At 63.0% G+C, this 56,527-nt stretch carries 52 protein-coding genes and 1 other RNA gene (2 of these 53 only partly in view); 40 read left to right on the top strand and 13 right to left on the bottom strand.

Annotated elements, in window-relative coordinates; translation table 11 throughout:
* Positions 1–463 carry the 3' portion of an MOSC domain-containing protein gene (locus NKI17_RS18275; protein WP_352465185.1) on the top strand. Its footprint begins 155 nt before the window's first position, so only the last 463 of its 618 coding nucleotides appear in the window; the start codon falls outside the window, past its left edge; it ends in the stop codon at positions 461–463.
* 499 nt (positions 464–962) lie between these two features.
* On the opposite strand, the gene NKI17_RS18270 is transcribed toward NKI17_RS18275, so the two are convergent.
* Positions 963–1,274 (bottom strand): DUF2293 domain-containing protein, encoded by a 312-nt coding sequence (locus NKI17_RS18270; protein ID WP_023676798.1) that lies wholly within the window; start codon positions 1,272–1,274, stop codon positions 963–965.
* Positions 1,274–1,792: a tRNA (N6-threonylcarbamoyladenosine(37)-N6)-methyltransferase TrmO gene (gene tsaA, locus NKI17_RS18265; RefSeq protein WP_352647374.1), complete on the bottom strand. Its 519-nt coding sequence runs from the start codon at positions 1,790–1,792 to the stop codon at positions 1,274–1,276. Before tsaA ends, NKI17_RS18270 begins: the two co-directional genes overlap by 1 nt.
* A gap of 142 nt (positions 1,793–1,934) precedes the next feature.
* Between tsaA and NKI17_RS18260 the strand changes: the two genes are divergently transcribed.
* From NKI17_RS18260 to NKI17_RS18245, 4 genes are all read left to right on the top strand, one after another.
* On the top strand, positions 1,935–2,957 hold the full coding sequence (locus NKI17_RS18260; protein WP_023676796.1) for an ArsR/SmtB family transcription factor: 1,023 nt from the start codon (positions 1,935–1,937) through the stop codon (positions 2,955–2,957).
* Positions 2,957–3,874: a methylenetetrahydrofolate reductase [NAD(P)H] gene (gene metF, locus NKI17_RS18255; protein WP_352465184.1), complete on the top strand. Its 918-nt coding sequence runs from the start codon at positions 2,957–2,959 to the stop codon at positions 3,872–3,874. The genes NKI17_RS18260 and metF overlap by 1 nt, the downstream gene beginning before the upstream one ends.
* A 582-nt stretch (positions 3,875–4,456) precedes the next feature.
* Positions 4,457–4,894, top strand: a complete 438-nt coding sequence (locus NKI17_RS18250) for an antitoxin Xre/MbcA/ParS toxin-binding domain-containing protein (protein ID WP_352749581.1) — start codon at positions 4,457–4,459, stop codon at positions 4,892–4,894.
* The gene (locus NKI17_RS18245) at positions 4,895–5,584 is read left to right on the top strand and encodes an RES family NAD+ phosphorylase (protein WP_352906481.1); all 690 of its coding nucleotides are present in this window, start codon (positions 4,895–4,897) and stop codon (positions 5,582–5,584) included.
* Positions 5,585–5,695: 111 nt separating this feature from the next.
* On the opposite strand, the gene NKI17_RS18240 is transcribed toward NKI17_RS18245, so the two are convergent.
* Positions 5,696–6,613, bottom strand: a complete 918-nt coding sequence (locus NKI17_RS18240) for a DMT family transporter (protein WP_023676792.1) — start codon at positions 6,611–6,613, stop codon at positions 5,696–5,698.
* A 225-nt stretch (positions 6,614–6,838) separates the two neighbouring features.
* Here NKI17_RS18240 and NKI17_RS18235 point away from each other — a divergent pair, with 225 nt between their 5' ends.
* Positions 6,839–8,059, top strand: coding sequence for an alanine racemase (locus NKI17_RS18235; RefSeq protein WP_352906479.1), 1,221 nt, complete (start codon positions 6,839–6,841; stop codon positions 8,057–8,059).
* A gap of 133 nt (positions 8,060–8,192) precedes the next feature.
* On the opposite strand, the gene NKI17_RS18230 is transcribed toward NKI17_RS18235, so the two are convergent.
* Positions 8,193–8,924, bottom strand: coding sequence for an SDR family oxidoreductase (locus NKI17_RS18230; protein ID WP_023676790.1), 732 nt, complete (start codon positions 8,922–8,924; stop codon positions 8,193–8,195).
* Between the two features lie 123 nt (positions 8,925–9,047).
* Between NKI17_RS18230 and NKI17_RS18225 the strand changes: the two genes are divergently transcribed.
* A complete protein-coding gene (locus tag NKI17_RS18225) occupies positions 9,048–9,941 on the top strand; it encodes a LysR family transcriptional regulator (protein ID WP_352692058.1) in 894 nt (297 codons plus the stop codon).
* 92 nt (positions 9,942–10,033) lie between these two features.
* Here NKI17_RS18225 and NKI17_RS18220 read toward each other — a convergent pair whose 3' ends face one another.
* On the bottom strand, positions 10,034–11,206 hold the full coding sequence (locus NKI17_RS18220) for a lytic murein transglycosylase (RefSeq protein WP_352906477.1): 1,173 nt from the start codon (positions 11,204–11,206) through the stop codon (positions 10,034–10,036).
* Positions 11,207–11,286: 80 nt separating this feature from the next.
* Positions 11,287–12,084 carry a glycoside hydrolase family 25 protein gene (locus NKI17_RS18215; protein ID WP_352906476.1) on the bottom strand — a complete coding sequence of 266 codons (798 nt, stop codon included), beginning with the start codon at positions 12,082–12,084 and terminating at the stop codon, positions 11,287–11,289.
* Between the two features lie 406 nt (positions 12,085–12,490).
* Here NKI17_RS18215 and NKI17_RS18210 point away from each other — a divergent pair, with 406 nt between their 5' ends.
* The gene (locus NKI17_RS18210; protein ID WP_352906474.1) at positions 12,491–13,870 is read left to right on the top strand and encodes a serine hydrolase domain-containing protein; all 1,380 of its coding nucleotides are present in this window, start codon (positions 12,491–12,493) and stop codon (positions 13,868–13,870) included.
* A 24-nt stretch (positions 13,871–13,894) separates the two neighbouring features.
* Here the strand turns inward: NKI17_RS18210 and NKI17_RS18205 are convergent, their stop codons facing one another.
* The 5 genes from NKI17_RS18205 to NKI17_RS18185 all read right to left on the bottom strand — a co-directional run bounded on the left by NKI17_RS18205 (position 13,895) and on the right by NKI17_RS18185 (position 20,540).
* Positions 13,895–14,203, bottom strand: a complete 309-nt coding sequence (locus NKI17_RS18205; RefSeq protein WP_352453138.1) for a HigA family addiction module antitoxin — start codon at positions 14,201–14,203, stop codon at positions 13,895–13,897.
* A 12-nt stretch (positions 14,204–14,215) separates the two neighbouring features.
* Entirely contained in the window at positions 14,216–14,512 is a 297-nt protein-coding gene (locus tag NKI17_RS18200) for a type II toxin-antitoxin system RelE/ParE family toxin (protein WP_352456184.1), read from the bottom strand.
* Between the two features lie 136 nt (positions 14,513–14,648).
* Positions 14,649–15,314 carry a class I SAM-dependent methyltransferase gene (locus NKI17_RS18195; protein ID WP_352638507.1) on the bottom strand — a complete coding sequence of 222 codons (666 nt, stop codon included), beginning with the start codon at positions 15,312–15,314 and terminating at the stop codon, positions 14,649–14,651.
* Positions 15,311–16,558, bottom strand: coding sequence for a BtaA family protein (locus tag NKI17_RS18190; RefSeq protein WP_023676782.1), 1,248 nt, complete (start codon positions 16,556–16,558; stop codon positions 15,311–15,313). The genes NKI17_RS18195 and NKI17_RS18190 overlap by 4 nt, the downstream gene beginning before the upstream one ends.
* A gap of 82 nt (positions 16,559–16,640) precedes the next feature.
* Entirely contained in the window at positions 16,641–20,540 is a 3,900-nt protein-coding gene (locus NKI17_RS18185) for a hydantoinase B/oxoprolinase family protein (protein WP_352647385.1), read from the bottom strand.
* Positions 20,541–20,722: 182 nt separating this feature from the next.
* Here NKI17_RS18185 and NKI17_RS18180 point away from each other — a divergent pair, with 182 nt between their 5' ends.
* The 7 genes from NKI17_RS18180 (at position 20,723) to NKI17_RS18150 (ending at position 24,722) form a co-directional block, all read left to right on the top strand.
* Positions 20,723–20,929 (top strand): hypothetical protein, encoded by a 207-nt coding sequence (locus NKI17_RS18180; protein ID WP_023676780.1) that lies wholly within the window; start codon positions 20,723–20,725, stop codon positions 20,927–20,929.
* Positions 20,930–21,126: 197 nt separating this feature from the next.
* Positions 21,127–21,846: a TerB family tellurite resistance protein gene (locus NKI17_RS18175; RefSeq protein ID WP_352456180.1), complete on the top strand. Its 720-nt coding sequence runs from the start codon at positions 21,127–21,129 to the stop codon at positions 21,844–21,846.
* Positions 21,843–22,610, top strand: a complete 768-nt coding sequence (locus NKI17_RS18170; RefSeq protein ID WP_352906472.1) for an N-acetylmuramoyl-L-alanine amidase — start codon at positions 21,843–21,845, stop codon at positions 22,608–22,610. Before NKI17_RS18175 ends, NKI17_RS18170 begins: the two co-directional genes overlap by 4 nt.
* Before the next feature lie 185 nt (positions 22,611–22,795).
* Positions 22,796–23,539 carry a lytic transglycosylase domain-containing protein gene (locus NKI17_RS18165; protein ID WP_352570489.1) on the top strand — a complete coding sequence of 248 codons (744 nt, stop codon included), beginning with the start codon at positions 22,796–22,798 and terminating at the stop codon, positions 23,537–23,539.
* Between the two features lie 59 nt (positions 23,540–23,598).
* Positions 23,599–23,997: RNase P RNA component class A (gene rnpB, locus NKI17_RS18160), an RNA gene on the top strand.
* 153 nt (positions 23,998–24,150) lie between these two features.
* A complete protein-coding gene (locus tag NKI17_RS18155; RefSeq protein ID WP_352589442.1) occupies positions 24,151–24,423 on the top strand; it encodes a type II toxin-antitoxin system ParD family antitoxin in 273 nt (90 codons plus the stop codon).
* Entirely contained in the window at positions 24,420–24,722 is a 303-nt protein-coding gene (locus NKI17_RS18150) for a type II toxin-antitoxin system RelE/ParE family toxin (RefSeq protein WP_352906470.1), read from the top strand. The genes NKI17_RS18155 and NKI17_RS18150 overlap by 4 nt, the downstream gene beginning before the upstream one ends.
* 8 nt (positions 24,723–24,730) lie before the next feature.
* Here the strand turns inward: NKI17_RS18150 and NKI17_RS18145 are convergent, their stop codons facing one another.
* Positions 24,731–25,846, bottom strand: a complete 1,116-nt coding sequence (locus NKI17_RS18145) for a cystathionine gamma-lyase (protein WP_352906468.1) — start codon at positions 25,844–25,846, stop codon at positions 24,731–24,733.
* Between the two features lie 406 nt (positions 25,847–26,252).
* Here NKI17_RS18145 and mraZ point away from each other — a divergent pair, with 406 nt between their 5' ends.
* The 24 genes from mraZ (at position 26,253) to NKI17_RS18025 (ending at position 54,653) form a co-directional block, all read left to right on the top strand.
* Positions 26,253–26,711: a division/cell wall cluster transcriptional repressor MraZ gene (gene mraZ / locus NKI17_RS18140; protein WP_254818997.1), complete on the top strand. Its 459-nt coding sequence runs from the start codon at positions 26,253–26,255 to the stop codon at positions 26,709–26,711.
* A complete protein-coding gene (gene rsmH / locus NKI17_RS18135; RefSeq protein ID WP_352906466.1) occupies positions 26,708–27,739 on the top strand; it encodes a 16S rRNA (cytosine(1402)-N(4))-methyltransferase RsmH in 1,032 nt (343 codons plus the stop codon). The genes mraZ and rsmH overlap by 4 nt, the downstream gene beginning before the upstream one ends.
* Positions 27,740–27,743: 4 nt before the next feature.
* Complete coding sequence (gene ftsL / locus NKI17_RS18130) at positions 27,744–28,121, top strand: cell division protein FtsL (protein WP_023676771.1); 378 nt, start codon at positions 27,744–27,746, stop codon at positions 28,119–28,121.
* A gap of 14 nt (positions 28,122–28,135) precedes the next feature.
* Positions 28,136–29,863: a peptidoglycan D,D-transpeptidase FtsI family protein gene (locus tag NKI17_RS18125; protein WP_352906464.1), complete on the top strand. Its 1,728-nt coding sequence runs from the start codon at positions 28,136–28,138 to the stop codon at positions 29,861–29,863.
* 54 nt (positions 29,864–29,917) lie between these two features.
* Positions 29,918–31,372 carry a UDP-N-acetylmuramoyl-L-alanyl-D-glutamate--2,6-diaminopimelate ligase gene (locus NKI17_RS18120; protein ID WP_352680268.1) on the top strand — a complete coding sequence of 485 codons (1,455 nt, stop codon included), beginning with the start codon at positions 29,918–29,920 and terminating at the stop codon, positions 31,370–31,372.
* Entirely contained in the window at positions 31,369–32,802 is a 1,434-nt protein-coding gene (locus NKI17_RS18115) for a UDP-N-acetylmuramoylalanyl-D-glutamyl-2,6-diaminopimelate--D-alanyl-D-alanine ligase (protein WP_352570482.1), read from the top strand. The genes NKI17_RS18120 and NKI17_RS18115 overlap by 4 nt, the downstream gene beginning before the upstream one ends.
* Before the next feature lie 24 nt (positions 32,803–32,826).
* Complete coding sequence (gene mraY, locus NKI17_RS18110) at positions 32,827–33,909, top strand: phospho-N-acetylmuramoyl-pentapeptide-transferase (protein ID WP_023676767.1); 1,083 nt, start codon at positions 32,827–32,829, stop codon at positions 33,907–33,909.
* An 8-nt stretch (positions 33,910–33,917) separates the two neighbouring features.
* Positions 33,918–35,318 (top strand): UDP-N-acetylmuramoyl-L-alanine--D-glutamate ligase, encoded by a 1,401-nt coding sequence (murD, locus tag NKI17_RS18105; RefSeq protein ID WP_352906463.1) that lies wholly within the window; start codon positions 33,918–33,920, stop codon positions 35,316–35,318.
* Positions 35,318–36,469: a putative lipid II flippase FtsW gene (gene ftsW / locus NKI17_RS18100; RefSeq protein WP_352906461.1), complete on the top strand. Its 1,152-nt coding sequence runs from the start codon at positions 35,318–35,320 to the stop codon at positions 36,467–36,469. Before murD ends, ftsW begins: the two co-directional genes overlap by 1 nt.
* A gap of 1 nt (position 36,470) precedes the next feature.
* Complete coding sequence (gene murG, locus NKI17_RS18095; RefSeq protein WP_352906460.1) at positions 36,471–37,595, top strand: undecaprenyldiphospho-muramoylpentapeptide beta-N-acetylglucosaminyltransferase; 1,125 nt, start codon at positions 36,471–36,473, stop codon at positions 37,593–37,595.
* The gene (gene murC, locus NKI17_RS18090; RefSeq protein ID WP_352906459.1) at positions 37,592–38,998 is read left to right on the top strand and encodes a UDP-N-acetylmuramate--L-alanine ligase; all 1,407 of its coding nucleotides are present in this window, start codon (positions 37,592–37,594) and stop codon (positions 38,996–38,998) included. Before murG ends, murC begins: the two co-directional genes overlap by 4 nt.
* Positions 38,995–39,960, top strand: coding sequence for a UDP-N-acetylmuramate dehydrogenase (gene murB, locus NKI17_RS18085; RefSeq protein ID WP_352906457.1), 966 nt, complete (start codon positions 38,995–38,997; stop codon positions 39,958–39,960). The genes murC and murB overlap by 4 nt, the downstream gene beginning before the upstream one ends.
* A 315-nt stretch (positions 39,961–40,275) precedes the next feature.
* Positions 40,276–41,202 carry a D-alanine--D-alanine ligase gene (locus NKI17_RS18080; protein ID WP_352619502.1) on the top strand — a complete coding sequence of 309 codons (927 nt, stop codon included), beginning with the start codon at positions 40,276–40,278 and terminating at the stop codon, positions 41,200–41,202.
* A complete protein-coding gene (locus NKI17_RS18075; RefSeq protein WP_352456163.1) occupies positions 41,190–42,131 on the top strand; it encodes a cell division protein FtsQ/DivIB in 942 nt (313 codons plus the stop codon). The genes NKI17_RS18080 and NKI17_RS18075 overlap by 13 nt, the downstream gene beginning before the upstream one ends.
* Positions 42,128–43,435 (top strand): cell division protein FtsA, encoded by a 1,308-nt coding sequence (gene ftsA, locus NKI17_RS18070; RefSeq protein ID WP_352906455.1) that lies wholly within the window; start codon positions 42,128–42,130, stop codon positions 43,433–43,435. The genes NKI17_RS18075 and ftsA overlap by 4 nt, the downstream gene beginning before the upstream one ends.
* A gap of 68 nt (positions 43,436–43,503) precedes the next feature.
* On the top strand, positions 43,504–45,174 hold the full coding sequence (gene ftsZ / locus NKI17_RS18065) for a cell division protein FtsZ (protein ID WP_352906454.1): 1,671 nt from the start codon (positions 43,504–43,506) through the stop codon (positions 45,172–45,174).
* A gap of 279 nt (positions 45,175–45,453) precedes the next feature.
* The gene (lpxC, locus tag NKI17_RS18060) at positions 45,454–46,401 is read left to right on the top strand and encodes a UDP-3-O-acyl-N-acetylglucosamine deacetylase (protein ID WP_254818982.1); all 948 of its coding nucleotides are present in this window, start codon (positions 45,454–45,456) and stop codon (positions 46,399–46,401) included.
* A 204-nt stretch (positions 46,402–46,605) separates the two neighbouring features.
* Positions 46,606–47,475, top strand: coding sequence for an outer membrane protein assembly factor BamD (locus NKI17_RS18055; RefSeq protein ID WP_352456160.1), 870 nt, complete (start codon positions 46,606–46,608; stop codon positions 47,473–47,475).
* Between the two features lie 13 nt (positions 47,476–47,488).
* Complete coding sequence (gene recN / locus NKI17_RS18050) at positions 47,489–49,162, top strand: DNA repair protein RecN (RefSeq protein WP_352906453.1); 1,674 nt, start codon at positions 47,489–47,491, stop codon at positions 49,160–49,162.
* 240 nt (positions 49,163–49,402) lie between these two features.
* Entirely contained in the window at positions 49,403–51,610 is a 2,208-nt protein-coding gene (gene ligA, locus NKI17_RS18045) for an NAD-dependent DNA ligase LigA (protein ID WP_352906452.1), read from the top strand.
* A complete protein-coding gene (locus tag NKI17_RS18040; protein ID WP_352906451.1) occupies positions 51,610–52,302 on the top strand; it encodes a DUF2461 domain-containing protein in 693 nt (230 codons plus the stop codon). Before ligA ends, NKI17_RS18040 begins: the two co-directional genes overlap by 1 nt.
* Positions 52,303–52,424: 122 nt before the next feature.
* On the top strand, positions 52,425–53,153 hold the full coding sequence (locus NKI17_RS18035; protein ID WP_352906450.1) for an AzlC family ABC transporter permease: 729 nt from the start codon (positions 52,425–52,427) through the stop codon (positions 53,151–53,153).
* Positions 53,150–53,446: an AzlD family protein gene (locus NKI17_RS18030; protein ID WP_352906449.1), complete on the top strand. Its 297-nt coding sequence runs from the start codon at positions 53,150–53,152 to the stop codon at positions 53,444–53,446. Before NKI17_RS18035 ends, NKI17_RS18030 begins: the two co-directional genes overlap by 4 nt.
* Before the next feature lie 316 nt (positions 53,447–53,762).
* The gene (locus NKI17_RS18025) at positions 53,763–54,653 is read left to right on the top strand and encodes a LysR family transcriptional regulator (protein WP_352906447.1); all 891 of its coding nucleotides are present in this window, start codon (positions 53,763–53,765) and stop codon (positions 54,651–54,653) included.
* On the opposite strand, the gene NKI17_RS18020 is transcribed toward NKI17_RS18025, so the two are convergent.
* Complete coding sequence (locus NKI17_RS18020) at positions 54,643–56,487, bottom strand: aminopeptidase P family protein (RefSeq protein ID WP_352824925.1); 1,845 nt, start codon at positions 56,485–56,487, stop codon at positions 54,643–54,645. The genes NKI17_RS18025 and NKI17_RS18020 overlap by 11 nt on opposite strands.
* Positions 56,488–56,523: 36 nt before the next feature.
* Between NKI17_RS18020 and NKI17_RS18015 the strand changes: the two genes are divergently transcribed.
* Positions 56,524–56,527, top strand: partial view of a hypothetical protein gene (locus tag NKI17_RS18015; RefSeq protein ID WP_352570475.1) — the start only. Its footprint extends 341 nt past the window's final position; 4 of the gene's 345 nt are visible here — the first part of the coding sequence; the start codon lies at positions 56,524–56,526; its stop codon lies beyond the right edge, outside the window.

Below are 56,527 nucleotides of genomic sequence, written 5' to 3'. Positions count from 1 at the left end.
CGATTTCCATGCCGGCACGACGCGGCGCTCCGGCGGGCGGGAACCCTGGTATCCGCGCGGCACCGAGATGCGCAACGAGCGGCAATTGTCGATCGTGGCAGCGGACGAACTGGCAATCGTCGCCGAACGGATGGGCATCGCCGAGATCAAGCCGGAATGGATCGGCGCCAATCTCCTGATCGAAGGCCTGCCGCACCTCTCGATGCTGCCGACCGGCACGCAGCTGTTCTTCAAAGGCGGCGCGACCGTCAAGATCGACGCGCAGAACGGGCCTTGCCGGATCGCCGGCCGGTCGGTCGCCGAAAATGCCGGGATGCCCGACCATGAGGCCGGAGCGCTGCTGTTCCCGAAGGCGGCGAAGCGCTTGCGTGGGCTCGTCGCCTGGGTCGAGAAGCCCGGCACGATCGCGGCCGGCGAGGAGATTTCGGTACGCGTGCCGGAGCAGTGGATTTACCGGGCCTAGTTGTTTTCCAGGCAAGGCGGCATTGCCAGTCAAAGCCGCGTTCCTTCGTGCCCCCCTCTGTCCTGCCGGACATCTCCCCCACGAGGGGGGAGATTGGCCGTCATCTCGGCTTTCGCCAATCTCCAACGTTGCTGACCGAGCGAGGCGCCGAAGCTGCCAATCTCCCCCTCGTGGGGGGAGATGTGTCCGGCAGGACAGAGGGGGGCGCGAAGGAACGCGACCTCTAGTCACGGCGGATTTTGTTCTTGCTTTGTGCCGGCAGCTATGCTACTAATTTGGATATGGTGCTGATTCGCACCGACGACCCGCCCACCGAGGCGGGTTTTTTATTTCAGGCTTTGAAAGTTCCGATGTTGCCGACCTGAGGTCGGCGGGACAGCGCCCCTCTCTGTCCTGCCGGACATCTCCCCCACTTGGGGGGAGATTGGCCGTCACCTCTCGATTTCGCCAATCACAACGGTGAAGCGCCGCAGAACTCGACGCGTGTGCCTGCCATTCTCTACGCCTCATCCTCATCGTCGAGCAGCCGGGTGGCGCGCCAGCGGGTGAGCACGATGTTGGTCTGTTCGATGACGAAGAAGCGCGCGGAATCGCGGTCATAGCCTTCGGCCAGCAGCTTTTCGTAGTCGGTGTGGGCGTGGCGAATATGCGCAATCGTCGCCAGCCATACGGCAATGCTCGGCGGCAAGCTCTTCATGTGCACGGCGCCGGCATCGGCACGGATATTTTCCATGTCGGCATAAGGCGCCAGCGGCAGCAGCGCTGTCAGCGCCTTGGCGATGGCGCGGCGGCGGCCGGTCGGCGCGCTCATCACTCTACCGGCCCTGGCTCGTCCCGCCCGGCGATGGTCGCATCGGCAAAGGCATCGGTCGAGGCGAAATAAGGCTTGATGTCGATGACCGGCGTGCCGTCGAGCACGTCGATGGCATCGAGATCGAGGCGGCCGGTGTCGATGTCGACGGCAACCAGCCCGGCGACATGCAGCCCAATTGGGTTCGGCCGGGCAGGGGAGCGCAGCGAAAAGACGCCTTTTGGCTCCGTGGCATGGCGGGGTTTCTGGACAATCAGTTGCCGCGGCGCATGGTGCAGCCAGGACAGGATGATGACGTGGCTAGCGCGTTCCAGCCCAAGCAGGCCGTCCCGATAGAGCGGATCGATCGTGAGAACCGCCGGCTGTCCCATCTCCCGCGCTGCCTTCATGTTCTTGGGGCAGGTCTCCCGCGTGATCCAAGGCGAAGCGATGCGGCCGATGAAGACGACATGGCCATCCGGCGGCATCGTTGCCGGGTCGGTTTCCAGGAGCTTTTCGCCGCTGCGCGTTTCGAACATGGTTCTCGCCCCGATCATGCGTCCGTTTTTGCGCGATCCGCCACGCATGCGTCATTTTCTTGTCCGGAAGCGACATAGCGCTTGCAAGCCTATCCAAACCGACATAAACATATGTTTATATCTTTTCAAAGAGAATGCTCGCATGCATGTCGCTCTCGACACGATGGTAGATACATTGAAGGCGGCGGCGGAATCCAGCCGGCTGCGCATATTGGCGCTGCTGTCGCGCGGCGATCTGACCGTTTCAGATCTCACCGAAATCCTCGGCCAGTCGCAGCCGCGCGTCTCGCGCCATTTGAAATTGCTGCTGGAGGCAGGGCTGATCGGCCGCTACCAGGAGGGCTCGTGGGCGTTCTTCCGGTTATCGGATTCCGACGCGTCGCGCGATTTCGTGCTCAGGCTGGTCTCCGGCATCCGCGGCGCCGATCCGCAGGTCGAGCGTGATCTCGAACGGCTGGCCGCAGTCAAGCGCAAGCGGCAGGACCGGGCTGCCGAATATTTCTCGGTAAACGCCGCAAGCTGGGACCATATCCGCTCGCTGCATGTGCCGGATCGCGCCGTCGAAGCAGCTCTCATCAAGCTCGTCGGCAAGCGGCCGTTCCAGTCGATGCTCGATCTCGGCACCGGCACCGGACGGCTGCTCGAGATCTTTTCGCCGCTCTATCGGCGCGGTGTCGGCATCGACATGTCGCGCGAGATGCTGACGGTGGCGCGCGCCAATCTCGACAAGGCCGGCGTTTCGAATGCGCAAGTGCGCCAGGGCGACATTTTTGCGCCACCGGTCGAACGCGACGCCTTTGATCTCGTTACCATCCATCAGGTGCTGCATTATCTCGACGATCCCGCCCGCGCCATCCGCGAGGCGGCGCGTCTGTTGCGCCCGGCCGGCCGGCTGGTGATCGTCGATTTCGCGCCGCACGCGCTGGAGTTCTTGCGCGAGGAGCACGCGCATATGCGTCTCGGCTTTTCCGACCGGCAAATTGGCGACTGGTTTTCCGAGGCCGGCCTCGACCTTGAGGACAGCCAGGAATTCGAGCCGCGCGGCGGCAACGAGGCCAAGCTCACCGTCAAACTCTGGCTCGGCCGCGATCGGCGCATGCTGATTGCCGAGCCTTCCAACGACAGACAACCGGCCAATGCGTATCCGATAGGGGAAACCGCCTGATGAACCAGTTCCGCTTCTCCCGCCGCCCCGACATCGGCGACAAGGTCAGGGTTTCGTTCGAGTTCTTTCCGCCGAAAAACGATGAGATGGAAGCAAGGCTGTGGGACACGGTCACCCGGCTTGAGCCGCTCAAGCCGAAATTCGTCTCGGTCACCTATGGCGCCGGTGGTTCGACCCGCGAGCGGACGGCCCGCACCGTCAAGCGCATCCTCAATGAAACGACGTTGACGCCGGCGGCGCACATGACCTGTGTCGATGCGGCGCGTCACGAGGTCGATGCGGTGATCCGGGAGTTCGCCGATATGGGCGTCAAGCGTTTCGTCGCTCTGCGCGGCGATCCGGCCGAGGGCGTCGGCGCGGCTTACCGGCCGCATCCGGAAGGCTATGCCAATGGCGCCGAACTGGTTGATGCGCTGAAGGGCGCCGGCGATTTCGACATATCGGTCTCGGCCTATCCGGAAAAACATCCGGAAAGTCCGGATTTCGCCACCGACTTCGACATGCTGAAGCGCAAGGCCGACAATGGCGCGACGCGGGCGATCACCCAGTTCTTCTTCGACAACGATCTCTATGAGCGCTATGTCGAGCGGGCACGGCGGGCCGGCATCTACATACCGATCGTGCCGGGTATATTGCCGGTGCACAATTTCACCCAGGTCGCCAACTTCTCGGCGCGGTGCGGCGCCTTGGTGCCGGCATGGCTGGCCGAGCGTTTCGATGGGCTGCACAACGATCCGCAAACGCATGCGCTGGTGGCATCTGCCGTGGCCGCCGAGCAGGTGCTGGACCTTGTCGAGCGCGGCGTCGGCGATTTCCACTTCTACACGATGAACCGGGCCGATCTGGTCTTCGCCATCTGCCACATGATCGGCATCAGGTCGCACGAAGTCGAGGCGGCGGGATCCGCCGCGGCGTAAGGCGGCAAGCTCCTTTTTGAAATGTCAAAGATCGGGGAAATGCAAAAGGCCGGGCAAAATGCCCGGCCTTTTCAATGGTTTGGAATATTCGGTGCTGGTCTTCCCCCGCTCAGCGGCCTTATGGAAGGACGCCCATAATGAGGGCGCCGATGAATGCAAACGCAGCACAAATCATCAATGCGTTGATCGGCCTCGTCAGTCCCATGTCATAGCCTCCTCTTAAAGAGCTATGGCGAGAGTCTAGGGTCATTTGTGCCACAGGCAAGCAGAAACTTTGCTGCAATGCGACGAGATTGTGGAATTTGCGACCTGCCGTTTGCCGTTAGGCATTGAAACTCTTTGTCAAAAGCCGGCCCGGGACCTGTGAATAATTTGTGGCAAAGCCGTGGCAGTAGCGCGAATGGCAGCGCTACCGCGGCAGAAATCGGAATCGATTTTCGAAACGACTGAAGGTTCGACGCGTCGAAGCATCCTTTGCGCATCCAACCGGATGCTGCACGCTATACGAATGCGGTGGGCAATAGCCGGACTTGAATTTCTGCCAATTGGCAGTATATTGCCTGCCAAGTGATGGAGGTCGGAATGAGTGTCGCTTATGCGGTTCGCGATCCTGCAAATCAGGCTTTGCCGGCAAATCTGGCGGATGCCTCGGCACGGGCGCGGATCACGCCAGCTGCTGTTGCCGGCATCGTCAGGCTCGCAGACATCTGGCATCTGACCAGCACCGAGATCTGTACCTTGATCGGCGACGTGTCGGAGAGAACCTGGTTCCGCATGAAGAAAGGCGAGTGGGAGGGCGTTCTCTCCCAGGATTCGCTGACACGCATCAGCGCCCTGATCGGCATCTTCAAGGGACTGCGGCTTCTGTTCTCCGAAGCGCTTGCCGATGAATGGGTGCGGTTGCCGAACAAAGGGCCTCTCTATGGTGGCCGGCGCCCCCTGGACGTAATGATCGAGGGCGGCATTCCGAAGCTGCTGCAGGTTCGCCAACATATCGACGCTTTGCGCGGTGGACTTTGAATGCAGATCCCGCCGCGCGCTGACATTTCCCAGCGCGATACGATCCGGCTCATTTCAACAGGCAGGCTCAAGGAACCGGTCCTGATGCCGTTGGCCAGGAATCATGGAGATTTGGAGGACCTTGCGGAACTCGAAGGAGCCACCAGCGGCCGTCTTCAGGCGCAGCAAGGGGGATTGCCCGACCTCGATCCGCGCGAACTGGTTTTCGGGAGGCCGGGCTACACCTTCGTCAATGCGGCGTTCGCTTACACCCGTCCGGGCGGCAATCGTTTCAACGATGATGCCAGGGGCGTCTGGTACTGTGGGTTCGATGCAGAAACCGCGCTCGGCGAGGTCTCTTTTCATCTGACGCGCGAGCTTGCCGCGATCGAACGGTTCGAAAACGTCACCGACTACGCGGAGCTCGTTGCCGACTTCATAGGCTCGTTTCACGATCTGCGCGGTGCTGAGTTCAGCAAGGACCCGGTGCTCGATCCGGATACTGTCTTAGCCTATCCTGCCGGTCAGGCGCTGGCGAAGCAACTCCGCAAGCAAGACGCCGCGACCGGTCTTGTGTATCCTTCCGTGAGACATGTTGGCGGGACCTGCCTTGCCGCCTTCCTTCCCGATCTCGTTCAGAATCTCCGGCAAGGCGGTATCTGGCGTCTGGAATGGCAGGGTTCATCTGTTCCCGCGATCACGCCCATATAGCGCCATCTCTAAAGCGCGTCGCGTTCGACCGGCCTCGTGCGACGCGCTTTAGGTTCTTGTTCTATGCATGTCGTTATCGCAAAACCGCTGCACACCTTTGCGCGACATGCATTAGCGCCGCCCGAACAGGCGACCATCGATGGTGACGAGGCCGAGCGCGATCAGCGCCATGCCGCCCAATTCGAACAGTTCGAGCCGCTCGCCCAGGAACAGGAAACCGAGCAGAATGGCACTGGCCGGCACGATGAGCGTGACCAGCGAGGCGTTGGTGGCGCCGGTCGAGGCGACGAGATTGAAATAGAGGATGTAGGCGAAGGCCGTCGACAGCAGCGCCAGTGCCAGCACCGCCGCCCAGACCGGCGGCGAGGCCGAAAACAGATTGGCGGCATCATAGGTGAACAGAACGACCGGGATCATGATGATGGTCGAGCAGGTCAATTGTCCGGCGGCAATGACCGGTGACGGCACACCCTTGAAGCGGCGGGCGATCATCAGCGCAACCGCATAGGATAGCGATGCTCCGATGAGCGCGAATTTCGCCCAGACCGGACCGCCGAGCCCGGCGACGAGGCCGGGGCCGATCATCACCGCCGTTCCCGCGATACCGAGGGCGATGCCGGCAAGCTTGTTCCACGACAGCTTTTCGTCCCTGGTCAGGGCGTTGGCGAGGATCAGCGTCCAGAACGGCGTCGTCGAATTGAGCACCGAGGCGACACCGGCGCCAAGCTCGGTCTGGCCGGCAAAGATCAGCGAGAAAGGGATGACATTGTTGGCGAGCGCCAGCAGGAAGAACAGGCCGGCATGCGGCAAGGCGAGGCGAAACGACGGGCCACGGACCGCAAGATAGAGCTGCAACGCGATCGCAGCTATGGTGACGCGGAACAGCACCAGCACCAGCGGCGGAAGTTCCGCTACCGCAATACGGGCAAAGAAGAACGAGCCGCCCCAGATGGCGCCGAGCAGCAGAAGCTGCGCCCAGTCCTTGAGCACCATCGGACCGCGCATCGTGGTGGTGGCAGCTATCGCCATTGGTCGTCCTCCCAGACGAGATGCCTTGCTCTTCAGGCGTCTGTTCACGCCATACCCGATCCGGCCGCAAGGGCCACCCGAAACCTGAGCGATGGCCTAGCTCGCTCATAACCGGCGTGCAGCACCGGCGTACCGCCGCGAAGCCAGGGCGGCGAGACATAGAATTGTTTTCATTAGCCGCTAGCTTGGATTAATTGTGCGCAGCCTCAGTCAAGGGATTCGTCCATGCAGCGATTCGAAAATGCCCGCGAGGCAGCGCTGGCGCTTCGCCCGGACGATCCGATCTATTGCTTCCGCCCGCAGGTGCTGAAGGCGGACGCCAAACAGTTCATGGGCATGTTTCCCGGCAAGACCGCCTATGCGGTCAAGACCAATGGCGAGCGGATCGTGCTCAACGCCCTGGTCGAGGCCGGCGTCAGTGCCTTCGATGTGGCCTCGCCCGGCGAATTCGCCGCCGTGCGCGCCGTCTCGCCGGGCGCCGAGATGCTCTACATGCACCCGGTGAAGGCGCAGTCGGACATCAGGCTGGCGCTGGAGAAATACGCCATTCGCGTCATTTCGCTCGACCATGAGGACGAGATCACCAAGCTGACCAGGGTGGTGCGGGCTCTCGACATCGATCCGGGCGCCATCACCGTGTTCGTGCGCATCCAGACGAAAGGCTCGGCGGCCTACGAACTGTCGAAGAAGTTCGGCGCCGGACCGGCCAATGCGGTCGAACTGGCCGAACGGCTGAACCGGACGGGCTACAAGGTCGGGCTGTGCTTTCACGTCGGCAGCCAGATAGAGGATCCCGACACCTATGAGCGGGCGCTGGCCTCCGCCGACTGGGTGCGCAACCGCGTCGGTTTCGACATTGCCGGGCTCGATGTCGGCGGCGGCTTTCCGGCCGAATACGGTCATGATCCGAACAGCCGCAAGCCGGAAATGCCGTCGCTCGGCCAGATCATGTCGCGGCTGTCGGGCGACCTCCAGGAGTACCAGTTCGACCAGATGCCGCTGGTGGCCGAGCCGGGCCGGGTGATCGTGGCGCGCTGCCTGTCGCTGATCGTGCGCGTGCTGCTGCGCAAGGGCAAAAGGCTCTACATCAATGACGGCATCTGGGCGTCGCTGTCGGATTCATGGACCGGCAAGATCACGCTGCCGGCGCGCTTCATCCCCGATCCGGCGATCCGCTCGCGCAATGGCGAGGACAAGACCATCGTGCCGTTCAAGGTCTGCGGCGCGACCTGCGATTCCGTCGATATATTGTCGCGGCCGTTCTGGCTGCCCGAAACCGTCGATACCGGCGATTGGATCGAGATCGGCCATATCGGCGCCTATTCGCTGTCGCTCCGAACACGGTTCAACGGCTTCTATCCCGACACTTTCGTCGAGGTGGTAACGCCATTCGACGAAGGCGACGCGCCGCAGGGGTTCGCCAGCCTGGAGACGATGGCGGATTAGTTAATGGTGGAATAGTGAATAGTGAATAGTGAATAGTGAATAGTGAATAGAAGTAGTTCTTGCGTTCCGTCCCGCTCCCGTGAATCGTCACCATTCACCATTCACCATTCACCATTCACCATTCACCATTCAGTCAGGCCACGCCGCCGCCGGCCTGGATATTCTCGCCGGTAAGCCAGCGAGCCTCGTCCGAGGCCAGGAAAACCGCGACATCGGCGACGTCGCGCGGTGCTCCGATCCGGCCGAAGGGCGACATGCCGGCGGCCACGGCCCGGTCCCGTTCGGGAAGCAGGTCGGTGTCGGTGAAGCCTGGTGAAAGCGCATTCACGGTAACGGAGCGCGGGCCGAGTTCGCGCGAGAGGACGCGGACGAACTGCTCGACGGCTCCCTTGCTGCCGAGATAGAGCGCCGTCTGCGTGAAGAACATCCTGGTTCCGCCGGTGGAGACGGCAATGATGCGGCCTCCGTCGCGAACGCGGCGCGCCGCTTCCTGAAGCGTGAAGAAGGTGCCCTTGGCATTGGCGCCGAACACATTATCGAAGTCCGCTTCGGTGGCCTCGACGAGCGGCTTTATGACAGCGACGCCGACATTGGCGACGACGGTGTCAATCGGCCCCATCTGTCTTTCGGTTTCGTCGAACAGCCTGCGAATGTCGGGAATGCTGGAGACGTCCGCCTGGATGGCGACGGCTTTTCCGCCAATCCCTTCAATGGCGGCAACCACTTCCCTGGCTGCTTTCTCGTTGCCCACATAGTTGACGACCACGGCAGCACCCTTGGCCGCGAGCCCCTCGGCGATGGCGCGCCCGATGCCGCGCGAGCTGCCGGTCACAAGTGCGGTTTTGCCTTCGAGTGGACGATGCATGGCTGTTCCTTCCGTCTGATTACGGCCGCCTCGATCGAGCGGCGTTCCAGGGAAACCTATGGGCATGCTATTGCTCAGAGAATAGCCTATTATCTTACTGACTTGTTAAGCCTGGGGTACATAATGCGCGGAACCGAGTTTTCCGAACTCACGGCATTTGCAGCAATCATCGAAGAGGGCAGCTTCGTCCGCGCCGCGGCCAAGCTCAGGATTTCGCCTCCAGCACTCAGCCAGACGATACGCGGACTGGAAGAGCGTCTCGGTGTCCGCCTGCTCAACCGCACCACGCGCAGCATGTCGCCGACGGCTGAGGGCGAGAAGCTGTTTGCCCGCATCGCACCGGCGTTCAGCGAACTGGAAGGGGCCGTCGCCGACGCGCATGCATCACGCGGCCGGCCGGCAGGCTCGCTGCGCATCAATGTTCCGCGCATTGCCGCCACGCGTTTCATCGCGCCGATCCTCGGCGATTTCCGCCGCGCCTATCCCGATATCGCCCTCACAATCATTGTCGACGACATGCTCACCGACATCGTCGAGGGCCGCTTCGATGCCGGAATCAGATTGGGTGAGCGGCTGCACAAGGACATGGTGGCGGTGAAACTCAGCGAGGAACTCGAGATGGCCGCAGTGGCGGCGCCGAGCTATCTGGAGCATCACCCGATACCGCGTCACCCCGCGGACCTTCATCACCACCAGTGCATCAATTTCCAGTGGCCGAGCGGCGGCAATATCTACCGGTGGGAGTTCGCCCGAGGCCAACGTGCTTTGGAAGTGGCCGTCAGCGGCGGCCTGACGGTCAACGATACGGAACTGATGATCGGGGCGGTTCTGGATGGGGTCGGCGTGGCGTACATGCTGGAATATCAGGTCCGGCCATGGATCGAAGCGGGAAAGCTCGTCCGCTTTCTCGACGCCTGGTCGCCGAGATTTCCGGGTTTTTATCTATATCACGCGAGTTCCCGCCAGGTTCCGGCGCCGTTGCGAGCGTTCATCGATTTCCTGCTTGCCAGGCGGTGATGTGAATAGTGAATAGTGAATAGTGAATAGTGGTAGCTCTGGTGCTCAATGCGGCGCCGGTGCCATTCTTTTCACCATTCACCATTCACCATTCACAGCCTGGCCAGCAGCTCCGGCGTCGGCCAGCCGTCGACCGGCAGGCCCAGCCGCTTCTGCTCCTTGCGGATGGCTTCGCGGGTGTTGGTGCCCAGTATGCCGTCGACGGTGCCGACGTCATAGCCTTTCGCCTCGAGCTTGGTCTGCAGCGCCTTCATCTGGTCGCCGTTGAGGCCGGGTTCGGGGTTGCGCGGATCGAATCGCGGCGCGCCCCCCAGCCGGGCGGCAAGATTTGCCGCGGTCAGGGCATAGGTGAAGGACTGGTTCCACTCGAGATAGACGTCGAAATTGTCGTAGGTCAGGAAGGCTGGCCCCTTGCGACCCATGGGCAGCGCCAGGCCGGCCTTCAGGCCGTTGTCGAGAAGCGGCGTACCGTCGGGCCTGGTAACGCCCCACTGGCTCCATTGCGTCAACGGCAGCTTGTTGGTGCGTCCCGTCTGCTCCCACGGCAAATCGTCGGCCACACGGACTTCCTCGATCCAGGGCTGGTCGCGCTTCCAGCCGCGCGACTGGATCTTGCTGGCCGTGCTCATGATCACGTCAGGCGCGCTGCCGCGCAGGTCGACCAAGCCATCGCCGTCGCCGTCGACGCCGTGGCCGAGATAGTCGGAAGGCAACATCTGCGTCTGGCCGATCTCGCCGGCCCAGGCACCGGTGACGTCGGCCGGCACCACGCCGCGATCGATCAACATCAGCAGCGGGACGATCTGCGGCCGGAACAGCTGCGGGCGGCGGCAGTCATGCGAGAGGCTCACCAGCGCGTTCAGCGTATGAAAATCGCCCTGCACGGCGCCAAAATCGGTTTCCAGGGCCCAGAAAGCGGCGATGACCGGCGCCTGCACGCCGTATTCGCGATCCGCGCGGGCAAAGACCTCGGCATATTTTTGCAGATTGGCCGCACCTTGCTTCAGCCGATGCGACGAGATCATGCGGTTCGAGAATTCGATGAAGGTCTGGGTGAAGACGCCCTGGGCGCGGTCGCGTGCCAGCGCCTTCTCATCGAGGGTGGCTTTTTCCAGCGCATCAAGGCCGGCAGCGCCGACGCCGGCCGCCCTAGCTTCCGCCGCCACGCCCTGCTTCCATGCCTCGAAATCACCGCCGCATTGCTGTGCCGCGGCCGGCACGGCGCTCAGGAGCAGCGCCGCGAGAATTCCAAAGCGCGATCGCATCGCCATCCTTCCGAGAAGATTACCAGCGGTTGCGGGCATCCGTCATTGGCTGTGTCGAAAAGCAGGCGGCAGGCCTGGTGTCAACGGGTGTTCTGCCGCAACCACTTCTTCCACGCGGCTTCGGAGCCGTTGAAGACGCTGATGTCGGCGTTTCCGGTCATGCCCGGCACGACGCCCGTTCCGGTATACTGCCAGAAGGTGAAGGGATGGCTGCCGTATTTCTGGCGCGGGTGCCCGGCGACGGAGCGCAGCCAGTAGGGGTAGCCGCGGAAACCCGATAAACCATTATCTTCGAAGAAGTCGACCGACGTGTAGATGATCGGCTTCTTGCCGTAGTGTTTTTCGACGATTTCGAGGAATGTGCTCATCTCGCTGCGTACCGTGGCGGCATCTGGCCGCAGCTTGCAGGTCGGCGATTTCGGGTTCCATTCCATGTCGAGAACCGGCGGCATCGCCGAACCGTCTTTGGGCACGTTCTGGATGAACCAGCGCGCCTGGGTAGCGGCCGGCGTGCAAAAGTAGAAAAAATGATAGGCGGCACGGGGGATGCCCGAGGCCCTGGTGCGGCTCCAATGCTCGTTGAAAGCTTCATCGAAACGGTCTCCGCCTTCGGTTGCCTTGATAAAGGCGAAGGAGATGCCGCTGGCCCTGGCCGCCGGCCAGTTGATCGATGTCTGGTATTTGGAGACGTCGGTACCGTGGACGGCATAGCTCCACGGTGCGCCGCTATCCCATTCATGCGGGTCGGAATCGGCAAAACGCGGCGCGCGTACCGCAACCGTCGGGGCGCTGGACGACGACAGCGATGGCGTCAGATCCTCGACCGTCGAGCAGGCGCCAAGCAGCATCAGCGTGATGAGGACCGCGAAACGGCGCATCGCTACTTCCCGAGCCGGTTTCAGCCGGCCGCTGATGGGTCTTTCCGCGGGTGCCCCCTCGACCGGGCGCAGCGTGTCTGAAACCGACTTACGCGACGCGCCTGGATCTTCGTTTCATGCATTCCCAAACCGTTATGCAGTTTTGGGACGCATGCATTCAAGCCCCGCCGGACGGTCACCCCACAGGATCGCCCGGTCTGTCCTAAGCGCGTCGCTTCGACGCGCTTAGCTCTTTTGTCTATGCATGTCGTTGTCCCAAAACCGCTGCGCACTTCTGGGCGACATTCACCTGTGATCGCCGATCATGGTTGATATTCGGTTGACGGCGCTCGACAAGAGCCGCGATTTTGCCGAAACAATGGCGGCAAATCGATGACATAGATCGAGCGCGCCCGGGGGAACTCAAATGCAGATCCTTTTGAAGTTCGTCAAATGGCTGCTCGGCTTGGCTGTGCTGGCCGCCGCGGTACTCGCCGGCTGGCTGTATTTTGCGCCGCCGGAACTGATCCGCGTCGGTTCCGGCTATGCGGCTAAGATCGTCTGTTCGAACGTCTTCATCGCCGGGCGAGACGCCGACGATGTGCTTGCCGTCGATGTGCAGGCGCCGGGTCACCCGCTGCTGAAGCTGATGAGAGTGTCGGTCGACAAGGAGAAGGGAACGGTTTCGGCCGGCCTGTTCGGTGTGCTCGGCAAAAGTGTCGCGGTTGCGCGCGACGGGCTGGGCTGCGCCTCGGTTCCCGACGGCGATATTGCCGCCGCCAAGGCTGTCGCCGGAGCTGCACCGACGCCGGCGCCGCTGCCCGATCTGATCTGGCCGGAGGGCGACAAGGCCGATGCCTCGCAGGATCCCGAGGTCGCGAAAGTCCTCGACGATCCAGCAATGACCGGCGCCGGCATGCGGGCCGTCGTGGTGGTCAAGAACGGCCGCATCGTCGCTGAGCGTTATGGCGACGGCTTTTCCGAAAAGACGCCGCTATTGGGCTGGTCAATGACCAAGACCGTAAATGCGGCGATCGTCGGCACGCTGGTGAAGGACGGCAAGCTGGCGATGACCAACCAGCGGCTGTTCGGACCCTGGCAAGCAGATGGCCGTGCCGTGATCAGCCTCGCCGACATGATGGCGATGTCGAGCGGGCTGGAATTCAACGAGGATTACGGCGACGTCGCCGATGTGACGCGCATGCTCTACCTCGAACCGGACATGGCCGGCTTTGCCGGATCCAAGCCGCTGACCGGCGAGATCGGCAAGGTGTTTTCCTATTCGAGCGGCACGGCGGTGATGCTGTCCAGGCTGTGGCAGGACGCAATCGGCGACAAGGACAAGGCACTGGCGTGGCCGAGGACCGCGCTGTTCGATCCGCTCGGCATGCAGAGCGCTGTGCTTGAGGCCGACGAGCACGGCACCTTCGTCGGCTCGTCCTATCTCTATGCCACGGCATGCGACTGGGCGCGCTTCGGCCAGTTCCTGCTGCAGGGCGGCGTCTGGAACGGCCAGGAGATCCTGCCCGCCGGCTTCGTCGACTGGATGCGGGAACCGGCAACTGCTTCGAAAGTCTACGGCAAGGGGCAATTATGGATAGAAGGACCGGGCGACGAAGAAAACCCCGGCGCCGGCACTGCCGCCGGCCTGCCCAAGGACACCTATTGGATGGAGGGGCATGATGGGCAAACGGTTGCCATCATCCCCTCGGAGCAGCTGGTTGTGGTGCGGCTCGGGCTGACGCCGGCCAGGCTCGGCTATCGGCCGCAGGCGATGGTGGCGGCGCTGATCAAGGCGCTGCACTGAGGAATGCGGCGGTCGCAGTCTTGTCTATGCGGCTGTCGCCAAAGGCTTGGCGCGATCAACACGCGCCCGCTCGTCGGGTGAGTTCATAACCGTCCAAAGATCATTACGGCGCTGGACGTTCAACCAGAAATCCGGGCTGTTGCCAAACACCCGCGCCAGAATGAGCGCGGTAGCCGCCGTCACGTTGCGGCGGCCGTTGCACAATTCGTTCACATGCTTGCGCTGGACGCTCATAGCTTCGGCCAAAGCCGCCTGTGTCAGGCCGAGTGGTTGCATGAATTCTTCCGTAAGAATTTCGCCAACCGTTGCCGGCTTGCGTGCGGTCATCAACATGTCTCACCTCACTTATATATAACTGTGGTCGTCGAGATAGATGTCCGACGCCTCGCCCCGGCCCCCGTCCCAGCGGAAGACCAGCCGCCATTGTTTGTTGACACGGATCGAATGGAAACCTTCGAGATTGCCGCGCAACTTCTCGAAATGGTTGCTGGGCGGCACACGCAAATCCTGATCGATCGCCGCGTCGTCAATCATCTGGAGCTTGCGGAACAAGCGGCTTTCGAGATCGGACGGAATATTGCGGGAGTGGGTGTCGTCCACGAAGAAAGCCCGCAGCCATCCATCTCTAAATCCGATGATCATCCCATGCTTCCGGCGAGGAGATAATGTACCACTCCTTGGGTCACATGGCAATGTGTGATTTAGCCAAATTAACTGATTTCAGCCACGGCCCCCATTTAGGATTGGAGCCCCAAAACCTTCCACGCCAAAATTGATATTAGATGGCGATCTTGATCACGGCGAGCCAGCTGTAGCCGCGATAAAGTGTTCTGAATCGAAGGCTTGCACCAACTCTCGCAGATTCCGATTCCAGAACGTCGCGCAGGGCTTCACGCGGCTGGACATGGAATTTTCTCAACCAGCCGCGCAGCAGCGTGCGGAACCAGCCGGGCAGGGCCTCCTGCTGGCCGAAATCGACGACGTGCAGCGAGCCGCCCGGTGACAGGGCAGCAAGAGCCGCGAACACTGTCTTCTCCCAGCCGGGAATCATCGACAGCGAATACGAGACAAAAATGCGGTCGAAACTTTTGACGCCGAACAGTGCTTTCGCGTCGAAATCCGTGGCGTCGCCGCGCGCCAGCGTGACGCGGCCGGAGAGGCCTTCGCGCGCGAGGGCGGCAGTGGCCGTCTCCAGCATCTCGGCCGAAATATCGAGGCCGAAGAAGCGCGCGCCGGGATAGCGGCGGGCGGCGAGGATGATGTTGCGGCCGGTGCCGCAGCCGAGCTCGAGCACGGTGCCGCCGGCCGGCACATCCAGTCCGGCGATAAGCCGGTCGCGGCCCAGCAAATAATATTTGCGGGTCAGGTCGTAGATATGACGCTGCCAGCGGTAGACGCCGTCCATCAGTTCGGCATGGCTGGCCGGCAAGTCGGTCGTGCTCATGCGGACCGCTTCACATAGAGATGGAAGCCGCCATAGATGGCCGAGCGGTCGCGCGCCGAAAACTCGCGCGAGGCGTCGTTCTCGTAGCGCCACTGATCGAGCAGCGAATTCGAGACGCGGCCGGGCAGCAGGCTGGGTTCCGCTGCGGTGCGGAAGATGACGCGGGCGCCGGTGGAGGCGGTTCGGGTGATCTCGGCCCACAACTCGTTGAGCTGGTCGTCGGTCATCCAGTCCTGTGCATCGAGCAGCACGAAGCGATCCACCGAGCCGGCATCCTTGCGGGCAAGGAACTCGATCAGATTGGCGTGGTGGATGGCAACGCGATCGACATTGTTGCGGATCGTCTTGTAGTTGCGCTTTTCGAGATAGGCGGGCAGGGCGGCCTCGCCCGGATCAGGGTAGCGGCGGGCGAAAGCCTGCCAGGCGAAATAATTGGTCTTCAGCGGAAAATCGCAGGCGAGCTTTTCCAGTCGTGCCTTCAGCACGCTGGCCATGGTGCCGTCACCCGAGGTGATCAGCGAATCGTACTGGGCCGGCGGAATGCCGAGGCCGAACAGCGAAGCCTTTCGCGAGGTCGCCCATTTCAGCAGCGGTTTTTCGAAGACCGGCGCCAGCTCTTCGTCGAAGAAGCGGCGCTGATCGGCGATGGTCTTGGCGTCCATGATTCCGGCCGGGTCGACGCCGAAGAATTTTGCGGTGCGATGGCCGATCGCAATGAACAGGCCAAGCAGGCCGGTCTGGTAGAAATTGCGGTCGAAGACGGCGATGCGGCGACGGCCGCGCCAGTTGCGGCGCTCCCAATAATGGCGGCTGACCGGGTCGAGATGCGGTGCGATGAAGCGATCGTAGGCCTGTGAATTGTGCCCGGTCTCAGCCGCGCCGAAGAAACGGAACAGGTCGCCCTGCGACGGCAGGTGACGGACGGCTTCGAGCTTCATGCGGTTCAGCGCGATATGGGCAGCGTTGAGGTCGACGGCATCGATCCTTTCCGGCGAGCGGGTGAGATAGGCAAGGATGTTACAGCCGCCGGAGGCAATGGTGACGATGCGGTGGCCCGTCCCGAGCTGCATCGCGTCCATGTCGATTTCGGGGTCTTCCCAGATCTGCGGATAGACGAGGCCGGAGAACAGGAAGGCGAACAGGCGCTCGGAGATGCCGGCTTTCGACAGCGGGCGGTTCTGGTAGACGGCCTTGCCGACTTCCTTGCCGCGGCGAAAAACCAGGTCCCCAGAAATGTCCGTCATGGCAAGGCGATTCCCCGTTTGCTTTGCCGCAAGCGGGTAGCGCAGGGTGATGACAGGCCAGTGACAGCCTGTTGACGCGAGTTCAGGCCTTGCCAAATCCACCTGGGGTCGGCGTCGTCACGATGACCGCCTCGCCAGCGTCGAGGATGGTCTGATCGCAGGCTTTCAGCGTCTCGATCGCGCCGGTCTTGCGGCGGACCTTGGTCGAACCGGCCTCGCCATCGCCGCCTCCGTCCAGTCCCCGCGGCGGGCGGTTGCGATGCGAGGACAGGATCGCGCATTCCATTTTTTCGAGGAAGCGGATGGTGCGCCCGGTGCCGTCGCCGGCATTCCATTTGCCTTCGCCGCCGGAGCCTTCGCGGATATGAAAATCCTCGAGCAATACCGGGAAACGCAGTTCCAGCACTTCCGGATCGGTCAGGCGCGAATTGGTCATATGGGTGTGGACGCCGGAGGTGCCGGCAAAACCGCGGCCGTCGTTCATCCGGCCAGCCGGCGAGCCCGAGCAGATCGTCTCGTAATACTGGTACTGCTTGTTGCCGAAGGTGAGATTGTTCATCGTGCCTTGCGCATTGGCCATCGCGCCCATGGCGCCGAACAGCGCGTTGGTGACGTGCTGCGAGGTCTCGACGTTACCGGCGACGACTGCCGCGGGATAGGCGGGCTTCAGCATCGAGCCGTCGGGAATGACGATGTTGATCGGCCGCAGACATCCGGCATTCATCGGGATGTTGTCTTCGACCATGACGCGGAAGGCATAAAGCACAGCGGCTCGGGCGACTGGCTCTGGCGCATTGAAATTGTTCTTCATCACCGGCGACGTTCCGGTGAAGTCGACGGTCGCTTCGCGCTTCCGCCGGTCGACCGATATCTTCACCTTGATCATTTGGCCGGTGTCGGTCGGATATTCGTATTCGGAACTGTCGGGCAGCCGCTCCAGAACGCGGCGCACGCTTTCGGCGGCATTGTCCTGGACATGGCCCATATAGGCTTCGACGACATCGAGGCCGAAATGCGCGACCATCTTGCGCAGCTCGGCGACGCCCTTTTCGTTCGCGGCGATCTGCGCCTTGAGGTCGGAGATGTTCTGGTGCGGATTGCGCGCCGGGTAGGGGTGGTTGGTGAGTAGCGTCTCCAGGTCCTTCTCGCGGAACCGGCCGCGATCGACGATGCGGAAATTATCGAACAGCACGCCTTCCTCGTCGACGGTTGTGGCAAGCGGCGTCATCGAGCCGGGCGCGGTGCCGCCGATGTCGGCATGATGGCCACGCGAGGCGACGTAGAAGAGGATCTCCTCCCCCCTCGAGGGGGAGGTGGCGGCGAAGCCGCCGGAGGGGGTCGTTGCGGCAGTGCTCGACGCATTTGTGGTGCCTTCTGCGAGGACCCCACCCGGCCGCTTCGCGGCCACCCTCCCCTCAAGGGGGAGGGAAAACACCGGCGTCACCACTGTGATATCAGGCAGATGGGTGCCGCCATTGTAAGGTGCGTTCAGCGCAAAGACGTCGCCGGGGTGAATGTCGCCGGAATTGAGCCGGATGATGGTCTCCACCGAGCGGTCCATCGAGCCGAGATGCACCGGCATATGCGGTGCGTTGGCGACCAGCGCGCCATTCCGGTCGAAGACGGCGCAGGAGAAATCGAGCCGCTCCTTGATGTTGACGGAATAGGCAGTGTTTTGCAGCGTTACGCCCATCTGTTCGGCGATCGACATGAACAGGTTGTTGAAGACCTCCAGCATCACCGGATCGGCTTCGGTGCCGAGTGCGGCCTGTCGGCGCTTCTTCTCGACGCGCCGCATCAATACGTGGTCCTTGGCGGTGATCTCGGCCTGCCAGCCCGGCTCGACGATAATGGTCTGGTTCGGCTCGATGATCAAAGCAGGGCCGGCGATCTTGTTACCAGGCTTCAGCGTTTCGCGAGGGAAGATGCCGGCGTCGCGCCAGACGCCGTCGACAAAGATTTTCCGGTTCCCGGAAGGACTTGCGGCCATGTCTTCAACAACTGAATCGCTTTCGTCGCGGCCGGTGCCGCCGGTATCGGTACCCTCGACGCCGACCGATTCGACGATCATCGGCTTGTCGTCGTAGACGAAACCGAACTGCGCCTTGTGCGCCAGTTCGAAGTCCGCCTTGGCCTGCGCAATCGAGCCGTGCCCGAAGTTCACAGGCAGCGCGGTATCGGTGCCGTCGTAGCGGATCTGCAGCACCGGTCTCGAGGCGACCGCGTCTTCGCTGATGCCTTGCGCGGCGAGTTCGTCGATGACGGCTTTGCGCAGCGTTGCGATGAGTTCATCGATCGCTGGCCCGGAATTGTCCGCCAGCGGCTTCAGCAGCGCCTGCTGGCGTGACGCAAATACAGAGGATAGGCCGATGCCGTATGCCGAGAGCAGGCCTGAGAAGGGATGGATCAGCACCGCCTCCATGCCGAGCGCATCGGCGACCAGGCAAGCGTGCTGGCCGCCGGCGCCGCCGAAGCAGTTCAGGAGGTATTCGGTGACATCGTAGCCGCGCTGCACCGAAATCTTCTTGATGGCGTTGGCCATGTTTTCGACGGCGATGGTGATGAACCCTTCGGCGACGGTTTCCGGCGAGCGGCCGTCGCCGATCTCGGCGGCAAGTGCGGTGAATTTTTCGCGAACCGTCTGGACGTCGAGCGGTTCGTCCTGGCCCGGTCCAAAAATAGCCGGGAAGAACTCGGGCTGCAGCTTGCCCAGCATGACATTGGCGTCAGTGACGGCCAACGGGCCGCCGCGCCTATAGGCGGCCGGGCCGGGATTGGCGCCGGCCGAATCCGGCCCGGCGCGAAAGCGGCCGGCCTCGTAATGGAGGATCGAGCCGCCGCCTGCAGCAACGGTGTGGATGCGCATCATCGGCGCGCGGATGCGCACGCCGGCGACCTCGGTGTCGAAGGCGCGCTCGTAGTCACCATCGTAATGGGCGACATCGGTGGAGGTGCCGCCCATGTCGAAGCCTATGACTTTGCCGAAACCGGCGAGTTTTGCCGTCTCGACCATGCCGACGACACCGCCGGCCGGGCCGGACAACAGCGCATCCTTGCCCTGGAACATGTCGGCGGCGGTAAGGCCGCCCGACGACATCATGAACATGAGGCGAGGAGATTGGCCGATCTCCCCCCTTGTGGGGGAGATGCCCGGCAGGGCAGAGGGGGGCGCCGTAGGGTGCTTTGTGTCATGATTGGCGTCACTAAGATGCTGAGATGCTGGCGGGACAGCGCCCCCCTCTGTCGGCTTCGCCGACATCTCCCCCACGAGGGGGAAGATTGGAGCCACGCCCAGCTCACCGGCAACCCTTTGCACATACCTTGCCAGGATCGGCGACAGATAGGCGTCGACCACGGTGGTGTCGCCGCGGCCGACCAGCTTGATCAGCGGCGAGACCTCGTGACTGACCGAGACCTGCGAAAATCCGAGTTTTCTGCAGACCTTCGCAACTGCCTTTTCGTGATCGGGATGTTTCCAGGCATGCATGAAGACGATCGCGACCGCATCGATGCCATCCGCCTTGGCTTGCTCAATAGCCGGGCGTACCGAAGCAATGTCGAGCAGGCGCTCGACACTGCCGTCGGCGCGAATCCTTTCGTCGATCTCGACGACACGCTCATAGAGCTGTTCGGGAAGGATGATCTGCTTGGCAAAGATATCGGGCCTGGCCTGATAGGCAATCCTCAGCGCATCGCGGAAGCCTTTGGTGATGAGCAGCAGCACACGGTCGCCCTTGCGCTCGAGAAGGGCATTGGTGGCAACCGTGGTGCCCATCTTGACATCGCCGATCAGAGCGGAGGGGATTGGAGCGCCGGGTTGGACGCCGAGCAAATCGCGAATGCCCTGGATGGCAGCGTCGGCATAGGCTTCGGGATTTTCCGAAAGGAGTTTCCTTGGATGCAGCCCGCCTTGCGGGTCACGGCCGATGACATCGGTGAAGGTGCCGCCACGGTCGATCCAGAAATCCCATTTTGCAGTCACTGCGGCGGCTCCCGGGATTTTTCCCTGTTCGATCTGTTAGCTCGCGAGGCCCTGACCGGCAATCGTCAAATGATTGGAATATGTTACAGGCAGAAATGCAACGTTACGAAACTCATGCGCAGCTTACGCATTGTGTCCTCGACCGCCGCCGGTAACGGAGGCGTGATTAGAGGAGAGATATCATGAAGAAACTCATTCTTGCGTCGGTGTCGGCGCTTGCGTTGCTTGGCCTTGCCGCCTGCAGCAACAGCGGCACCGACAACACCACGACGCAGAGCACCAACCCGCCGGCATCCGACCAGACGATGAAGCCGGCTGCTCCTGACGCCAACAAGCCTGCCGAGCCGGCTCCGGCTCCGGCGCCTGCGCCGGCTGCTCCGGCTCAGTAGTCAATGTGGCAACCAAGGAAAGGCTGGCCTCACAGGCCGGCCTTTCTGCTGCTTACGATACCAGCGCCTGGCGGCCGAGTGCGACGACGTGAGCGCTGGCGCCAGCCGCCTCAGGCATTGCGCCAAATCGATTGGGCCAGCCCCTGCGGCACTGTCTTGGCTTGATAGCGATGGGTGGTTGGCCCTATGAAGCCCCCATGTCGATTTGGGACCGCCTTGGCGACTTCGTCACACGCGTTTCATCTTCAGCGTCGTCAGGCGTCGCCGAAGTGGTCGAGGCCGTGCGCACGGTTTTCTCCGGCGATGCCGATCTGCGCCGGCGCGTCGCCTTCTCGGTGGCGATGATCGCCCTGTCGGCCAAGATGGCCAAGGCAGACGGCATCGTCACGCAAGACGAGGTGCGCGCCTTCCAGGAAATATTCGAGGTGCCGAAGGAACAGAGGCGCAATGTGGCGCGGCTCTACGATTTGGCCAAACGCGACATTGCCGGTTTCGAGACCTATGCCGAGCGGATGGCGCAGCTTTGCGGTTCGGGCCATTCGAACTGCCTGATGCTCGAGGACATACTCGACGGGCTGTTCCACATCGCCAAGGCCGACGGGCTGGTGCATGAGCGCGAGGGCCAATTCCTGCATCGCATCGCCGAGATATTCCGCATCAATGAGGCGCATTACCAGAGCATCCTGGCCCGGCATGTCGATCTGGGTGCCGCCGATCCCTATGTTGTGCTCGGCATCGAGCGTGGGAAGCCGTTCGAGGAGGTCCGCAGGCGTTACCGCAAGCTGGTCTCCGACAATCATCCGGACCGGCTGATCGCACGCGGCCTGCCGCAGGAATTCATCAAGATCGCGACGACCAGGCTGGCGGCGATCAACGCGGCCTATGAAATGATCGAGCGAGGCCTGCGGCACGCATGAGCGGCTTTCCGCCCGATGAGCCGAGCGCCGAGGTCGGGGTATCGCCGAATTTCGGACCACGGCGCGGGACGCTCGGACCCGATATGATCGTGCTGCACTACACCGGCATGGCTACCGGCGCCGGTGCCGAGGCATGGTTGTGCGATCCGGCAAGCGAGGTCTCGTCGCACTACCTGGTCCATGAGGACGGCCGAATTGTTCAGATGGTAAGGGAAAGCGACCGCGCCTGGCATGCCGGCAAGAGCTCGTGGTTCGGACAGAGCGACATCAACTCCTGTTCGATCGGCATCGAGATCGTCAATCCGGGGCATACGCTCGGCTATCGCAACTTTCCAAAACCGCAGATCGACGCGGTGATCGGCCTGTGCGCTGGGATCATCGAGCGCCATTCCATTCCGGCGCAGCGGGTGCTTGCCCATTCCGACGTGGCACCGGGGCGAAAGGTCGATCCAGGCGAGAAATTTCCATGGAAGGCCTTGTTTGCTGCCGGTATCGGCCATGTTGTGCCGGCAGCACCGATCCGGCGCGGCGCCGTGCTGAAGCCAGGCGATACCGGCGCCGAGGTAGAGGCGCTGCAGTCGATGCTGGCGCTCTATGGTTATGGCGTCGAGATCACCGGCACTTTCGACCGGCAGACCGAAATCGTGGTCGAGGCATTTCAGCGGCATTTCCGGCTGCGCCTGGTCGATGGCATGGCTGACGGATCGACGATCCGCACGCTGGAAAGGCTGCTCGCTTCCGTAAGGATAGCCTCTCTCAAATAATCTTTTGCCAGCTTAAAAGTTACAATCTGTTACTCAAAGTGACTTGCGTCGCCTTCTTTGGCGCCAATTCCGTCGTCAAAGGCGATCCGTACAGATTGTCGGACGTCTATCCCCCAAGATGTTCCGATGTTGATTGAGGGTATCTGCGCGAAGTTCTTTGTGCAGATCAAACAGAACAGGATCACATGCAGAAATTGACCGTTTTAACGGCAGCCATTGCTGCCGGCGTAATGACTTTTGCCTTCAGTGCGGCGAACAGCGCACCGCTGAGCCAGCGGGCCGATCAGGGCTTCAGTGCCGCAGCCGGCAAAACCGCCATGCCGAAGGGTGGTGCAAAAGTAGAGAAGACCGCCACCGCAAAAGTGGAAAAAGCGGCCGCGGTAAGGACGAAAAAGCCAGTCTCCGCGAAAAGGCCAACCGCTGCGAGAAAGACAATCGCCAAACAGCATGTGAAGCGTAACCGCAAACGCATCGACCGCATGGCAACGGCGTCAGTCGCTCCGAAGAGCAGGCCAGCGCCTCAGGCGGTGGTTGTCGGCGGCAGCGGACAGTATTCGGCGATCATTGCGCGTTATGCCGCCAGCTATGGCGTCCCGGTGTCGCTCGCCAACGCCGTCATCAAGATCGAAAGCAACTACCAACCGAACCAGGTCGGCAGCGCCGGCGAGATCGGCCTGATGCAGATCAAGCCGGCGACGGCAAGGATGATGGGCTATAGCGGTTCGGTTCAGGGTCTCTACGATCCCGATACCAACATCAAATACGGCATGAAGTACCTTGCCATGGCGCGGGATCTCGGCGGCGGCACGACCTGCGGCACGATCCTGAAATACAATGCCGGCCATGCCGCCACACGGATGAACCCGGTGTCCGCCGCCTATTGCGGCAAGGTCAAGGTGCAGCTGGCCGCGCTCGGAGCGCCCGCCTGACAAGCGATAACTTGCTTTTTCGTTTGCGTTTTCGGGCCTGAACCCCTTTATACGCCTTGCCAGCTGGCCGGGCGGCCGCACCCGCGAAGCCGAAAGGCTGCGGGTGAGGAAAGTCCGGGCTCCATGGAGACACGGTGCCGGTTAATGGCCGGCGGGGGCGACCCCAGGGAAAGTGCCACAGAAAGCAAACCGCCACGATGCAATCGTGGCAAGGGTGAAAGGGTGGGGTAAGAGCCCACCGCGCGACTGGCAACAGGAGCGGCACGGTAAACCCCACCGGGAGCAAGACCGAATAGGGGCGGTGCGAGGGGAAACCCTCGAGGGCTGTTTCCGGCTCACCGTCCGGGTAGGTTGCGTGAGGCGTATGGCAACATGCGCCCAAGATGAATGGCCGCCACGTTCTCGCCGCGTAAGGGGCGAGGGCCATACAGAACCCGGCTTACAGGCCAGCTGGCAGTTTTCCCCGATAAAAGGAAATCTCCTGATATCAGCAGGTTGCGTCTTCGGGCGCAGCCGTTGATTCAATTTTCGCCCCGCAATCGAGCGCGGCATTTCTTGAAAATGGTGCGATTTAATCGTACCATTTGGATGGCGGTACTGAGGAACGCGTCATGGGAGTCGATAAACGCAGCATCACGCTGTCGCCGGAATTGGCGGCGGCGGTCGACGACGTGGTCGCCGCCGGCGAATATGCCTCGGCGAGCGAGGTGATCCGCGATGCGTTGCGACAATGGAAGGATCGGCGCGACCTGCTCGGCTACACGGTCGAGGAATTGCGCAAGCTGGTGCAGGAGGGGATCGACAGCGGACCGGGACGGTTTGCGTCGATCGACGAAATAAAGGCCGAAGCGCGCAGACGATTGAAACCCGACAGCGCGGCATGAATTTGCTGCCCATCATCCGAACCGCAAATGCGGAAGAGGATTTGATCGCGATCTGGCTTCATGTTGCGCAAGACAGCGAGGCTGCAGCCGATCGATTGCTCGATCGGATCGAAACCCGCTGGCAGCAAGTGGCCACTTATCCCTTCTCAGGTGCACCGCGCGAAGACATCGCGCCCGGCATCCGTCACCTGATCGTCGGCGAATACCTCACCCTGTACCGCGTCAGTGAAGAGGCGATCGAAATCGTCCGCGTGCTGCACGGCCGGCGCAAGATCGCGGCCGACGATCTAAGTTCGTGATTGCCGATTCAGCCACCGATTGCGTCCAGCGACGCCTCAATCGCCTGCCAAAGCTCTTCCACCGGCTCGCAGCCGACCGACAGGCGAACGAAGCCGGGCGGAACGGCATCTCCCCTTTTTGATCGCCGTTCGGCCGAGGTGTGTACGCCGCCGAACGACGTCGCTGCCTGCATCAAGGCGCAGTTGTTGATGAAATCCTCGGCCTTGTCCTCCGAGGCGAGCACGAACGAGATGAGAAATCCGAAGCGCTCCATCTGGGCGCAGGCAAGATTGTGCGATGGATCGCTCTCCAGTCCCGGAAAGCGCAAGCCGCTGATCGCGCGATGGTTTTTCAGCCGTCGCGCTATCATTTCGGCGGAAGCGCACATGCGGTCGAAGCGCACGTCCAGCGTTTCGAGGCCGCGATGCACCAGCCATGCCTCGAACGGCCCGGGGATGGCGCCCGACGTCTCGCGCCAGTCGGTCACCCTCGAGATAATGTCCGCGTCGCGGCTGGCGACATGGCCGAACAGCACATCGGAATGGCCGTTTGGTGCCTTGGTGTCGGCGGCAATGACGATATCTGCGCCGAGATCGAGCGGGCGCTGGCCGAAAGGCGTCATCGTCGTGTTGTCGACCACAAGCACCGCACCCGCTCTATGCACGGCCTCGGCGACGGCTGCGATGTCGCATATGTCCAGTCCTGGGTTGGCGGGCGTTTCGACGAACGCAAGCCGATACCTATCGAAGCCGCCGTCGAGGAAGCTCGATGTTGGCCGGACATCATAAGCGACGCCGAAGGACTTCAGGAAGCGCTCTGCCAGCGCTCTCGTCGTGTGATAGCCGTCGGACGGCAGCAGGATACGGTCGCCGGCTTTGAGCAGGCCGAAAAATACCGCCGAGATGGCAGCCATCCCCGAGGGAAAGGCGACGCATGGGGCGTCTTCCAGATGCGCCAGCATGTGCTCGACCGCATCCCAGGTCGGATTGCTGAAGCGGCCATATTGATCGAAGCCGGTGGCGTCGCCGGGCGCATGAAAGATGGCGGCCATGGTCAGGGGCAAGGGGATCGGGTCGCCCTTGGCCAGCCCGCCGCGGCGCAGATGGGGAAGTGCCGCGGCGCGTGACTTGGCTGTTTCGGACATGATTTCAAACCTCGTTACTGACCGGAAAAGGAGATGCCGAGGCTATGCGCGGCAGCGATCCGCAGCAAGTCGGCTCCGGTTGGGCCACACGGCTCTAAACGCTTCGTTAGGCTTAATAGAGGATAAAGACGGGAGTGCCGTCAAAGCTGCTCTCCCCAGTCGTGGCAGGCGCGTTTTGAAGACTGTTCCCGTTGACGCCCATAACACCCCATGATATCCCATTCCGATACTCAAGCCTTCGTTCCGTGTCAGGGTGAAGCGTACGCCAATCGGGCAGCCGCGGCGGCTGCGCGTTTGCCTGCGTTCGCCCGTCACAACGAAGCGGGTTTTGGACGTCGACCGGGCCGGGGCGGCGCGGACAGGAAGATGCAGAGGGGTGCGGCGGCGCAAGCGGCCGTAACGCGTAATGGACCGGTTTCTGTCGAACGCGGTGAACAGGATCGATGCGAAGGGACGGGTATCCGTGCCGGCGCATTTCCGTGCCGTTGTGCAGAAACGCGGCTATTCGGAACTTTATGCGCTACGCTGCCTGGATCGCCCGGCGATGGATGTCGGTGGGCTCGACCTGCTCGATCGCTACGAGCAGCGTATCGCCCAGGAAGACCCGTTCCTGCAGACGGCGGACGACATGTCGTTCTTCTGCCATGGCGATGGAACGTTTCTGAAGCTCGACCAGGACGGCCGTATCACGATGAGCGATTTCATTCGCGAGCATACCGGCATTTCAGCGGAAGTGGCCTTCGTTGGCCGCGGCAATTTCTTTCAGATCTGGGAGCCGGGACGGCTCAGCGCCTATGGGACGGAAGCACGCGCCCGGCTTTTGCAGCTTCGGCAGGGGACGAAGCCCGGGGAGCGGCCGGAATGATGGCGGGCGACGGCGATGAAGTTCATGCCGCTGGCGGACCAGCCCGCCACATTTCGGTCCTCCTTGCCGAAGTTCTGGAGGCGTTGGCCCCGACAAAAGGCGAGATGATCGTCGACGGCACGTTCGGTGCCGGCGGCTACACGAAGGCCATTCTGGCAAGCGGAGCCTCGGTCGTCGCCATCGACCGCGATCCGGATGCGATCGCGGCGGGGCGGGCCCTTGAACAGCAGTCCGGCGGCAAGCTCAGGCTTGTCCAGGCACCGTTCTCGACGCTCGACGAGCAGGTTGAAAGTGCCGATGGCGTCGTGCTCGACATCGGCATCTCCTCCATGCAGATCGACCAGCCGGAGCGCGGCTTTTCATTCCGGGCCGATGGACCGCTCGACATGCGCATGGCGCAGGCGGGCCTGAGCGCCGCCGACGTCGTCAACACCTTCAAGGTGGGCGATCTTGCCCGCATCTTCGGTTTTCTCGGCGAGGAACGCCATGCCGGGCGCATCGCCCGCATGATCGAGAGCCGTCGCGAAAAACGCCCCTTCGAGCGCACGCTCGACCTTGCCGATGCCATCGAGACGCATATCGGTCGCGCGCCGAAAGACAAGATCCATCCGGCCACCCGCGTTTTCCAGGCGCTGCGCATCTTCGTCAATGACGAACTCGGCGAACTGGCCAAGGCACTGTTTGCCGCCGAGCGCGTGCTGAAACCGGGCGGGCGGCTTGTCGTGGTGACCTTCCATTCCCTCGAGGACCGCATCGTCAAGCGCTTCATCGCCGACAGAGCCGATTCAGCGACCGGATCGCGGCACCTGCCCGAGGCGCAGGCGCGCACCGCCACCTTCACCAAGAAGGGCGGCGGCGTGACGCCTGGCGATGCCGAGATATCGGCAAATCCGCGGGCGCGCTCGGCAAGGCTGCGCACTGCAATCCGTACAGAGGCGCCGGCGCGTGCCGGCGATTTTTCGATCTTCGGCCTGCCAAAACTGCCTGGCCCAAAGCTTCCCGGCGCCGATCGACCGGGAGAGAGGTGAGCACGTGTTTCGTACCAGCGACATAGTCCTGATCGCCGTCATGGTTTCGGCGGCTGCCCTGACCTACAAGACCAAGCGCGAGGCCGAGGAGCAACTGGCGGCAGTGCACAAGATCCAGGCGCAGATCCGTTATGAGGAGGACACGATCGACCTGCTCAAGGCGGACTGGAGCCTGCTTACCCAGCCGTCGCGCCTGCAGAAGCTCACCGAAATCTACAAATCGCAACTCGGACTCGAGCCGGTCAATGCGCGCCAGATCGTCGGGCTGGACGATCTGCCGGCGAAACCCGTCAACATCGAGGACCTTTCATCGCAGCGGCTGGGCGGCATGGCCGATATCGGCGGCAAGGATCCCGTGGTGACCGGAGGCATCGTCCAATGATCACCGGATTTCCAATGGCTGCCAGATTTCCAAAGATTGGCAGGCTGCTGAAGCGCGGTTCGAAGCCCGGCGCGGGCGGATCGATCGTGGTCGAAGGTGCCCGCAAGGCGACCGGTGGCAAGGGCAGGACCCGCATCGTCATGACGATGGCGGTGTTCTTCGGCATCTATTCGACCATTGCCGGGCGGCTGGTCTATCTGGGTTTCCAGAATCCCGACCTGTCGGGCGGGCCGCAGAGCCGGGTGACGGCATCGCGACCCGACATCGTCGACCGTAACGGCGAAGTGCTGGCGACCGACATCAAGACCGCGTCGCTGTTTGCCGAACCGCGCCGCATCGTCGATGCCGACGAGGCGATCGAAAAGCTGTCGACGGTGCTTCCCGAGATCGACTACGAGCAGACATATAACAAGCTGAAGAGCGGCGCCGGGTTCGTCTGGCTGCAGCGGCAACTGACGCCGAAGCAGCAGGCCGACATCATGCAACTCGGCATCCCCGGATTCGGCTTTCGCACCGAAAAGCGCCGGTTCTATCCGGCCGGCGAAACCTCGTCCTACATTGTCGGCCTCACCAACATCGACAATCAGGGCATCTCCGGCATGGAGAAATACATCGACGAACAAGGCTTGAGCGACCTTCAGGCGTCGGGTCTGGCGGTGGCCAAGGATTTGAAGCCGGTGCAGCTCTCGATCGACCTGCGCGTCCAGCATATCGTGCGCGACGAGGTCGCCACCGGCATGGAAAAGTACCACGCGATCGCGGCGGGCGCCGTTGTGCTCAACGTCAAGACCGGCGAGGTGCTGGCGATGGCGTCGGTTCCGGATTTCGATCCGAACAACCCCTATAACGCGCAGGACAAGGACCGGCTCAACCGTATGTCGGCCGGCCTCTATGAAATGGGGTCGACCTTCAAGAGCTTCACCACCGCCATGGCGCTCGATTCCGGCAAGATAACGCTGCAAAGCCGTTTCGACGCGTCGCGCCCGATCAGGATCGGCCATCAAACCATCCATGATTTCCATGGCAAGGGCCGAGTACTGTCGGTGCCGGAAGTGTTCATCTACTCCTCCAATATCGGCTCTGCCAAGGAAGCCGAAGCGGTTGGCATCGACGGACACCGCGAATTCCTGCATCGCCTGGGAATCCTCGAGAAGATGCAGACCGAACTGCCGGAAGTCGCTCGGCCGACCGAGCCCAAGGTCTGGAAGCAGGTCAATTCGATCACCATTGCCTTCGGCCACGGTGTGTCGACGACGCCGCTGCAGACAGCGGTCGGCTGCGCCGCGCTGATGAATGGCGGCTATCTGATGGACCCGACCTTCCTGCCGCGCACGCCGGAGCAGGCGATGGCGGTGGCCAAGAAAGTGGTCAGCGACAAGACGGTCGAGGGCATGCGCTATCTCTATGCACTCAATGCCGAAAAGGGATCCGGCCGCAATGCACGGGTGCCAGGATACCGGGTGGGCGGCAAGACGGGAACGGCGGAGAAGGTTGTCAACGGCCGTTACTCGAAGGAAAAGAATTTCAACGCCTTCGTTGCGGCTTTCCCGATGGACGATCCGCAATACATAGTGCTTACGATCGCCGACGAACCGAAGCCGGAAAAGCCCGGCATGGGTGCTACGGCCGCCTCGAACGCGGGCATCATGGCTGCAAACATCATCCGACGTGCGGCTTCCATGCTTGGCGTGAAGCCAGATTTCAGCCATGAAAATGGTGCAACGCTGGTTTCCTATCAGTGATTCTTGGGGCGCGCCGGCAACTGCGCGCTATTTTGTTGCGATGAACGGGGTTCGATGAAGCTGAAAAATCTAGCCGGTATCCTGCCTGTCGAGGGGACAGCTTCCTTCGACATGGAGGTTACAGGGATTTCGTCGGATTCCCGCCAGGTAACACGGGGCGTCGTCTTTTTCGCGCTCACCGGCTCCAAGGCGGATGGCGCAGCCTACGCAGCCGATGCCGCGAGCCGAGGCGCTGCAGCGATCGTGGTCGGCAAGGGCGGTGCCGTCGCCGGGCTGCCAGTCCCGGTTCTTGCCGTAGACGATCCGCGCCTTGCGCTGGCGCTGAGTGCTGCACGTTTTTTCGGCATGCAACCGCAAACCATGGTCGCGGTGACCGGAACCAGCGGCAAGACCTCGGTCGCCGCATTCACCCGGCAGATATGGGAGCAGGCGGGTTTCGCCGCCGCCTCGATCGGCACGACCGGCGTGGTGGCGCCAGGCCGCAACGAATATGGCTCGCTGACCACGCCGGATCCGGTGGCACTGCACAGGCTGCTCAAGGAGCTGGCGGAGGCCGGCGTCACCCACGCCTCGATGGAAGCGTCCAGCCATGGCCTCGACCAGCGCCGGCTCGACGGCGTCAAGCTTGCGGCCGGCGGCTTCACCAATCTCGGCCGCGACCATATGGACTATCATCCGACGGTCGAGGACTATCATCGCGCCAAATTGCGTCTGTTCGACGCGCTGCTGCCGAAGGGCGCGCCGGCGGTCATCTTTGCCGACGACCCGTGGTCGGAGCCGACGATCAAGGCGGCGCGGGCAGGGGGACTGAACGTGCTGACGGTCGGCCGCCACGGCGATTTCCTGCGGCTGAAGCGGGTCGAGCACGAGCGCCACCGCCAGCGCGCCGAGGTCGAAGCGGACGGCGTTCTCCATGAAGTCGACTTGCCGCTGGCCGGCGACTTCCAGATTGCAAATGCGCTGGTGTCGGCCGGCCTCGCTATTTCGACTGGAACATCTGTTGCCAAGGCGTTGATGGCGCTGGAGAAATTGAAGGGCGCGCCGGGACGGCTCGACCTTGTCGGGACGGCCGCCAACGGCGCACCGGTCTATGTCGACTACGCGCACAAGCCGGATGCGCTGGAAAACGTGCTGGCTTCGGTGCGCCCCTTTACCACCGGCCGCGTCATCGTCGTATTCGGTTGCGGCGGCGACCGCGACCGGGGCAAGCGGCCGATCATGGGCGAGATCGCCACAAGGCTGGCCGACGTCGTCATCGTCACCGACGACAATCCCCGCTCGGAAGTACCCGAGACGATCCGCGCCGCGATCCTGGCGGCCGCACCTGGCGCCATCGAGATCGGCGACCGGCGCAAGGCCATCCACGAGGCGGTCGGGATGCTTCACGCTGGCGACACGCTGATCGTGGCCGGCAAGGGCCATGAGGAAGGCCAGACCATCGGCACCGAGACGCTGCATTTTTCCGATCATGAGGAAGTTCGCTCGGCGCTGCGGGAGCAAGCGACGTGAGCTATCTGTGGACCTCCGAGGCGCTGGTTGCCGCCATGGATGGCCGGCCGCTCGGTCCGATGCCTGAAGGCATCGCCGGCATTTCCATCGACAGCCGCAGCCTGCAGCCGGGAGACGCTTTCTTCGCCATCAAGGGCGAGGCCATGGACGGCCATGATTTCGTCACCGCCGCCATCAAGGCGGGCGCCGGGGTGCTGGTCGTCGCCGAGGGCAAGCTGCCGTCGCTGGGGCGGCTGACGGCACCGATGATCGTCGTGGAGGACGTGCTTGTCGCTCTGGAAAAGCTCGGCGTTGCCGCGCGCGCACGCTCAAAGGCCAGGGTGATTGCCGTGACCGGGTCGGCGGGCAAGACCACCACCAAGGAAGCGCTACGCCACGCTCTCTCCGCGGTCGGTACGGTGCATGCATCGGCCCAGTCGTTCAACAATCACTGGGGCGTGCCGCTGACGCTGGCGCGCATGCCGCAGGATTGCGACTATGCCGTCTTCGAGATCGGCATGAACCATCCCGACGAGATCCGGCCTCTGGTCAAGATGGTCCGGCCGCATGTCGCCATCGTCACGTTGATCGCGGCGGCTCACCTCGGCTTCTTCCGCAACCTGGACGAGATCGCCAAGGCCAAGGCAGAGGTTTTCGAGGGACTGGAGCCCGGTGGCGCCGCCCTTCTCAACCGCGACGATGCGCGCTGGAAGCTGCTGGAGAAGATGGCCAAAGAGGCCGGCGTCGAGCATGTCTACGGGTTCGGCGAGAATGCCCGGGCGACCTTCAAGCTGATCAAATGCGAGCTCAATGCCGATCACTCGGTCATCACCGCCAAGATTGGCGGGCACGAGATTGTCGCCAGGATCGGCGCGCCGGGCCGCCATATGGTGCAGAACGTGCTCGCGGTGCTTGGTGCCGCGCATCTGGTCGGCGCCGACGTCACCAGAGTTGCGCAGGCGCTGGCCGATCTTTCGCCCGAACGCGGACGCGGCAAGCGCTATGTGTTGCGTCACCCCAACGGGCCGATCACGCTGATCGACGAGAGCTACAACGCCAATCCGGCGTCGATGAGCGCTGCAATGGCACTGCTCAACACGACGCCGGTGTCGGGCGAGGGCAGGCGCATTGCCGTGCTCGGTGATATGCTCGAGCTCGGCAGCCATTCGGCGAAATTGCATGCCGCGCTTGCCGGTCTGATCGTCGGCACCGACACGCGCACGGTCTTTCTCGGCGGTCCGGAAATGCGGGCGCTGGCCGACGTTTTGCCGGGCGAGATCAAGACGGAATACCGCGCCGGTGCGGAAGATCTGAAACCGGTTCTTCTATCGGAATTGAAGCCCGGCGACGTGGTCATGATCAAATCGTCGAAGGGCATAGGCTTTTCAAAGCTGGTCGAGGCGTTGCTCGGCAAGTTTCCGGCGGAAGCCACAACCAGCAGACAGACCTAGGATCGGTCCGGGGGACGCAAGCGCATGCTAACACTGCTCGTCGAATTTGCGGACAAGATCTCGGTCTTCAACGTCTTCCGCTACATAACATTCCGCACCGGCGGAGCGCTGATCACAGCGGCGCTGATCGTGTTCATCTTCGGACCGACCATCATCAATTCGCTGCGGCTGCGGCAAGGCAAGGGCCAGCCGATCCGTGCCGACGGGCCGCAGACGCATTTCAAGAAGGCGGGAACGCCGACAATGGGCGGACTGATGATCCTGTCCGGCATCGTCGGTTCGTCCCTGCTGTGGGCGAACCTGTCGAGCATCTACGTCTGGGTGGTCCTTCTGGTGACGCTGGGATTCGGCTCGATCGGCTTTTACGACGATTATCTCAAAGTAACCAAGCAATCGCATCTCGGCTTTTCCGGCAAGGCGCGGCTGGGGCTCGAATTCGTCATCGCCGGCATCGCCGCCTGGGTGATCATGCATAACGGCCAGGCGCCGTTCTCGTCATCGTTGACATTCCCTTTCGCCAAGGAGTTTCTCGTCAATCTCGGCTGGTTCTTCATCCCGTTCTCGTGCTTCGTCATCGTCGGCGCCGGCAATGCGGTGAACCTGACCGACGGTCTCGACGGGCTGGCGATCGTGCCGATCATGATCGCCGCCGCATCCTTCGGCGTCATCGCCTATCTCTCCGGCAACGCGGTGTTCGCCGAATATCTGCAGATCCATTTCGTGCCCGGCACCGGTGAACTTGCGGTGGTCCTTGGAGCGGTGATCGGCGCCGGGCTTGGCTTCCTCTGGTTCAATGCGCCGCCGGCGGCGATCTTCATGGGCGACACCGGCTCGCTGGCGCTGGGTGGGCTGATCGGCACGGTCGCGGTGGCGACAAAGCACGAGATCGTGCTGGTCATCGTCGGCGGCCTGTTCGTCGTCGAGATATTCTCGGTCATCATCCAGGTCGGCTACTTCAAGATGACCGGCAAGCGCGTCTTCCTGATGGCGCCGATCCACCATCATTTCGAAAAGCTCGGCTGGACCGAAAGCCAGGTGGTGATCCGCTTCTGGATCATCGCCGTCATCCTGGCGCTGGTCGGCCTGTCGACCCTGAAGCTCAGATAGGAGGCCGCTTGATCCCCGCCGCATCCTTTTCAGGCAAGCGCGTTTCGCTCTTCGGGCTCGGTGGCTCGGGGATTGCCACGGCGCGCGCGCTGATCGAGGGCGGCGCGGATGTGCTGGCCTGGGACGACAATCCCGACAGCGTCGCCAAAGCCGGCGCGGTCGGCATCACGACAGCGGACCTGCGCGGTGCGGACTGGGCGAGGTTTTCTGCCTTCGTGCTGTCGCCCGGCGTGCCTCTGACGCATCCCAAGCCGCACTGGACCGTCGAGCTGGCGCGGGGCTCAGGCGTGGAGATCATCGGCGACAGCGAGCTTTTCTGCCGCGAGCGGCTGCTGCTGGCACCGGCAGCACCTTTCATTGCCATTACCGGCACCAACGGCAAGTCGACGACCACGGCACTGACGGCGCACATCCTAAAATCGGCTGGGCGCGACACGCAGATGGGCGGCAATATCGGCCGCGCGGTGATGACGCTCGATCCGCCGCAGCCTGAACGGCACTATGTGGTTGAGTGCTCTTCCTACCAGATCGATCTTGCCCCTTCGATCAATCCGACGGCCGGTGTCCTGCTCAACCTGACGCCGGACCATCTCGACCGCCATGGCACGATGCAACACTACGCCTCGATCAAGGAGCGGCTGGTGGCCGGCAGCGAGACGGCAATCATCGGTGTCGACGATTCCTGGTGCGCCCAGATCGCCGATCGGCTGGAGCGGGCCGGCCGCCAGGTCATCCGCATCTCCAAGCGCCTGCCGCTGACCGACGGTTATTTCGCTGACGGCACCAACTTAATGGAAGCCGTGCACGGCCGCTACAGCCGTGTCGCCTTCCTCGAAGGCATCGGCTCGTTGCGCGGCCAGCACAATGCGCAGAACGCGCTGGCCGCCGCCGCCGCCTGCCTCAAGGTCGGGCTCGAGCTCGGCGAGATCCAATCCGGACTGGAGAGTTTCCCTGGGCTGGCGCACCGCATGGAGCAGGTTGGCCGCAAAGGGCATGTGCTGTTCGTCAACGATTCCAAGGCGACCAATGCCGATGCCGCTGCACCGGCGCTGTCGAGCTTTGCGCGTATCTACTGGATTGCCGGCGGCCTGCCGAAAGAGGGCGGCATCGAGCCGTTACGCGGCTTCTTCCCGCGCATCGCCAAGGCCTATCTGATCGGCGAAGCCGCACCGGCCTTTTCGGCGACGCTGGGCGAAGCGGTGCCCTACGAGATATCAGGCACGTTGGCGGCGGCAGTCGAACACGCCGCCCGCGATGCGGCCAGGGATAGTAGCGGCGAGGCAGTGGTGCTGCTGTCGCCGGCCTGCGCCAGTTTCGACCAGTTCAAGAATTTCGAAGTCCGCGGCGAGGCGTTCAGGCAAGCCGCAACCGCCATTGATGGCGTCAAGCCCATCGGAGGGACACAATAATGCAAAGCCGTCTCGACAAAAGCCCTGTGGCGACCTGGTGGTGGACGATCGATCGCTGGTTCCTGGCGGCGTTCCTGTCGCTGATGGGGCTCGGCATCGTTTTGTCCTTCGCCGCAAGCCCGGCGGTGGCCGAGCGCATCGGGCTAGACAGTTTCCACTTCGCGACACGCCAGATTATCTTCACCATTCCGGCGCTTGGGGTAATGCTGGCCGTCTCGTTCCTTGAATCCAGGCAGATCCGGCGCATGGCGCTGGTCATGTTGTGCATCATGCTGCTTCTGATGGTGGCGGTGCTCTATATCGGCGTCGAGGTGAAGGGCGCGCGGCGCTGGGTGTCGCTAGCCGGCCTGTCGATCCAGCCGTCCGAGTTCCTGAAACCGGCCTTCGTCATCATCTGCGCCTGGTTGTTCGCCGAGCACAAGCGCCAGCCCGACATTCCGGGCAATTTGTTCGCCATGTTGCTGCTTGCACTGGTCATCTCGCTGCTGGTGGCGCAGCCTGACCTCGGGCAGACCATGCTGGTGCTCGGCACCTGGGGGGTGATGTTCTTCATGGCCGGATTGCCGTGGCTGTGGATCGTCGCGCTGGGTGCTGCAGGCGTCGGCGGCGTGTTCGCCGCCTATGCAGTGTTCCCGCACGTTGCCGGCCGTATCGACCGCTTCATGACCGGCGAGGGCGACACGTTCCAGGTCGACATGGGCCGCGAGGCGCTGATCAATGGCGGCTGGTTCGGCGTCGGGCCGGGCGAGGGTACCGTCAAGCGGGTCATCCCCGACAGCCACGCCGACTTCGTCTTCTCTGTCGCCGGCGAGGAATTCGGGCTGATCATGTGTTTCTTCATCATGTCCATCTTCGGCTTCATCGTGCTGCGCGGTCTCAACACGGCGCTCAGGGAGCAGGACGATTTCACCCGCTACGCGGTTGGCGGCCTGGTCACGGTCTTCGGCCTGCAGTCGGTCATCAACATGGCCGTCAATCTGCAGCTGATGCCGGCCAAGGGCATGACGCTGCCGTTCATCTCCTACGGCGGCTCTTCGCAGATCGCGATCGCCATCTCGATGGGCATGGTGCTGGCGCTGACGCGCAAGCGCCCGGAAAAGCGCAAGCAGCTGGGCTTCATGCCGTCGCCGCGTGCGATGCCGGCGGAGTGAGATGGCGAAGGGGGTCATCCTTCTGGCGGCAGGCGGAACCGGCGGACATCTGTTCCCGGCCGAGGCACTGGCACATGAGCTCAAGACGCGCGGCTGGGCGGTACATCTGGCCACCGACGACCGCGCCGAGCGCTATGCCGGCAGGTTCCCCGGCGACGGCGTCCACGCTATCGCCTCCGCTACCTTCGGGTCGAGAAATCCGCTGACTGTCGCGCGGACCTTCTGGACCCTGTGGCGTGGATTCCGCCAGTCGTCCGCCCTGATCGCCCGGCTGAGGCCGAATGCGGTGGTGGGCTTCGGCGGCTATCCGACGCTGCCGCCGCTGTTCGCGGCGACGCGACGCGGTGCGCCAACGCTGATCCATGAGCAGAACGCGGTAATGGGCCGCGCCAACAAGGCGCTCGCGCCGCGGGTGACGGCGATTGCGGGGGGCTTCCTCAAGGCCTCCGGTCCCTTCTCGGCCAAGATCGTGGAGACGGGCAATCCGGTCCGGCAGGCGGTGCTCGACGTGGCCGGCAGGCCCTATGCCGTGCCCGAGCCCGGCGGGCCGCTGCGGCTGCTCGTCTTCGGCGGCAGCCAGGGCGCGCGCTATTTTTCCGACACTGTGCCTGAGGCGGCGGCGGCGATGCCCAGCGCAATGCGCTCGCGGCTGAGCATCGTGCAGCAGGCGCGCGGCGAGGACGAGGCGCGGGTGAGAGAGCACTACCGCGCTCTCGGCATCGAGGCCGAGGTCGCGTCGTTCTTCTCCGATCTGCCGGCGCGCATGGCCGCCGCGCATCTCGTCGTCTCACGCTCGGGCGCGTCGACGGTGCTCGAGCTTTCGGTGATCGGCCGGCCGGCCATCCTCGTGCCTCTTCCGCATGCCCTCGACGACGATCAGGGCCACAATGCACAGATCCTCGTCAATGCGGGGGGCGCGGTGATGCGGCGCCAGCCCGGCCTCGACGCGGCGGCGCTCGCAGGCGAGATCGTGGAGTTGCTGGGCGACGGCGACAGGCTCGCCGCCATGGCCTCGGCGGCCCGCTCGGTGCGCAGACCCGACGCGGCGCGGTTGCTCGCCGATCTGACAGAGGCTATTGCGTCCAGGAAATCCGTTTCGGAATTCAGGAAGGAGACGCACGCATGAAGATGCCACAGACGATCGGCCTCGTGCATTTCATCGGCATTGGCGGCATCGGCATGAGCGGCATCGCCGAGGTGCTGCACAATCTCGGCTACAAGGTGCAGGGATCCGATCAGGCTGACAGCGCCAATGTGCAGCGGCTGCGCGACAAGGGCATCGAATGCTTCGTCGGCCATCAGGCCGAAAACCTCGGCGAGGCCGAAGTGGTCGTCGTCTCCACCGCAATCAAGAAATCCAACCCGGAGCTGAAGGCGGCGAGAGAGAAGTTGCTGCCGATCGTGCGGCGCGCCGAAATGCTGGCCGAGCTGATGCGCTTCCGGCAGGCGGTCGCGATCGGCGGCACGCATGGCAAGACGACGACGACTTCGATGGTGGCGACGCTACTCGAAGCCGGCGGGCTCGACCCGACGGTAATCAATGGCGGCATCATCAATGCCTATGGCACCAATGCCCGCATGGGAGACGGCGAATGGATGGTGGTCGAGGCCGACGAGAGCGACGGCACCTTCCTCAAGCTGCCGGCCGAGATTGCCGTCGTCACCAATATCGACCCCGAGCACCTCGACCATTACGGCTCCTTCGACAAAGTGCGCGAAGCGTTTCGTCAGTTCGTCGAGAATGTGCCGTTCTACGGCTTTGGTGTGATGTGCACCGACCATCCCGAGGTGCAGGCGCTGGTCGCCCGCATCGAGGACCGGCGCGTCATCACCTATGGCGAAAATGCGCAGGCCGACGTGCGCTTCACCAATCACCGCATGGACGGCCCGACCTCGGAATTCGACGTGGTGATCCGCGACCGCAAGACGCACGGCCAGATAACGATATCAGGCCTGCGGCTGCCCATGCCCGGGCGCCACAATGTCTCCAATGCGACGGCGGCGATTGCCGTCGCGCATGAGCTCGGCCTTTCGGCTGAGGCAATCAAGAAAGGCCTGTCGTCTTTCGCGGGCGTCAAGCGGCGCTTCACCCATACCGGTTCGTGGAACGGTGTCGATGTGTTCGACGATTACGGTCATCATCCGGTCGAGATCACGGCGGTACTGAAGGCTGCGCGCAGCGCTACCAAGGGTCGCATCATCGCCGTTACCCAACCGCATCGCTTCTCCCGGCTGCGCGATTTGTTCGACGAGTTTTCCGTCTGCTTCAACGACGCCGATACGGTAATGGTGGCGCCCGTCTATGCGGCCGGTGAGGAACCGATCGACGGCGTCACGTCCGACGCACTGGTGTCGCGCATCCGCTCCGGCGGCCATCGCGACGCACGCTACATCGAAGGTCCGGCGGCGATTGCGCCGATCGTGCGCGAGGTGGCGAAGCCGGGCGATTTCGTCGTCTTCCTCGGCGCCGGCAACATCACCCAATGGGCCTATGCGCTGCCCAAGGAACTCGGCGGGACCATCTCATGATGCGCGGCCAGGCGTTGATCGAGAAGCTTGGCGACCGGCTTGCCGGACTGCGCGGCCGCATCACGCCCAATGCCGAGATGGACAAGATCACCTGGTTTCGAGCCGGCGGGCTCGCGGACGCATTGTTCCAGCCGGCCGACGAGGACGATCTTGCCACGTTCCTGAAGGCGGTGCCGGAGGAAATTCCGCTGACCATCGTCGGCGTCGGCTCGAACCTGCTTGTCCGTGACGGCGGCATTGCGGGCTTTGTCATCCGGCTTTCGGCCAAAGGCTTTGGCGAGACCGAAGTGATTGCGCCGACCACGATCAACGCGGGCGCCGCGACACCCGACAAGCGCCTTGCGGCCGTTGCCTACGAGGCCGGCATCGGTGGCTTTCATTTCTACCACGGCATTCCCGGCGCCATTGGCGGAGCGCTGAGGATGAACGCCGGCGCCAATGGCGTCGAGACGCGCGAGCGCGTGGTCGAGGTGCGGGCACTCGACCGCAAGGGCAATGTGCATACGCTGAGCAACGCCGACATGGGCTATGCCTATCGCCATTCAGCGGCGCCGTCCGGGCTGATCTTCACATCGGCGCTGCTCGAAGGCATTCCTGAGGACAAGGCGGCGATCAAGGCCGCGATGGATGCTGTCCAGAACCATCGCGAGACCGTGCAGCCGATCCGCGAAAAGACCGGTGGCTCTACCTTCAAGAATCCTGAGGGCACCTCGGCCTGGAAGGAAATCGACAAGGCCGGCTGCCGCGGCCTGATGGTCGGCGGGGCGCAGATGTCGCCGATGCATTGCAACTTCATGATCAACACCGGAACCGCCACGGGCTACGAGCTTGAATATCTCGGTGAGACGGTGCGTGCGCGCGTGCTCGAAAGATCAGGCATCCGGCTGCAGTGGGAGATCAAGCGCATCGGTAATTTTCGGCCGGGCCATGCCGTCCAGGAATTTCTCGGGCAGTTGCTTTAGGCAAGCTGACCGCCGTTGCCTTTCGGACTCATGAATTCACATTTTGCTGCCGTTTTTGCGGAAAGTGAATCCATCGGAATCGTAAGCACTTGCCAGCGAATCAACTCTCTGATTCTCTGCCCTGAAGCGTTTCCTGATTTGAGTCGTTTCGACGCGTTACTCGCGTTTCCGTCTGGGGGGGCAACCTGCCGGGAGACTCGGACTCAATGTTGCGGAAACACGGGAGCGAAGTTGCTCGGGCGCATTTGAGTGCGCGCGATGCTTTTCGGGGCATGCACGATGGTGCAGGCCTGCTGTGAGAGGAAATGACGGGGAATGACAAGCAAGCATGTGGCCGTCCTTCTGGGAGGATTCTCGTCCGAGCGGCCCGTGTCCCTGTCGTCGGGTAAAGCCTGTGCCGATACGCTCGAGGGAGAGGGCTACCAGGTCACCCGCGTCGACGTCTCGCGTGACATCGGCTCGGTGCTCGCCGAGCTCAAGCCTGACGTCGTCTTCAATGCGCTGCACGGCCCCTTCGGCGAGGACGGCACCATCCAGGGCATCCTCGAGTACCTCGCCATTCCGTACACCCATTCCGGCGTGCTTGCCTCGGCGCTTGCGATGAACAAGGAACAGGCCAAGAAGGTCGCGAAGGCGGCCGGCGTTCCGGTGGCGGAATCGAAGGTGGCCAATCGCTTCGCCATCCAGAACAAGCACCCGATGAAGCCGCCCTATGTCGTCAAGCCGGTCAACGAAGGATCGAGCTTCGGCGTCGTCATCGTGCATGAAGGCCAGTCGCATCCGCCGCAGATCATCGGCTCGTCCGAGTGGAGATATGGCGACGCGGTGATGGTCGAGCGTTATGTGCACGGGCGGGAATTGACGTGCGCGGTGATGGGCGATGTGGCGCTCGGTGTCTGCGAGATCATCCCGACCGGCCATTCCTTCTACGACTATGATTCAAAATACGTCGCGGGAGGATCAAAACACGAATGCCCGGCAAAACTTTCACCGAATATTTACCAAAAAATACAGACACTGACGCTCAAGGCTCACCAAGCTATCGGCTGTCGGGGCGTTTCCCGGTCGGACTTCCGTTATGACGATCGTCACTCCGAAAACGGCGAAATTGTCTGGCTCGAGGTCAACACCCAGCCGGGCATGACGCCGACGTCTTTGGTGCCGGAAATCGCCGCGCAAGCGGGACACTCGTTCGGCGATTTGTTGAGTTGGATGGTGGAGGACGCTTCGTGTCTGCGTTGAAGTGGGGACAGGGCAAGGGGAAGGGCGCGGCCGGGCCGGCGCTGTTCGGCATGCCGTTGTCGTTCGACCATTTCGTGCTGCCGCGCCTGCTCCGCCGGCCGGTGCGCGTGCTGGCGCGCCTCGGCGAAGGCGACTTCGAAGCGCCGCCCTATTGCGCTGCCATGCTGTCGGCGGCACTGCTTGTTTCGAGCAGTGCCTATGGCGCCTATCTCGGCGGATATTCCGACGCCATCGTCCAGAGTGTCACTGCCCGCACCGGCTTTGCCGTCGACCAGGTCAAGGTCGTCGGCAACCGCGAAACGTCCGAGATCGATATTCTCGACAGGCTGGAACTCGACGGCTGGACCTCGCTGATCGGCTTCGATGCCGAAGCCGCGCGCGAACGCATCACCACGCTACCCTGGGTCGAAGCCGCGGCAGTGCGCAAGGTCTACCCGCATACGCTGGAAGTGCGCGTCGAGGAGCGCGAGCCGTTCGCGCTGTGGCAGCAAGGCAGCGCGCTTTCGGTCATCGAGAAATCCGGCACCGTCATTGCGCCGTTCTCCGGCGGCAAGCAGATATTGCTGCCGCTGATCATCGGCACCGGCGCACCGGCCAAAGCGCCGGATTTCCTGGCCAAGATCAAGAATTATCCGGAGCTCGCCGCGCGGATCAAGGGCTATATCCGCATCGGCGAACGGCGCTGGGATCTCAAGCTTGAAAACGGCATCACGATCAAGCTTCCCGAAGACGGTGAGGATCAGGCGATTGCCGACCTGGTCAGGATGGATCACGAGAACGGGCTTTTGACGCGCGACATCGCCGCCGTCGACATGCGCCTTTCCGATCGTCTGGTCGTCCAGTTGACGCCGGAAGCGGCGACACAGCGCCAAGCCGCGCTCGACGAAAAGCCCAAGATGCTGAAGCGCAAGCCGGAGACGAAGATATGAGCTGGCTTGGCGGCAATAGCGATGCCTCGTCGCGCCGGTCCGGCATCCTGACGGTGCTGGATGTCGGCTCCAGCAAGGTCTGCTGCGTGGTGGCCAAACTCAAGCCGCGCGACGATGGCAAGCTGCTGCGCGGACGCTCGCATCGCGTCCAGGTGATCGGCATCGGCCACCAGAAATCGCAAGGCGTGAAATCCGGCGTCGTCATCGATCTCGACCGTGCCGAGCACGCCATCCGTCTTGCCGTCGACGCCGCCGAACGCATGGCGGGACTGACGGTCGATTCGCTGATCGTCAACATGACTGCCGGCCGCCTGAAGAGCGAGGCTTTTTCGGCCACCATCAATCTCGGCGGCCATGAGGCCGACGAGGCCGACATCAAGCGCGTGCTTGCCGCCGGCACCAAGCAGGCGTTGCGGGCCGAGCGCGAGGTGATCCATTCGCTTCCCGTAGCCTTTTCGCTGGATGCCGAGCGCGGTGTGCGCGATCCGCGCGGCATGGTTGGCGACCAGCTTGGCGTCGACATGCACGTGCTGACAGGCGACGCAGCGCCCTTGCGCAATCTGGAGCTCTGCATCAACCGCTCGCATCTGTCGGTCGAACGCATGGTGGCGACGCCCTATGCCAGTGGGCTTGCTGCGCTGGTCGACGACGAGCTCGAAATGGGCGCGGCCTGCATCGACATGGGCGGCGGCACGACGACGATCTCGGTGTTTTCGGAAGGCAAGTTCGTCCATGGCGATGCCATCGCGATCGGCGGCAACCACGTCACGCTGGATATGGCCAAGGGCCTGTCGACCTCGCTCGATGCCGCCGAAAGGCTGAAAGTGATGCATGGCTCGGCGCTGCCTGGCAGTGCCGACGACCGCGACCTGGTTTCCATCCATCCGATCGGCGAGGACGGCGAGGTGCCGTTGCAGATCCCGCGCTCGGTGATGACGCGCATCATCCGCGCCCGCATCGACGAGACGCTGGAATTGTTGCGCGACCGGCTGAACAAATCCGGCTACGGCAACGCCGTCGGCAAGCGTGTGGTGCTGACCGGCGGTGCCAGCCAGCTTGCCGGCCTGCCAGAAGCAGCACGCCGCATTCTCGGCCGCAATGTGCGCATCGGACGCCCGCTTGGCGTGGCAGGCTTGCCCGAGGCGGCCAAGGGGCCGGCTTTCTCGACCCCGGTCGGACTTCTGATCTATCCACAGATGGCGAGCTTCGAGAGCCGGCCGGCGAAGGGAATTTCCGGTCTTCGGATGACCGGAACAGGCGGAAAACTGCATCGAATGAGTCAGTGGTTGAGAGACAGTTTTTAATTTTGACGGGGACAGCCCCATAGGCGGCCGCGGCGGCGAAGCGGCGGGAAAGGCAAAGGACGAAGACAATGACCATCAATCTGCAGAAGCCGGACATCACCGAGCTCAAGCCGCGCATCACCGTGTTCGGTGTCGGCGGCGGCGGCGGCAATGCCGTCAACAACATGATCACCGCCGGCTTGCGCGGCGTCGAGTTCGTGGTGGCCAACACCGACGCGCAGGCACTGACGATGTCGAAGGCCGAGCGGCTGATCCAGCTCGGCGCGCATGTCACCGAGGGTCTCGGCGCCGGATCGCAGCCTGAAGTCGGGCGCGCGGCGGCGGAAGAGTGCATCGACGAGATCATCGATCATCTCTCCAACACGCATATGTGCTTCGTCACTGCCGGCATGGGCGGCGGCACCGGCACCGGGGCGGCTCCCGTCGTTGCCCGCGCTGCCCGCGAAAAGGGTATCCTTACCGTCGGCGTCGTCACCAAGCCGTTCCACTTCGAAGGCCAGCGCCGCATGAAGACGGCCGACATGGGTATCGAGGAACTGCAGAAATGCGTCGATACCCTGATCGTCATTCCCAACCAGAACCTGTTCCGGCTGGCCAATGACAAGACCACCTTCGCCGATGCCTTTGCCATGGCCGACCAGGTGCTCTATTCGGGCGTTGCCTGCATCACCGACCTGATGGTCAAGGAAGGCCTGATCAATCTCGACTTCGCCGACGTCCGCTCGGTCATGCGCGAAATGGGCAAGGCGATGATGGGGACTGGCGAGGCTTCGGGCGAGGGCCGTGCAATGGCCGCGGCGGAAGCCGCCATCGCCAACCCGCTGCTCGACGAGACCTCGATGAAGGGCGCCAAGGGCCTGCTGATCTCGATCACCGGCGGCCGCGACCTGACCCTGTTCGAAGTCGATGAGGCGGCAACCCGCATTCGCGAAGAGGTCGACCAGGATGCCAACATCATTCTGGGCGCCACTTTCGACGAGGAACTCGAAGGCGTTATCCGCGTGTCGGTGGTCGCCACCGGCATCGACAAATCGGCGGCCGAAATCGCTGCCGCGCCGATCGCCATCCGCACGGCTCCGCCGAAGCCGGTCAGCCGCCCGGCGGCTCAGGTCACGGAAATGCGCCCGGCGCCTGTCCAGCAGCCGATCTATGAACCACGTGCTGCCGATCCGGTCGCCGAGGCCATTCAGCTCGCCGAGGCGAATGCGGCAGCGGTGGCGCAGGCCCGCCCGGCACCGGTCGCGCATGCGGAAGACTTCCGTCCGCAGAGCAAGATCTTCCAGGCGCCTCCGGCTCAGCCGCAGCCGATGATGCAGCCAGCGGTTCAGCAAGCGATGCAGCCTGCTCCGCATCGTGAAATGCCGCAGCCGGTTGCCGCAGCACCCCAGCGCATGCCGCGGGTCGAGGATTTCCCGCCGCAGGTGAAGGCCGAAGTGGAAGCCAAGGCGCGCCCGGCCGACCACGAAAACAGCGGCCCGATGGGCTTGCTCAAGCGCCTGACCAACGGCTTGACCCGCCGCGAAGAGGAGCCTGCAAGGCTGCAGCCGGCGCAGCCGCGCGAACCGAAACTGCGCCAGGCGCCGGCGGAAGTGCGCCGCCTTGCCAGCCAGGATCCGCAGCTTTACGCGCCGCGCCGCGGCCAGCTGGACGAGCAGGGCCGACTGACGCCGCAGAGCCGGGCTGTCCAGGAAGACGATCAGTTGGAGATTCCCGCCTTTCTGCGCCGACAGGCCAATTGATCTGTTAACGGTTCGTAACAGTTGTTAACAGGCGAGCAGGAAACTGTTCGCCTGTTAACGTTAAAAACGATTTAAGAACAAGGACTTATGAGGCGTTCCCTCCCGGGACCGCAGTTACAAAGAGTAAGAAACCGTGATTTGGAGTCTCCCTGCGGGATCATTATCTTCGCCACCGACCAAAGTCGGTTTGCTGGGAGTCTCGGGGAAGTGGCCCTGCCTGCCGATCAATCAAGAGCCGCGCCCTCAGGGCAGATGAAGCGGACCTAGGCAGTACGGGCTATGGGGATTGTTTTGCACGACTATCAGACGACACTTAAATCGCGCGCGACGCTGACTGGCATCGGCGTTCACAGTGGCAATCCGGTCACCGTCCATTTCCTGCCGGCGGATGCCGATACGGGTGTCGTCTTCCAGCTTTCGAATGCAAGCGGAAGCCACGAATTTCGCGCGCTCGTCTCCGAGGTCGGCGCCACCGATCTCTGCACCATGCTTGGCGATCCGCAAGGCGAGCACATTGCCACGGTCGAGCATCTGATGGCGACGCTTTTCGGGCTTGGAATCGACAATCTCGTCATCGAAATCGACGGCCATGAGGTGCCTATCCTCGACGGCAGCGCAGTGATGTTCGTCGAGGCCATTGACCAGGCAGGCATCGAAACGCTGCCGGTCAAGCGTCGCTACATCAGGGTGGTCAAGCCGGTTCGCATCGAGAACGGCGCCTGCTGGGCGGAGTTCAGGCCCTATGACGGCACGCGCTTCGAGATCGAGATCGATTTCGAAAGCCCGGCGATCGGGCGCCAGCTTTTTGCATCCGACATGAACGCCGACATTTTCCGCCGCGACGTCGCGCGGGCCCGCACTTTCGGTTTCATGAAGGACGTCGAGCGGCTGTGGGCGGCAGGCTATGCGCTCGGCTCGTCTTTGGAAAACTCCCTGGTGATCGGCGACGACAACCGCGTGATCAACATGGGAGGCCTGCGCTATCCCAACGAGTTCGCGCGCCACAAGACGATGGATGCGATGGGCGACCTGGCGCTCGCCGGTGCCCGGTTCATCGGCTGCTTCCGCTCCTATCGTGGCGGCCACAGGCTGAACGCAGCTGCGCTGCGCCGTCTCTTGTCCGACCGTTCGGCTTTCGAGATCGTTGAGACGACGCGCCGCGAGCGCGGGCGTACCGCCGAGATGAGCGCCGTCAACGCACCCCTCTATGCGCCCTGGATGATCTGATTCTTAAGGTCTTGCGGCTTCCGTTGTGGTCAAGCTGTGTTGCATGGATGCATCACCGGCCGGCCAAATTACACAGCTTTCCAGGTGGCGCCAAACCGCCACAAAAATGTGCGATTGGCCGGGGATAGCGTTGCCGGGCAAGGCAATTATGGTTTATGGCTGCTGCCGTCGACTGAAATGACGCCGAAAGGGCGGAATCCAATCATGTTTTTCAAGCGAGTTGGTCAATCGAAGGCGCCGCGGCGGGCTGTTTTCCTGGCGCTTTCGGTGGTCGTTCCATCGCTGTTTCTGTCGGCCTGCATGTCGTCCGAGAAGGACGTCGATCTGTCGACCTATGTCGATCAGACCGAGCCGGCCGATGTGCTCTATAATCAGGGTCTCGCCAATCTGAATGCCGGGCGCCTGCAGGAAGCAAGCCGCAAATTCGATGCGGTCGACCGCCAGCATCCGTATTCGGAATTCGCCCGCAAATCGATGGTGATGGGCGCCTTTGCCGACTACCGTCAAGGCAATTACGACGAGGCGATCGGTTCGGCCAAGCGCTACCTGACCCTTTATCCGTCGACCGACGATGCAGCCTATGCCCAGTACATTATCGGGCTGAGCTACTACCGTCAGATCAAGGACGTCACCCAGGACCAGAAGGAAGCGCGTCTTACCGTGCAGACGATGCAGGACCTGGTGACGCGCTGGCCCACGTCCGAATATGCCGACGACGCCAAGGAGAAGATCCGCTTCGCCAACGATCAGCTCGCCGGCAAAGAGATGCAGATCGGCCGCTATTATCTCGAGCGCCGCGAATACATCGCAGCCGTCAAACGGTTCCGCAACGTGGTGGAGAACTATTCCAACACACGCCATGTCGAGGAGGCGCTGGCGCGTCTGACCGAGAGCTACTATGCGATGGGGCTGACGTCGGAAGCGCAGACCGCTGCGGCCGTGCTCGGCACCAACTATCCCGACAGCCAGTGGTACAAGGACTCCTACAAGCTCCTGCAGAGTGGTGGGCTCGAGCCGCGCGAGAATGCCGGATCGTGGATCTCCAAGGCCGGGAAGCTGATCACCGGCGCCTGAGCGGCGCGTCACCATGCTCTCCAGACTGTCGATCCGCGATATCGTTCTGATCGAGAAGCTGGACATCGACTTCTCGTCCGGCCTTTCGGTCCTTACCGGCGAAACCGGCGCCGGAAAATCTATCCTGCTCGACGCTTTGTCACTGGCGCTTGGCGCCCGCGGCGACGCTTCGCTGGTGCGGCATGGCGCGGCACAAGGCCAGATCATCGCCGTGTTCGACGTGCCGCGCAACCACGCGGCTCGCATGCTGCTTGCCGAGAATGCCATCGAGGACGACGGCGACATCATCCTGCGCCGCGTCCAGACGGCTGACGGCCGCACGCGCGTTTTCGTCAACGACCAGCCGTCCAGCGTGACGCTGATGCGCGACATCGGCCGTGCGCTGGTCGAGATCCACGGCCAGCATGACGAGCGCGCTTTGGTCGATCCCGGCGCCCATCGCGAGTTGCTCGACAGTTTCGGTGGCCATCTCGGCGCTGCTCGGGCAACCGGCGAGGCGTGGCGGCATTGGCGTACCTGCGAGCAGGAATTTTCACGGCACCGGGCCAAAGTCGAGGCAGCTTCCCGTGAGGCCGATTATCTGCGTGCAGCGGTCGCCGAATTGACCAGGCTCGATCCGCAACCGGGCGAAGAGACGGAGCTGGCCGAACTGCGCGCCGCGATGATGCGAGCGGAAAAGATCGCCTCGGAAATCCACGATGCGCAGGATGTGCTCTCGGGGCCGTCCTCGCCCTTGCCGCAACTGGCCAGCCTGCTTAGGCGGCTGCAGCGCAAGGTGACCGAAGCGCCCGGGCTGCTCGAGGATGTCGTCAAATCGCTCGACGAGGCGATGCTTTCGCTCGACGCGGCGCAGTCGGGCGTCGAAGCAGCACTTCGCGCCACCGAATATGATCCGCAGCGGCTGGAGAAGGCTGAGGAGCGGCTGTTTTCGCTGCGTGCCGCCTCGCGCAAGCACAGCGTCGCCGTCGACGACCTGGCACAATTGCGTGACACCATGGCGGCCGACCTTGCCGATCTCGACGCCGGCGAAGAGCGCCTGCAGGCGCTGGAGACACAGGCTGCAGCGGCGCGCCAGGCCTATGACATTACGGCGGCCCAGCTATCGTCGCGTCGCCATGCGGCGGCCGTGGGGCTGACCAAGGCGGTAATGGCCGAACTGCCGGCGCTGAAGCTCGAACGGGCCGAGTTCATCGTCGAGATCGAAAGCGATGCCGAGAGCCGCATGGAAGAAGGCATCGACCAGGTCGAGTTCTGGGTGCGCACCAATCCCGGCACCAGGCCCGGTCCAATGATGAAGGTCGCTTCCGGCGGCGAGCTTTCGCGCTTCCTGCTGGCGCTCAAGGTCGCGCTGGCTGATCGCGGGTCGGCGCCGACTTTGGTCTTCGACGAAATTGACACCGGCGTCGGCGGCGCGGTTGCCGACGCCATTGGCCAGCGGCTGGCGCGGCTGGCGAAACGCGTGCAGGTGCTGTCGGTCACGCATGCACCACAAGTGGCGGCGCGCGCGGCGACGCATTTCCTGATCTCCAAATCAGGCGGGGCCGACCGTGTCTCGACCGGCATCGCCGAGATGGACCGGGCGGCGCGGCAGGAAGAGATCGCACGCATGCTCGCCGGCGCCACCATCACCGACGAGGCGCGCGCGGCGGCCGAGCGGCTGCTGCGGGAGAACACCGCGGCAGCCTAGAGCGGTTTATCGTTTCACGGAAACGCCGAACCGCTCTACCTCTTTGTTTGCGCAATTCCGGACGGAAAACCGTTTCACACTTTTCCTGGAATTGCTCCAGGCGAGTTCGTTTCCGGCGCTCGCGACCTGAGTCAGGGTATGGCTCCATCCTGCTGTTCAGGAATGATTTTCCGTGTCTGGTCTCTCCCTCATGAGAGAATCCTGTTCTATTGTGTCGCGCCACCGTGGAGGGAGCAGTGCATGGACGAAAAACCAGTCGATTCGCTCAGCGAAAGCGAGGCGGCAAGCGAGTTGAAGCGGTTGGCGCAGGAGATCGCCGAGCACGACCGGCGCTACCATGGCGAGGACGCGCCGATAATCACGGATGCGGAATATGACGCGCTGACGCGGCGCAACCTCGCCATCGAGCAGCGGTTCCCGCATCTTGTGCGCGAGGATTCGCCCTCACGCAGGGTCGGCGCGCCGCCGGCGGAAGGTTTTGCCAAGGTGCGCCACGCGGTGCCGATGCTCAGCCTTGCCAAGGCCTATACCGACCAGGACGTCGCGGACTTCATAGAACGGGGCCGGCGATTCTTTGACCGCGACAAGGATCTGAACATCGCCTTCACGGCGGAGCCGAAGATCGACGGGCTATCGGCTTCCCTGCGGTATGAAGGCGCTGTGTTCGTGCAGGGAGCAACGCGCGGCGACGGCGTCGTCGGCGAGGACATCACCGCCAATCTCAAGACCATCGCCGATATTCCCAAGACCTTGAAGGGATCGGACTGGCCCGAGGTCATCGAAATACGCGGTGAGGTCTATATGACCTACGCGGAATTCGAGGCGCTGAAGCAACGTTCGGCGGCGATAGGCGGCCAGGATTACGTCAATCCGCGTAACACGGCGGCCGGGTCGCTCCGCCAAAAGGACCCGTTAGTTACCGCCAGCCGCAACCTTAAATTCTTTGCTTACGCCTGGGGCTATACTTCAAAGGATCCAGCTCCGACCCAATACGATTCCGTGCAAAAATTCGCGGAGTGGGGATTCAAGGTCAGCCCGCTGATGGTCCGGGCAAGATCGGTCGAGGAACTGGTCGCCCACTATCACCTAATCGAGACCCAGCGCTCATCGCTGGGCTACGACATCGACGGCGTCGTCTACAAGGTCGACCAACTGGAATTGCAGCGCAGATGGGGTTTCGTCACTGGCGAACCACGCTGGGCCATTGCCCACAAATTTCCAGCCGAACAGGCGATGACAACCGTGCTCAGGATCGACATTCAGGTGGGCCGTACCGGTACGCTGGCGCCCGTTGCCCGGCTTGCACCCGTCACGGTCGGCGGCGTCGTGGTCGAAAACGTCACGCTTCACAACGAAGATTACATCAAGGGTCTGGACAGCAACGGCCAGCCGATCCGCGACGGCTATGACGTGCGTATCGGCGACACGGTGGTCATCCAGCGGGCAGGGGACGTCATTCCGCAAATCGTCAGTGTCGTCGCCGACAAGCGGCCGACTGATGCCGTGCCCTACGAATTCCCGCACAAATGTCCGATCTGCGGCTCACCCGCAACGCGCGAGATCAACGAGAAGACCGGCAAGGAGGATTCCCGCCGACGGTGCACCGGCGAGCTGATCTGCCCCGCGCAGGCCGTGGAAGGATTACGCCACTTTGTGTCGCGCGGCGCCATGGATATCGAAGGCCTGGGCGCTGAAAACATTGACCTGTTTTTCAATGCCGGGTTGGTCAAGACAGCCGCCGATATCTTCACCCTCCGGGACCGCCGTCCCGCCGTCACCAAGGCGCTGGCGGAGCGACGGGAGGAGCAGGCCAGGCAGCGCGAGGCCGCATCGGGCAAAACGCGCAAGAATGTACGGAGCGTCGAGGAACGCAACTATGACGGCCTCGACAAGCTCTTCGCTGCCATCGACGCTCGCCGCGAACCGGAACTCGATCGCTTCATCTTCGCGCTGGGCATTCGTCATATCGGCGAAACGACGGCCGCTGTGCTTGCCCGAACCTTCTCGACGATCGAGGAGTTAATCCGCATTGGCAAGGAGACAGCAGCGGCAGCCGATCCACATACCGTTTTTCCTTCGATCAACGGCATCGGCGATACGGTGATAGGCGCTCTTCGCGATTTCTTCGGCAATGAACGCAACGACGCCGTGCTTGAAGCGCTGCTCACACAGGTCCATCCGAAGCCGTACATTGTGAACGTCTCAGCCGATAGTGTGGTCGCCGGCAAGACAATCGTGTTTACAGGCACGCTGGAAAAGATGACGCGCCCGGAGGCCAAGGCGATGGCCGAACGCCTCGGCGCGAAGGTCGCCGGCTCGGTTTCCGCGAAGACCGATCTCCTGGTGGCAGGGCCAGGCGCCGGTTCCAAGCTGAAGGACGCGACCAAATTCGGCATCGAGGTGATCGACGAGGACACCTGGTTGCAGCGGATCGGCAAGGGCGCGTGATGGCTGCTGCCTTCAATGGTTTTGGGCAAAAGGCCATTCCCTTCCTCAAGGCGCTGGATTTTCATCAGAGCCGGGAGTGGTTTTTGGAAAACCGCGACCTTTTCGAGCGCGACCTGCGCGATCCTTTCGGCGATCTGGTCGAGACGCTCTCCGAGCGCTTCATGGCATTGGGGCTCGGCCTGCGCGGCGACCGCAAGAAGTCGCTGTTCCGGATTAATCGCGATGTGCGTTTCGCCAAGGACAAACGGCCTTATAACCGGCATTTGTCGGCGATCCTTTCGCCCGACGGCACCAAGATGGAACAGGGCGTGTTTTACGTCCATATTGGGCTCGAGCGCTGCTTTGCCGCCATTGCCTGGTGGCAGCCCGGACCGGAGCTATTGCTGGCGCTGCGCAATGCGATCGCGAAGCGGCCCGCTGAATTCCGCAGCCTCGTCGCGGCGCTGAAGAAGAACGGCCTCGAGCTCGACCCGGACGGCTGCATGAAGCGCACGCCGCGCGGCTTCGAGCATATCGCCGAGCCCGATCTCGCTACCGCGATCCGCAACCGGCATTTTGCCGTCCGGCACGCGATCGAGCCGGCGGATATCTACGGAGCTGGATTGGTCGACGAACTCGTCGACTTCGTCATACGGGCAAAACCGCTGCTCGACTGGGGCAGGGCGATCGAAGGCAAGGCTTCGCAGCGCTAAGCACGGAAGCGAGCTTGCCGCGACGCTTCAGCTATCATTTCCGCTGATCGCTTGCCTCAAGCGAATTGGTGTGACAAGCCGGACCGCCCTCCCTACATACGGCCGTTCCCGAGGAGCGGTCGATGTCGGCGGAAGCAATCTCCGAAAACAGTGCGAAAAGCGATTTCTGGGACGGCGTGCGGCTCAGCATGCCCGTCGTGGTGGCGTCGGCGCCGTTCGCGTTGCTGTTCGGGGCGCTCGCAGTCGACAACGGGTTTTCCGTGCTCGAAGCGTTCCTGATGAGCGCAACGGTGTTCGGCGGCGCCAGCCAGATGGTCGGCATCGAGCTGTTCGGCCAGCATGTCGCGCCGTGGCTGATCGTGCTGTCGATCTTCGCCGTGAATTTTCGCCACGTGCTCTATTCGGCTGGCATCGGCCGGCGCATTGCGCATTGGCCGCTGGTGCAGCAGGCGATAGGCTATTTTGTGTTGACCGATCCGCAGTTCGCGGTGGCCGAGCGCAAGGCGGAGGCCGGCGAGACCGTCGGGTTCACCTGGTATATGGGCCTTGGGCTGCCGGTCTATGTGTTCTGGGTCATCGAAAGCGCGCTCGGCGCGATGTTCGGCAAGCTTATTCCCGACACCCATGCGCTGGGCATCGACTTCCTGCTGCCGATCTATTTTCTCGGCCTGGTCATGAGCTTCCGCAAGCGGCCGCTGTGGCTGCCGGTGGTCGTCGCCAGCGCTGCCGCCTCCATCATTGCCTACAAAACGGTCGGCTCGCCCTGGCACGTCTCCATCGGCGCACTGGCCGGCGTGCTGCTCGCCGTCATCCTGCCGCCCCGCCACAGCGGCGTGGAGGCACGGCGATGAGCACGACCTTGTGGATCATCATCGCCGGTTCCATCGCGACCTATCTGACCCGCATCGGCGGTCATCTGGTGATCTCCCGCTTCGAGCATATCCATCCGCGCGTCGAGGCCGGGCTGAACGCCGTGCCAGCGGCGGTGTTGACCACGCTGGTGGCGCCGGCGGCGCTCAGCGCCGGGTCGGCGGAATGGGCAACCTTGATCGTTGCCGGCCTTGTCTCACTGCGCGGCGGCCTGATGGCAATGTTCCTGGCGGGTGCTGCCGTGCTGATCCTCGCGCGGCAGCTCGTCGGCTGATCGACTTTTGCTTTGGCGGCGAGAGCATACATGCGCTTTACCGCAGCGACTATTGCCGCACCGACCCGCGACAGGCTCAGCCGGATCGCCTCCGCTCTCTCCTGGTGGGCGCGACGCACGGCGTCGCTATAGAGCGCTTCGCGCTGCTTCGGCGTCAATGCACTTAGATCGGTCGACTGGATGCCGAAGGGCTCACGCGACATTTCCATCTCCCCTGGTTTGCCGTGTTGATCGGCAGCTACACCGGCGATTTACGGGAAAGGCATAATCAGTTAAAATGAATAATTAAGATCGTTATGTTCTCCAGGAGAGATGTATGGATTTGGCCGATCTGCGCATCTTCCGCACGGTGGTGCGCGAGGGCGGAATCACCAGGGCGGCGGAAAAACTGTTTCGCGTGCAGTCGAACGTGACCACACGCATCCGGCAGCTCGAGGAGGATCTCGGCGTGCAGCTGTTTATCCGGGAGGGCAAGCGCCTGCACGTATCGCCGGCCGGTCACAAATTGGTCGGCTATGCGGATCGGCTGCTGGCGCTTGCGGAGGAGGCGCGAACGGCGATGCTCGATCCACGCCCGCGCGGCACGCTTCGCCTAGGTGCCATGGAGAGCACGGCCGCGGCACGGCTTCCTAGTCTGCTCGCCGATTATCACGCACGTTATCCCGAAGTGGAAATCCAGTTGCGCACCGGCAATCCGCAGGTTCTCGCGACCGCCATGCTTGCCGGCGAACTCGATGCAGCCTTCGCCGCCGAGCCGATCGCCGACGTTCCGTTCGAAAAGCTGCCCGCATTCCACGAGCAGCTGGTCATTGTCTCGGCGGCATCGCGCGTTTCGGTCGAAGACCACCTGGACATGCCCAAAACCATGATAGCCTTCGAGCACGGCTGTCCGCACCGCAAGCGGCTGGAACTATGGTATGCGCGCAGAGGGTTCATGGCCGAGAAAACCATCGAGCTTGGTTCATACCATGCCATCCTTGGTTGCGTGGTGGCTGGCATGGGCATAGCGCTGATGCCGAAAAGCGTGCTTTCGGGTTTCCCGGAAAGCCGCTGGCTAAAGCTGCACGAACTGCCCTCTGACGAAGACAATGCCGTGACGGTGTTGTTCTGGCGCAAGGGAGCCGGTTCTCCCAACGTCACCGCTTTGCAGGGACTGCTTGCGGAGCAAAGCCTGTCAACCGGCGTTGCCGCCGCGGCTATTGCTTGAAGTCGTGCGGCAGCGGCGCGGTTGTCTTTTCCAGCCAGGCCAGCGTTTCGCCGTCGAGCATCGGTCCGATCTCGGCCAGTACGCGCGCATGGTATTCGTCAAGCCAATGCAACTCGTCGCGGGTTAAAAGGTCCGATCGGACCAGCCGCTTGTCGATCGGCGCCAGCGTCAGTGTCTCGAAGCCGTGCATGGCGATGTCGCCGTCCTCGATTGCCTCGGCCGGTGTCACCAGAATCAAGTTCTCGATGCGGATGCCGTAGGAACCTTCCTTGTAATAGCCGGGCTCGTTGGAGACGATCATGCCGGCCAGCAGCTTTTCGGTACCGGTCTTGGCGATACGCTGCGGGCCCTCATGCACGGCGAGATAGGAGCCGACACCGTGCCCGGTGCCATGAGCGAAATCGCAGCCATGGTTCCATAGCGCCAGGCGCGCCACGGCATCGATTTCGGAGCCGCGCGTGCCTTGGGGGAAGCGCAGCATGGAGATGCCGATCATGCCTTTCAGCACCAGCGTGAAGCGCTCGCGCATCTCCTCGGTTGGCGTGCCGATCGGCACGGTGCGGGTGATGTCGGTGGTGCCGTCCTGGTACTGTCCGCCGGAGTCGAGCAGGAACAGCTCCCCATGCTCCAGTTTGCGATTGGTGGCGCGGGAGACGCGGTAGTGCATGATGGCTCCGTTAGGACCAGCGCCGGAGATGGTATCGAACGATACGTCGCGCAGTGGCATCTGCGTTTCTTCGCCGGTCTGACGGCGCGTCTCCTCAAGCTTTGTGACAACGGCGATTTCGTCGAGCGTGCCGGGCTTCTGGCGGTCGAGCCAGCACAGCAGCTTGGCGACCGCGGCGCCGTCGCGGCGATGTGCGGCGCGTGCGCCGGCGATCTCAGCTTTGTTCTTTGTTGCGCGTGGAATGCGGGCCGGATCGGCCGTGGCAATGACGGTGCCGCCATTATCCTCGACCAGCATTCTGAGCTTGTCCGCCGCGAGAACCGGGTCCAGCGCGATTTTTGCGCCGCCCTTGGCCCGGGTGACGATTGCCGTTTCGAATTCACCTGGTTCGTGCAATTCGGCGAGCTGCGTCAGGTAGGCCGCGACGGTGCGCGAAAACTTGCGCTGGTCCATGAAAAGCAGATGCGAGCCGTCGGCGGCGAGCACGGCAAAGCCGAGCGCCAGCGGTGTGTGCGGTACGTCGCCGCCACGGATATCGAACGCCCAGGCAATGGAGGAGGGGTCGGTCAATACGGCATGGGTGGCGCCGTCCTTCTCGGTGGCCGCCGCCAGCCGCACCAGCTTGTCCTTGGCCAGTTCGCCGGCAAAGCCGATCGGGTGGATCTCGACCGGCCCCAGTGGCGGCCCGGGCTGGTCCTGCCAGATGGCGTCGATTGGATTCTCTTCGAGCGGCACCAGTATCGCGCCTGATTTCTCGGCCGAGGCCTTCAGCGCCTTGACGTCACTGATCGTATGGAGCCACGGATCGAAACCAAGTCGCACGCCCTTGCCGAGATTGTCCTTGATCCAGTTGGCCGGCGGGTTGTCGACAAGGCTCTCGATCGAAAAGATGTCGAGATCGACCTCCTGGCGCACCTGCAGCGTGTAGCGCCCGTCGACAAACATGACGGCGCGCTCGCCAAGCACAATGGCGACTCCGGCCGAGCCGCTGAAGCCGGTCAGCCATTTCAGCCGTGCCGAGCGATCGGCGACATATTCGCCCTGGTGCTCGTCGGCACGGGGCACAATGAAGCCATCCAGCCCGTTCGCCGCCAACCATTGGCGCAGCATTGCCACGCGCGGCTTGCCAACGGCCGGATCGCCGGCGGAATCGAAGGTCTGGAACATGTCGGCTCTCCTCGAATGCTGGCGCGACCGTAGCGCATGA

Source organism: Mesorhizobium sp. M0816, from assembly GCF_040320005.1.
Taxonomy (GTDB): domain Bacteria; phylum Pseudomonadota; class Alphaproteobacteria; order Rhizobiales; family Rhizobiaceae; genus Mesorhizobium.
This window is presented reverse-complemented; position numbering and strand designations above follow the sequence as displayed.

Bases quoted from the DNA above. Each gene is read 5' to 3' on its own strand.
- NKI17_RS18270 (WP_023676798.1), bottom strand. From the start codon at position 1,274: ATGAGCGCGCCGACCGGCCGCCGCCGCGCCATCGCCAAGGCGCTGACA.
- tsaA (WP_352647374.1), bottom strand. From the start codon at position 1,792: ATGTTCGAAACGCGCAGCGGCGAAAAGCTCCTGGAAACCGACCCGGCA.
- NKI17_RS18260 (WP_023676796.1), top strand. From the start codon at position 1,935: ATGCATGTCGCTCTCGACACGATGGTAGATACATTGAAGGCGGCGGCG.
- metF (WP_352465184.1), top strand. From the start codon at position 2,957: ATGAACCAGTTCCGCTTCTCCCGCCGCCCCGACATCGGCGACAAGGTC.
- NKI17_RS18250 (WP_352749581.1), top strand. From the start codon at position 4,457: ATGAGTGTCGCTTATGCGGTTCGCGATCCTGCAAATCAGGCTTTGCCG.
- NKI17_RS18245 (WP_352906481.1), top strand. From the start codon at position 4,895: ATGCAGATCCCGCCGCGCGCTGACATTTCCCAGCGCGATACGATCCGG.
- NKI17_RS18240 (WP_023676792.1), bottom strand. From the start codon at position 6,613: ATGGCGATAGCTGCCACCACCACGATGCGCGGTCCGATGGTGCTCAAG.
- NKI17_RS18235 (WP_352906479.1), top strand. From the start codon at position 6,839: ATGCAGCGATTCGAAAATGCCCGCGAGGCAGCGCTGGCGCTTCGCCCG.
- NKI17_RS18230 (WP_023676790.1), bottom strand. From the start codon at position 8,924: ATGCATCGTCCACTCGAAGGCAAAACCGCACTTGTGACCGGCAGCTCG.
- NKI17_RS18225 (WP_352692058.1), top strand. From the start codon at position 9,048: ATGCGCGGAACCGAGTTTTCCGAACTCACGGCATTTGCAGCAATCATC.
- NKI17_RS18220 (WP_352906477.1), bottom strand. From the start codon at position 11,206: ATGCGATCGCGCTTTGGAATTCTCGCGGCGCTGCTCCTGAGCGCCGTG.
- NKI17_RS18215 (WP_352906476.1), bottom strand. From the start codon at position 12,084: ATGCGCCGTTTCGCGGTCCTCATCACGCTGATGCTGCTTGGCGCCTGC.
- NKI17_RS18210 (WP_352906474.1), top strand. From the start codon at position 12,491: ATGCAGATCCTTTTGAAGTTCGTCAAATGGCTGCTCGGCTTGGCTGTG.
- NKI17_RS18205 (WP_352453138.1), bottom strand. From the start codon at position 14,203: ATGTTGATGACCGCACGCAAGCCGGCAACGGTTGGCGAAATTCTTACG.
- NKI17_RS18200 (WP_352456184.1), bottom strand. From the start codon at position 14,512: ATGATCATCGGATTTAGAGATGGATGGCTGCGGGCTTTCTTCGTGGAC.
- NKI17_RS18195 (WP_352638507.1), bottom strand. From the start codon at position 15,314: ATGAGCACGACCGACTTGCCGGCCAGCCATGCCGAACTGATGGACGGC.
- NKI17_RS18190 (WP_023676782.1), bottom strand. From the start codon at position 16,558: ATGACGGACATTTCTGGGGACCTGGTTTTTCGCCGCGGCAAGGAAGTC.
- NKI17_RS18180 (WP_023676780.1), top strand. From the start codon at position 20,723: ATGAAGAAACTCATTCTTGCGTCGGTGTCGGCGCTTGCGTTGCTTGGC.
- NKI17_RS18175 (WP_352456180.1), top strand. From the start codon at position 21,127: ATGTCGATTTGGGACCGCCTTGGCGACTTCGTCACACGCGTTTCATCT.
- NKI17_RS18170 (WP_352906472.1), top strand. From the start codon at position 21,843: ATGAGCGGCTTTCCGCCCGATGAGCCGAGCGCCGAGGTCGGGGTATCG.
- NKI17_RS18165 (WP_352570489.1), top strand. From the start codon at position 22,796: ATGCAGAAATTGACCGTTTTAACGGCAGCCATTGCTGCCGGCGTAATG.
- NKI17_RS18155 (WP_352589442.1), top strand. From the start codon at position 24,151: ATGGGAGTCGATAAACGCAGCATCACGCTGTCGCCGGAATTGGCGGCG.
- NKI17_RS18150 (WP_352906470.1), top strand. From the start codon at position 24,420: ATGAATTTGCTGCCCATCATCCGAACCGCAAATGCGGAAGAGGATTTG.
- NKI17_RS18145 (WP_352906468.1), bottom strand. From the start codon at position 25,846: ATGTCCGAAACAGCCAAGTCACGCGCCGCGGCACTTCCCCATCTGCGC.
- mraZ (WP_254818997.1), top strand. From the start codon at position 26,253: ATGGACCGGTTTCTGTCGAACGCGGTGAACAGGATCGATGCGAAGGGA.
- rsmH (WP_352906466.1), top strand. From the start codon at position 26,708: ATGATGGCGGGCGACGGCGATGAAGTTCATGCCGCTGGCGGACCAGCC.
- NKI17_RS18125 (WP_352906464.1), top strand. From the start codon at position 28,136: ATGGCTGCCAGATTTCCAAAGATTGGCAGGCTGCTGAAGCGCGGTTCG.
- NKI17_RS18120 (WP_352680268.1), top strand. From the start codon at position 29,918: ATGAAGCTGAAAAATCTAGCCGGTATCCTGCCTGTCGAGGGGACAGCT.
- mraY (WP_023676767.1), top strand. From the start codon at position 32,827: ATGCTAACACTGCTCGTCGAATTTGCGGACAAGATCTCGGTCTTCAAC.
- ftsW (WP_352906461.1), top strand. From the start codon at position 35,318: ATGCAAAGCCGTCTCGACAAAAGCCCTGTGGCGACCTGGTGGTGGACG.
- murG (WP_352906460.1), top strand. From the start codon at position 36,471: ATGGCGAAGGGGGTCATCCTTCTGGCGGCAGGCGGAACCGGCGGACAT.
- murC (WP_352906459.1), top strand. From the start codon at position 37,592: ATGAAGATGCCACAGACGATCGGCCTCGTGCATTTCATCGGCATTGGC.
- murB (WP_352906457.1), top strand. From the start codon at position 38,995: ATGATGCGCGGCCAGGCGTTGATCGAGAAGCTTGGCGACCGGCTTGCC.
- NKI17_RS18080 (WP_352619502.1), top strand. From the start codon at position 40,276: ATGACAAGCAAGCATGTGGCCGTCCTTCTGGGAGGATTCTCGTCCGAG.
- ftsA (WP_352906455.1), top strand. From the start codon at position 42,128: ATGAGCTGGCTTGGCGGCAATAGCGATGCCTCGTCGCGCCGGTCCGGC.
- ftsZ (WP_352906454.1), top strand. From the start codon at position 43,504: ATGACCATCAATCTGCAGAAGCCGGACATCACCGAGCTCAAGCCGCGC.
- lpxC (WP_254818982.1), top strand. From the start codon at position 45,454: ATGGGGATTGTTTTGCACGACTATCAGACGACACTTAAATCGCGCGCG.
- NKI17_RS18055 (WP_352456160.1), top strand. From the start codon at position 46,606: ATGTTTTTCAAGCGAGTTGGTCAATCGAAGGCGCCGCGGCGGGCTGTT.
- recN (WP_352906453.1), top strand. From the start codon at position 47,489: ATGCTCTCCAGACTGTCGATCCGCGATATCGTTCTGATCGAGAAGCTG.
- ligA (WP_352906452.1), top strand. From the start codon at position 49,403: ATGGACGAAAAACCAGTCGATTCGCTCAGCGAAAGCGAGGCGGCAAGC.
- NKI17_RS18040 (WP_352906451.1), top strand. From the start codon at position 51,610: ATGGCTGCTGCCTTCAATGGTTTTGGGCAAAAGGCCATTCCCTTCCTC.
- NKI17_RS18035 (WP_352906450.1), top strand. From the start codon at position 52,425: ATGTCGGCGGAAGCAATCTCCGAAAACAGTGCGAAAAGCGATTTCTGG.
- NKI17_RS18030 (WP_352906449.1), top strand. From the start codon at position 53,150: ATGAGCACGACCTTGTGGATCATCATCGCCGGTTCCATCGCGACCTAT.
- NKI17_RS18025 (WP_352906447.1), top strand. From the start codon at position 53,763: ATGGATTTGGCCGATCTGCGCATCTTCCGCACGGTGGTGCGCGAGGGC.
- NKI17_RS18020 (WP_352824925.1), bottom strand. From the start codon at position 56,487: ATGTTCCAGACCTTCGATTCCGCCGGCGATCCGGCCGTTGGCAAGCCG.